Consider the following 57,671-nt stretch of genomic DNA (forward strand, 5'->3'; position numbering starts at 1 on the left):
CACGCTTTTCGTCGACTTGACCTCCCCTCCCCGGTGTGGCTCGCTCCGACGCGACTCGTGACGGGGGCCACCGGACCGCACCACCTACGCAACAGGCAGCCGCTGTAAGCAACAGGCGTGCCATCAACCCACCCGCAGCGCTGGCCCCCTGATCAGATTGGCGGGGTCTGGGGCAGAGTCCCAGGAGGGAAGCACGCAACAGGAACTCTGACTACGCAACTGGGGAACGGCACCGGACACGCAACAGCCACCCGCCGACGCAACAGGGGGACGACCCACGGAACCGGCGCGCGCGGCCGAAGGCCGCCAACAGCCGCCAACAGCCGCTTCACCCAACAGACCAGTAGACATCTCACTACCGCTGAGTAACGTGGGTCACACCCCTACTCGGAGGTAACCATGACCGTCGACGAGCGCGCGGCCAGGCAGGTCGCCGAACAAGCACGGGAAACCCGCTGGCAGCGACCGAGCTTCGGCAAGGAGCTCTTCCTAGGTCACTTCCGAATCGACCTGATCCACCCCCACCCCACCGGCACTCCGGAAGACCGCGCCAGGGGCGAAGCCTTCCTGGAAAAACTCCGCAAGTTCACCGAGTCCCACATCGACAACACCGTCATCGAACGAGACGCCCAAATCCCAGACGAAGTGCTCAAGGGCCTAAAAGACCTGGGCGCCTTCGGCATGAAGATCAAGCCGGAGTACGGCGGCATAGGACTGACCCAGGTCTACTACAACAGGGCCCTGATGCTCGTAGGCTCAGCCAGCCCAGCAATCGGCGCCATGCTGAGCGCTCACCAGTCCATCGGCGTCCCCCAGCCGATCGCGATGTTCGGCAGCCCAGAACAAAAACAAGAGTTCCTACCAAGGTGCGCCAAGGGCGAGATCACAGCGTTCCTGCTGACCGAACCAGACGTAGGCAGCGACCCGGCCCGCCTCGGCACCATCGCCACCCCGGACGGCGACGACTACATCCTCGACGGCGTAAAACTCTGGACCACCAACGGAGTAGTAGCCGACCTCCTGGTCGTCATGGCCCAAGTCCCGGACCGAGGCATCACAGCGTTCGTCGTGGAAGCCGACGCCGAAGGCATCACAGTCGAAAACCGCAACGCCTTCATGGGTCTGAGGGGCCTGGAGAACGGCGTGACGAGGTTCCACAACGTCCGAGTCCCGAAGAAGAACGTGATCGGCAAGGAAGGTGCCGGCCTCAAGATCGCCCTGGCCACCCTGAACACCGGCCGCCTGAGCCTCCCAGCCCTCTGCGCGGGAAGTGCGAAGTGGTGCCTCAAGATCGCAAGAGAGTGGTCCACCGAACGCATCCAGTGGGGCCTCCCAGTAGGCAAACACGAGGCCATCGCCGGCAAGATCGCCTACATCGCCGCGACGGCCTACGCACTGGAAGCAGTCCTGGACCTGAGCTCCGAGCTGGCGGACGCCGGCAGCCACGACATCCGCATCGAGGCAGCCCTCGCCAAGCTCTACGCGAGCGAGAAAGCCTGGTTGGTGGCCGACGAACTGGTCCAGATCCGCGGCGGCCGAGGCTACGAAACAGCAGAAAGCCAAGCCGCACGAGGAGAACGCGGCATCGCGGCCGAACAGGTCCTCAGGGATCTCCGCATCAACCGCATCTTCGAGGGCTCGACGGAGATCATGCACCTGCTGATCGCCCGAGAAGCGGTAGACGCACACCTCAGCGTCGCCGGCGACATCATCGACCCGGACGCCGACCGCCAGGCCAAGATGAAGGCCGCGGCGAAGGCGGGCGGCTTCTACGCCAAGTGGCTGCCGACGCTCGTGGTCGGCAAGGGCCAGTCTCCTGCCGGTTACACGGAGTTCGGTCCGCTCGCCAAGCACCTGCGGTTCGTCGAGCGCTCGGCCCGCAAGCTGGCGCGGCAGACGTTCTACGCGATGTCGCGCTGGCAGGGGAAGATGGAGCGCAAGCAGCGGTTCCTCAGCCGGATCGTCGACATCGGCGCGGAGCTGTTCGCGATCAGCGCCGCGTGCGTGCGGGCGCAGCAGGACAGCAACCCCAACGCCGCGGCGCTCGCCGACGCGTTCGCCAAGCAGGCGCGGATCCGCGTGGACGAGCTGTTCGACAAGCTGTGGCGCAACACCGACGACAGCGACGTGGTGCTGTCCAAGCAGGTTCTGGACGGCAACTACACGTGGCTGGAGGAAGGCGTGATCGACGCGTCCATCCCCGGCAGGTGGATCGCGGACTCGGAGCACCACGAGTCGACCGCGACGAACGTCCACCGACCGACACCCAGGTAAGCCCGTTACTGCACTGGGCAGGCTGATGGTGCGGGCGCGGCACCTGCCCAGTGCACGGCCGGTAGGGGGCTACGTCCCCCGCATCCCCCTACCGACTCCCCTTGCAACGGAAGGACACAACACCCTCCAGGTGGAGGTGCCGGTAACGCTAAGCGATAAATCACCGTTCACAGTTACGACAATTGAGTGAACTACCAGGTGAGGGTCGCTCGACTACTCTCAGAGAGTAACTTCGAAGACCAATTCACGGGCGGCTTCGAGGCCCATCGCGATGGCTCCGGAGAGCACCGCGCCGTCGCCCAGCGACCCCGCCACGATCCGGGGCGCCAGCGGCGTCATCGTGCGCAACGCAGCTTCCATCGGCTCGAGCAGCAAGTCAACGTTCGAGCCGACACCACCACCCAGAACGACCAGTTCGGGGTCGATCACCGCGGCCACCGACGCGACGAGGAACGCCAGCCGTTCCGCCTCCACCCGCACGACCTCGGCAGCGTGCGGATCTCCTGACCTGGCAGCGGAAAACACCTCCAGAGCCGTCCGTGCCGGCAACCCGCGGTCACGAGCCTGCGCCACAACGGACTCGGCGCGAGCAGCCTCCTCGAACTGTCCACCCTGGACGTCCGAACCGGACTTCCCGTACGGCAGGAACCCGACCTCGCCCGCCGCCCCGTGCGCGCCGCGGAACAGCACGCCGTCGACGCAGATTCCCATGCCCACACCGGTTCCGACGGTCACGCACACGAACACGCGCACCTCGCGAGCCGCCCCGTAGACGTGCTCCCCCAACGCGGCCAGGTTCGCGTCGTTCTCCACGACCACCGCAGGCCCCAGCGAGGATTCCAGCCCGTCGAGCACACCGACCGACTCCCAGCCGGGCAGGTTGGGCGCGTGCCGCACCACGCGTGACCGCTGGTCGATCACGCCGGGGCTGCCGATCACCTTCACCACGACGTCCGACAAGGCGATCCCCGCGTCGGCCACGGTGCGCGACGCCAGCTCCGTCACCGTGCGCACCAATGAAGACGCTGACTTGCTGCGGTTGCGCTCGTCCACGCGCGCCACCACGGAGCCGCCCAGATCGGCCACAGCGGCCCGGATCCGTTCGCGGCCGATGTCCACGCCCAGCACGTACCCCGCCGTCGGATTCGGCTCGTAGACCACGGCGGAGCGGCCAGGACCGGCTGTCGTGCGGCCGATGGGGCGCACGAGCCCGTGCCGTTCGAGATCGACCAGAGCCTGCCCGACAGTCGGCTTGGACAGGCCGGTGTCCTTGGCGATCTGCGGCCGGGTCGCAGCACCCAGACGGCGCAACCGGTCCAGCACCGCGCGCTGGTTGAGCACGCGCATGCCCGCTGGTGTACCCACCTCTGGCGGCTTGCGGTCGGTCACCGACCGAGTCTAGATCTTGAACGGTGGTCCCTGCGCGCAACTGTTGAGAGGACAGTTTCGAAGACAATTCCCGTCCGGTCCCTTGACAACGATGTCACGTGCAGAAACGCTGCCTCCCAAATGGGGCAGGCGAGGCGGCGGAAGGGTTGCAATGAGGCAACTGGGGAAGAGACGAACTACTACTCTGTTGAGCGTTGCGATCACTGCGACACTGGTGTGCGGCGTCACCAACGGCAGCGCTGCCGCCGCACCAGAGGAGCAAGGCGTGGGCTTTTCGTCGTCCTTTGAGGACGGTCAACCGCAACCGTCCTGGGTCAGCACGGTCGAGACCGACGCGGCGGGGCAGCCGAAGTCGGCAGGCGTGATCGGCTCCAGCGGCACGGGCACCCCTGGCAACATCGCCGACAAGGCGTTCACGGCGTCCAACGGGCCGAACCCCGAGAACGAGAGCCCTACCGAGATCAACGACCTCAACGTCAACACCAAGTGGCTGGTCTTCGCCTCCACCGGCTGGGTGACGTTCGACTTCAAGTCGGCCGGTCCGCAGACGATCAAGAAGTACACGCTCTCGTCGGCCAACGACGAGCCGGAGCGCGACCCGAAGGACTGGACGCTCCAGGGCTCGAACAACGGCACGGACTGGACCGTTCTCGACACGCGCAAGGGTGAGAGCTTCTCCGAGCGCTTCCAGACCAAGGCCTACGACATCGCCACGCCGGCGGCGTACCAGCACTACAAGCTCGACATCACGGCGAACCACGGCACGGACATCGTGCAGATCGCCGAGGTCGAGCTCTCCGACGGCTCCACCAACCCGCCCGCGCCGAACATGCGCAGCCTCGTCGCCGCCGGTCCCACGGGTGGTTACACGTCGAAGTCGAAGGTCGGCTGGACCGGGCTGAAGGCGTTCCGCGCCCAGGGCAGGCACACGACCGAGGGCCGGGCGTACAGCTACAACAAGGTCTTCGACGTCGACATCCCGGTCAGCGCCAAGACCGAGCTGTCGTACATGATCTTCCCAGACTGGGTGAACGACAACCTGAGCTACCCGAGCACGTACTCGGCGGTGGACCTCGCGTTCTCCGACGGCACGTACCTGAGCGACCTCAAGGCTGTCGACCAGCACGGCGCCGTGCTGTCGCCTGCCGGTCAGGGCGCGGGCAAGTTCCTGTACGCCAACCAGTGGAACAAGGTGGCGTCCACGATCGGCGCCGTCGCGGCCGGCAAGACGATCAAGCGGATCCTCGTCGCGTACGACGGTCCCAAGGGCCCCACGGAGTTCGGTGCCTGGTACGACGACATCCGCATCGGTGACGTCGTGACCAAGCAGTACGCCAAGCCTTCCGACTACGTGCTGACCACGCGTGGCACGAACTCGAACGGCTCTTTCTCGCGGGGCAACAACTTCCCGGCGACCGCGGTGCCGCACGGCTTCAACTTCTGGACCCCGATGACCAACGCGGGTTCGCAGAGCTGGCTGTACGAGTACCAGCAGCGCAACAACGCGCAGAACCTGCCGACGCTGCAGGCGTTCACCGCGTCCCACGAGCCCAGCCCGTGGATGGGTGACCGGCAGACATTCCAGGTCATGCCGTCGGACAAGGCGCCGACGCAGGACCGCGCGGCGCGTGCGCTGGCGTTCAAGCACGACAACGAGGTCGCGAAGGCGCACTACTACGGCGTGACCTTCGAGAACGGCATGAAGACGGAGATCGCGCCGACGGACCACGCGGCGGTCTTCCGGTTCACGTTCGCCGACCAGGGCCAGAAGAACCTGGTGTTCGACAACGTGAACAACCAGGGCGGACTGACCCTGGACGCCGCTTCCGGTGTCGTCACGGGCTACTCGGACGTCAAGAGCGGTCTCTCGACCGGTGCGACGCGCCTGTTCGTCTACGGCAAGGTCGACAAGGCGGTGACGGCGAGCGGCAAGCTCACCGGCGCCGGTCGTGACAACGTCGGCGGCTACTTCTCGTTCGGCGACAAGACCGTCGAGCTGCGCATCGCCACCTCGCTGATCTCCGTCGACCAGGCGAAGTCGAACCTGGAGCAGGAAGTCAGCGGTTCGGACACGTTCGACTCGGTGCGCGGCCGGGCACAGGCGGCGTGGGACAAGGTGCTCGGCATCCTGTCCGTCGAGGGTGCGTCGGAGGAGCAGCTGATCACGCTGTACTCCAACATGTACCGGCTCTACCTCTACCCGAACTCCGGCTTCGAGAAGGTCGGCGACAAGATCCAGTACGCGTCGCCGGTCGCGCCCGCCGTCGGTCCGAACACGCCCACGAAGACGGGCGCGAAGATCGTCGACGGCAAGATCTACGTCAACAACGGCTTCTGGGACACCTACCGCACGACGTGGCCCGCGTACTCGTTGTTCACGCCGTCGAAGGCCGGCGAGATGGCCGACGGGTTCGTCCAGCAGTACAAGGACGGCGGCTGGATCTCGCGCTGGTCCTCGCCCGGTTACGCGGACCTGATGACGGGCACGAGCTCCGACGTGGCGTTCGCGGACGCGTACCTCAAGGGTGTCAGCAACTTCGACATCAAGGCCGCCTACGACGCCGCGGTGAAGAACGCGTCGGTCGTGCCGCCGAGCAACAACGTCGGCCGCAAGGGCATGGACCGGTCGATCTTCCTCGGCTACACCGGCAACGACCAGATGGACTCCGAGGCGTGGTCGTGGGCGATCGAGGGCTACCTCAACGACTTCGGCATCGCGTCGATGGCGAAGGCGCTGCACGAGAAGACGGGTGAGAAGCGGTACGCCGAGGAGTACGAGTACTTCCTCAACCGCGCCCAGAACTACGTGCTGACGTTCGACCAGCGCGTCGGCTTCTTCCAGGGCCGCAACGTCGACGGTTCGTGGCGTGTCGCCGATCCCGCGAAGTACAACCCGCAGGACTGGCGCTACGACTACACCGAGACGAACGGCTGGAACATGGCGTTCACGGTGCCGCACGACGGGCAGGGTCTCGCGAACCTGTACGGCGGACGGGACAAGCTGGCGCAGAAGCTGGACTCGTTCTTCACCTTGCCGGAGACCGCGAAGTTCCCCGGCGGCTACGGCGGCGTGATCCACGAGATGATCGAGGCGCGGGACGTGCGGATGGGCCAGTACGGCCACTCCAACCAGCCTTCGCACCACATCGCGTACATGTACAACTACGCGGGCAAGCCGTCGGGCACGCAGGAGAAGGTGCGGGAGATCCTGTCGCGCCTGTACGTCGGCTCGGAGCAGGGCCAGGGCTACGCGGGTGACGAGGACAACGGCGAGATGTCGGCGTGGTACCTCTTCTCCGCGCTGGGCTTCTACCCGTTGCAGATGGGCAAGCCGGCGTACGCGATCGGCTCGCCGCTGTTCACCAAGGCGACGGTGTCGTTGGAGAACGGCAAGAAGCTCGTCGTCAACGCTCCCAAGAACAGCGCGAAGAACATCTACGTGCAGGGCGTGAAGGTCAACGGCAAGGCGTGGACGAAGACCTCGCTGCCGCACGACGTTCTCACGGCCGGTGCGACGATCGACTTCGACATGGGCCCGACGCCTTCCTCGTGGGGCACGGGTGCTGGTGACGCGCCGGACTCGATCACCACGGGTGACGCGGTGCCGACGCCGCTGCGGGATGTTGCCACGGGCGTTGGTACGGCTGCCCTGGTGGACAACAACTCCGGCACCTCCGCGGTGGTTCGCTCGTTCGACTTCAAGCCTGCGGACACGAAGGAGAGCGCGTCGTTCTACACGCTCACGAACGCGAAGACCGGCAAGTCGCCCTCGTCGTGGGAGCTCAAGGCCTCCTACGACGGCAAGACCTGGGCGACGGTCGACAAGCGTTCCGGTGAGAACTTCCAGTGGCAGCAGTACACCCGATCGTTCAAGATCGCGTCGCCGGGCCGGTACAACTTCTACAAGCTGGAGTTCTCGGAGGACGTCGCACTGGCGGAGTTCGAGCTGATGTCGAAGCCGCTCGCCAAGCCCACCACGACCGTGACCGGAACCGTCAACGGCGGTCTGACGGTCAAGGGCGTGACCTATGTGGACGGTGCCACGATCAACGGTCCGGTGACCGTGCAGAAGGGCGCCACGCTGTACGTCTTCGGCGGCGAGATCAAGGGACCGATCTCGGCCTCGGACGCGGCTTCCGTGGTGCTCGTGGGCACTCGTGTGGGCGGTCCGGTGTCGGTCAACGGTTCCGCGACGGAAGTGGCCGTCGAGAACACCTCTGTCGGTGGCCCGGTGTCCCTGACGTCGAACAAGACCAGGTCGGTGGTCGCCTTCTCGACCGTCGGCGGGCCGTTGTCCTGCACGGGCAACAACCCGGAGCCGGTGAACAACGGCTTCCAGAACGACGTGAAGGGTCCGAAGGCCGGACAGTGCACCGGCCTGTGAGCTGAGTTCGTGAGAGGGCCGCGTTCCTTCGGGAGCGCGGCCCTTTTGCTATGCCGCGATCGCGCGCCGACGCATCTTCGCGCGCTGGTGGATGCCGGCGCCGAAGAGCTGGTAGAGCACGCGGACCGGGGCCGGCAGGAGCTGCAGGAAACCCGCCCGTTCCCGGGGCGTGGTCTCCTGGAGGATCATCCCGATGGCGTCGAAACCCTTGGCGCCCTTGGGCATGCTGCTGGCACCGTTCTTGCCGAGCGCGTCCCACTCGGCCTGCGTGATGTGGATCGAGACCAGCGGGAGGACCTTGCTCTCCTCCTCGGTCAGGTGCTCGGTCAACGGTCCCGACATGCCGTGGAGGACCTCCGCGAGCTCGTCGCGAGTGATCGCGTCGGCATTGTTCCGCCAGTGCGGAAGCAGCTGCTCGACCCGTTCCAGCGCCCCGCCGACAACCTCGTGCTGCTGCTCCATGCGCTGCACGAGCTCGGTGTCCATACCGCCCACGCGCTCCAGCAGCTTGGGCCAGAGCATCTCGTCCTCGCCCACGTGATGGTGGTGCAGCAGGCCGGCCATCATCTCGACGAACTCAGCCACGTACTCCGCGTTCTTGCGGTCGCCAGGAGCGACGCCCCGGACCAGTGCGGGCATCGCGGCGAACTCGCGCTTGAACCACCTGTGGATCACCACCATCTCCCAGGTGTCCACGGTGCTGCGGTGCTGTTTTGCGGCGTCCATGGCGGTGACGGTAAGTAGGCGCCGCGGGTCCTGCCACGGCTTCGCGGATTCCGTTCCGTTTCCACGGGCCAGCGCACGGTCTCATCCGAGGGGCCGAAGGCAGGCAGGCGCGCTGGTCTGTATCGAGCAACCGATTCCGTTCGAGCCGGAAAGGCAGCGTTCCGTCACAGGTCACGGTCTTTCCCGTTCACCTGAAAGGATCTATCCCTTTCAGACATACTCCGATGAGATCTTGGCAAATCATCGGCGGTGACTGGGGAGGCTGTTGTGGTGCCGTTCGAGCGAGGCCGCGTCTGGTTGGCCGTGCCACAACCGCGCTCCGAGGCTCTTCCGTCACGAACCGGCGCGCCGTCCACTAAGGACGGGATGCGCGACCTGCCCGCCTCACCACGAAAGCTCCCGGCACCGCTGCGCTGACGAGCCGCCCTCGACCTGCAACGTGGCGTGCTCGATGTGGTACTTGGCGGCCAGCATCTCCTGCGCGGCCTTGAGCACGCCCGCGTGATCGGCGTCCTTCGCGGTCGTGAGGTGAGCGCTAGCCACCTCCATGCCACTGGTGAGCGTCCACACGTGCAGGTCGTGCGCCTCCGTGACACCAGGCAGCTCCGCGAGCGCCTTCTGCATCTCCGTGACGTCCAGCCGCTCCGGCGCGTGCTGGAACAGGATGTGCAGCGCGTTCTTGGCGAGCCCGTACGTCCGCGGCAGCACCCACACACCGATCAGCACACCCATGATCGGGTCCGCGTACTTCCACCCGGTGGTGATGATGATCAGCGCCGAGATGAGCACACCCACCGACCCGACCAGGTCGGCCAGCACCTCGAGGTACGCGCCCTTGACGTTGATGCTGTCCTTCGCACCCTCTTTGAGCACGCTGAAACTGACGAAGTTGGCGATCAGGCCGAGCGTCGCCGCGATGAGCACAGGCCACCCCGGCACAGCGGGCGGCTCCTGGAACCTGCCCACGGCCTCGTAGATCACGTACCCGGCCACACCGAACAGCAGCACCGCGTTGGCGAGCGCCGCCAGCACCTCGGCCCGGTAGAACCCGAACGTCCGGTTCTTCCCGGCCTTGGCCCTCTTGGCCACGAGAATCGCCGCCAACGCCATCCCGACGCCGAGCACGTCCGTGAGCATGTGCGCGGCGTCCGAGATGAGCGCGAGGGAGGACGTCGCGAACCCCACGACGAACTCGACCACCATGAAGACCGCGCCGATACCGAACGCGACCCACAGCTTGCCGGCGTGCTGACCGCCGCCGGAAGCCGATCCGTGCCCGTGCCCGTGACCCATGACTCGCAACATATAGCGATATGCGCATGAGTGCAATCGGCGGTATTCCTGACCAGGCGTGAAGGTGACAGAGCCCACGCCCCGCGGGCTACGAGGGGTGGGTGGCAAACCCGCTCGCTCCGATGCGCTAGGATCTTCCACGTAGCTACGGCCCCCGTAGCTCAGGGGATAGAGCACCGCCCTCCGGAGGCGGGTGCGCAGGTTCGAATCCTGCCGGGGGCACCAGTGAAAACGTCCGTTGAGCAGCAGAGATGCGCTTAGCGGGCGTTTTGCTGTAGGTAGGCATATCGGGCAAAACCCAGCCGTGGGCGGGCGTCTGTGCCGATGGTGTGCCGACGAGAGCCTTTCAATGCTGGCGGGCCTGGGCCCGTTTCAGCATCAGAAGACCTGCCACTCCACCTGCGGCCAAGCGCAAGCGGCCGGGCAAGAAACAGCGCTGACACTCCTAGTCCTCTTCCAGCTCCCGCAGGACTCGCTGAACCTTGTCCACCAGCCCCTGCCTGCTGCGCTCTGCCAGCGTCAACGCCTCACGAGCCAACGGCAACGCGGCCGCGTTGCCCTCTGCGCGCCGCACGGTTTCGGCCGCGTGGATCAGGATCTCGATTCTCTCGCGGGTGCCGGTGTAGGCGAGTGCCCCTGAGGCGATGACGTCGCGGTAGATCGCCATGGCCTGGTCGAGATCGCCCAGGCCAAGGTGGGCTTGGGCCAGCGTGTCCGCCGTCATCACCGTTGGCACGTCGCGCGCGAGTTGCACTTCCAGCGCGGCGTTCGCGATTTCCACGGCCTCGGCGAAGTCTCCCGCCATGCAGAGGATCCAGGCGAGGCTGTTCATCGACAGCGCCCAGCCCGCTTCGTCGCCGGCCAGCCGGCGGTGCTCGACGGAGAGGCGGGCGTAGTGCAGCGACTCGTCGTGCCGTTTCAGCCAGAGGTAGGTGCCCGCCAGTTCGCCGGCGGTCGAGGCGATGCCGTGCAGGTGGCCTATTTCCTGACGGATGCGCAACGCTTCGTGCAGCAGGCGCAGTGACTCGTCGAGGTCGTACATGTTCTTGTAGGTGCTGCCTAGGGTGCTCAGCGCTACGGCTTCGGCGTAGCGGTTGCCCAGTCGGCGGCCGGCTTCGAGCGCGATGGTGTTCAGGCGGATGAAGTCCTCGCTCGAACCGTGGACGTGCAGGTAGCCCCACATGTCGGTGGGCAGTTGCCAGGCGTGCTCGAGGTGTTCCGCCGCTAGAGCGAAGTCGCAGATCTCGACCAGCACGTCGTGTTCGCGCCGGAGCCAGGCGAGTGCTTCGTCCCGGCCGCTGAAGTCGATCACTTCGACGACCGGGTCGCGCTCGGTCAGGGGGAGCTCGGTCCTGCTCGCGCGGATGGCTCGGTCGGCGCGGTCGACCGAGTGGAGGTAGTGGTCGAGGAGGCGGACCACGGCTGCGTGGCTGTCCTCTGTGGACTCCTCGTTGCCGGCGCACTCGCGGGCGTGCAGTTTGAGCAGGTCGTGCAACGAGAAACGCAGGGGTGCGTACTCCTCGACGAGGTGGGCGCGGGCCAGTGCGCGCAGGAGGGCCAACGCTCGGTTGCTCGGCACGCTCAGCAAGGCGCCCGCGGAATGCGGGGTGAAGTCGGCGCTCGGGGCGAGGCCGAGGACGCGGAACATGCGGCGCTCGTCCGGGCCGAGTTGTTCGTACGACAGGTCGAAGGCCGCGCGGACGGCTGCTTCCCTGTCGTCGCCGATCTCCAGCTCCGCCAGCCGGTTGTCGCCGCTCAGCTGGTCGACCAGGTCCTGGACGCCGCGATGTGGATCCGCGGCCAGCAGGGACGCGGCGATGCGCAGGGCCAGTGGCAGGCATGCGCAGAGGCGGGCGAGCTCCGCGGTGGCGGCGGGTTCCGCTTGAGTGCGGTCGGCGCCGATCACCTTTTCCAGCAGTCGTACGGCGTCGTCCAACGGCAAAGTGCCGAGCCGCAGGACCTTGGCGTCGTTCAGCGCGACCAGGCCGCGGAGGTCGGACCGGCTGGTGATCACCACGATCGACCGGCCGCCCGCCGGCAGCAGTGGCCTGACCTGGTCGGCTGTCCTGGCGTTGTCGAGGAGCACCAGCACTCGGCGGTCGGCGAGCAGGGATCGGTAGACGCCGACGCGCTGTCCGGTGTCGCCGGGGATCTCCCCCGAGGACAGGCCGAGTCCTCGCAGCAGCTGGCCGAGCGCGTCGTGGGCGCTCAGCGGTTCGTCGCGGTCGTAGCCGCGCAGGTTGACCGCGAGCTGCCCGTCCGGGAACCGGTCCCGCACGCGATGGGCCCAGTGCACGGCGAGCGCGGTTTTGCCCACGCCGGCCGAGCCCGCGATCGCCGAGATCACCACCGCCTGGCCCGCGGTGCCCGTCGGCAGCAGGTGGTCGAGCCGCGCGAGGTCTTCCGAACGTCCGGTGAACCGGGCGAGATCAGGCGGCAGCTGGCGCGGGGTCGCGGTCTCGCGCCGACCGGTCAGCGCCGGTTCCGCCCGCAGGATCGACTGGTGCAGCTCTCTCAGACCGGCACCCGGATCGATGCCCAGTTCCTCCGCCAGCAGATCGCTGACCTGGCGGAACGCCTCCAGGGCCGCCGCCTGCTGGTCGGCGCGGTAGAGCGCTGTCATGAGCTGCGCCCAGAACCGTTCGCGCAGCGGGTGGTCAGCGGTGAGCGCCCTCAGCTCGGCGATCAGCTCGGCGGAGCGGCCTTCGTTCAGGTCCAGCTCGATGCGCCGCTCCACGACGGCGAGTCGTTCCTCCACGAGCCCCGGTACGTCCTCGCGGTGCAGCGCGTCCGACGAGACGTTGCTGAGGACGGTGCCTCGCCACAACTTCAACGCCGAACGCGGGTCGCTGCCCGCGAGCCTGCGGAACTGCAGCAGATCGAGGTTCTCGACCTCGGCGAAGTACCCGCCGACCGTCGTGCGCACGCAATTCGCCGGACCGAGTGACTGTCTCAGTCTCCGGACGGTCATGTGCAGCGTTTTCGTCGCCCGGTCGAGCGAGGGTGGCGAGCCGTCCCACAGCCGCTCGACCAACTCGTCCACCGGAACGAACTGGTTGGGGCGCAACAACAAGGAAGCCAGCAAAGTCCGGCTGTTACCGGCGGGCACCACCACCTGGCCGCCGTTGAAGAGCACTTCCAACGGCCCCAGCACCCGGTACTCCGCGCCCCGCACCCGTGGAGTGTATGACGGCTCAACCAGCGTGATCGTCAGGTTTCGTCAGGCACGGGGCGCGTTTCGGGCGGCGTTCGCAGATCGGACGCGACTGGCCGACATGCGGTACAACCCGGGGCAAAACGCACATCGACGACAACAAAGGAATGTGCGGCAGCAAGTCCTACAAATGCGCACAAATTAGTGAGTGTGAATAAGTTAGTACTTGTTAACGATCGCTTGGCAACCGATCCTTTCCCTGCTCCGTCAAGACATTCACCTCGACGAACATCCGGCTCCCCCTGCAACCGAGAGCCGGACCGTTCGCCCTGCAACGAGGAGAACAATGCAAGCGAGACGTAGTTTCGTGCTGGCCGCGGCAGGTTCACTGGTCGCTGCCGTTCTCACCCAGACGGGAGCCCACGCGGCCCCGCAGCCCCAACCGAGCCAGACCGCCGAGGCGATGGCGGTGGACGCGGCCGCGAGCCTCGTCGACAGCCGGCCCGCCCAGCTGCACGCCAGCGCGAACGACTCGTTCGTGCGGCACAACGTCATCTCGTCCACCAACGGCCTCAAGTACATCCCGTACGAGCGGACCTACAAGGGAATGCCGGTCGTCGGTGGTGACTTCGTCGTCGTCACCAACTCGACCGGGCAGGTCCTGCAGACCTCGGTCGGCCAGAGCGCGACGATCGACATCACGAACACCAAGGCCGGGGTGACCAAGGCTCAGGCCGAGGCCGCCGCGAAGACCGCGATGTCCACCGTGGACAGCGTGGGCAGCGCCGAGCAGGTCGTGTTCGCGCTCGACTCGACGCCGAAGCTCGCGTGGAAGGTCTCGGTCGTCGGCCGGGACTCCGAGGGCCCGAGCAAGCTCGACGTGGTCGTGGACGCAGCCGACGGCAAGGTCCTGCACCAGCAGGAACGGGTGCTGCACGGCACCGGCAACAGCGGGTGGAACGGGCCTTCCGTGCCGCTCGCCACCACGCAGTCCGGGTCGACGTTCTCGATGAAGGACCCGAACCTCACCAACGTCAGCTGCCAGGACGCGGCGAACAACACCACGTTCACCAAGTCCAGCGACACGTGGGGCAACGGCACCGCGTCCAACCGCGAGACCGGCTGCGTCGACGTGCTGTTCGCGGCGCAGACCGAGTCGAAGATGCTCACGCAGTGGCTGGGCCGCAACGGTTTCGACGGCAACGGCGGCGGCTGGCCGATGCGTGTCGGCCTGAACGACCAGAACGCCTACTACGACGGCAGCCAGGTCCAGATCGGCAAGAACACCGCGGGCCAGTGGATCGGTTCCCTCGACGTCGTGGCGCACGAGCTCGGCCACGGCATCGACGACCACACGCCGGGCGGCATCTCCGGCGCGGGCACCCAGGAGTTCGTCGCGGACGTCTTCGGCGCCACCACCGAGTGGTTCGCCAACGAGCCGTCTCCTTACGACACCCCGGACTTCCTCGTCGGCGAGACGATCAACCTCGTCGGCAGCGGCCCGATCCGCAACATGTACAACCCGAGCGCCCTCAACCACGCGAACTGCTACAGCAGCTCGATCCCGAACACCGAGGTGCACGCGGCCGCCGGACCCGGCAACCACTGGTTCTACCTGCTCTCCCAGGGCACGAACCCGACCAACGGCCAGCCGACCAGCACCACGTGCAACAACACGTCGATCACCGGCCTCGGCGTCGAGAAGGCCATCAAGATCTTCTACAACGCCATGCTGCTCAAGACCTCCGGCAGCTCGTACCTCAAGTACCGCACGTGGACGCTGACCGCGGCCAAGAACCTCTACCCCGGCAGCTGCGCGGAGTTCAACACGGTCAAGGCCGCCTGGGACGCGATCAGCGTGCCCGCGCAGTCCGCCGACCCGACGTGCAGCGCGACCGGCACGGTCACCGTCAGCAACCCGGGCAACCAGTCCAGCACGGTCGGCACCGCCGTGTCGCTCCCGCTGTCCGCGAGCGGCGGCACCGCGCCGTACTCCTGGTCCGCCACGGGCCTGCCCGCCGGTCTGTCCATCAACTCCAGCAACGGCACCATCTCCGGCACCCCGACCACCGCGGCCACCTCGAACGTCACGGTGACCGCGACCGACAGCGCGAACAAGAGCGGCACCGCGTCGTTCAGCTGGACCGTCGGCACGGGCGGCGGCAACTGCTCCGGCCAGAAGATCGCCAACCCCGGCTTCGAGTCCGGCAGTGGTTCGTGGACGGCGACCTCCGGCGTCATCGGCCAGCACGGCACGCAGGAGCCCGCGCGTTCCGGCACCTGGGCGTCGTGGCTGAACGGCTACGGCTCGTCGCACACCGACTCGCTGTCCCAGTCGGTGACGATCCCCGCCGGCTGCAAGGCCTCGCTCACCTTCTACCTGCACATCGACACGGGTGAGACCGGCAGCACCGTCTACGACAAGCTGACGGTGACCGCCGGCACCACCACGCTCGGCACGTTCTCGAACGTCAACGCGGCGTCCGGCTACGTGCTCAAGACGTTCGACGTCTCCTCGTTCGCGGGCCAGACGGTGACCTTCAAGTTCACGGGCACCGAGGACGCTTCGCTGCAGACGTCGTTCGTGATCGACGACACGGCGCTCACGCTCAGCTGACGCACACCTGCGCACCGTCTCAACGGGACGGTGCGCAGGTCAGCAACCACTGCGGTGGCACCAGATCGCTCGCCTCCTCCAGCACGAAACCGCAGGAGGCGAGCAACTTCTCCCACTGCTCGACCGAGTGGACGCGACCGCCGTTGTTCGTCATCAGCTCGACGTCGAGGAGCTTGCCCCAGTCGTAGGTGTTGCCGGGCAGGCCGACCGACTCGATGAGGTGCAGCCGGACGTCGGTGCGGTCGCCGATCGCGCGGCGCACGGCCTGCAACGTGTCGCGGACCAGCCGGTCGTCGAAGCAGTGCAGGGTGTTCTTGATGAAGTAGGCGTCGACGTCGGCCGGGATCTGGCCGGGCAGCACGCCGGGCACCAGTTCCAGCCGCGAGTCCGTCACCTCCGCCAGCACCTCGGGACGGTCCATCAGCACGCAGCTGAGGTGCGGGTGTTGTTCGCGCAACGCGAGCAGGAACGTGCCGTTGCCACCGCCGAGGTCGGCCACGCGCTTCACGTCGCGCAGGTCGAGTCTGCGAGCCGTCTCCGCGGCGACTCCCCTGGTCAACGGCGCCCAGGCGCGCTGGTAGATCGCGCCCAGAGCGGGATCCCGCGCCAGGTGCTCGAAGAACGACGTGCCGTTGGCCGCCGGGAAGCCGGGTTCGCCGGTCTCCAGCACCGAACCCAGCTCGGCGAACGAGTCCTGCATCGGCGGCGAGTTCAGCAGCAGCGTCAGGTCGCGCAGGCCGAGATCCACGTCGGAGCGCAGGAACCCGGCCATCGGGGTCAGCGCGAACGTGCCGTCGGGTTGTTCGGCGAACACACCGACCGAGGCGGCGGCGCGCAGGCAGCGGCGCAGCGGATCCTCCAGCACACCGCAGGCTGCGGCCAGGTCCGCGACCGAACGCGGACCGTCGTCCAGCAGGTCGGCGACGCCGAGGCGGGCGAGCTCGTAGAGCGGCTGGGTCACCCACTTCGCGGCCACCAGGTGCATGAGCTTGACGTGTGGCGGCATCCAGGCCGCGAAGATGTCCACTTCGGACATTGAACGAACCCCCCTAGTCGAACCGAAGAGCGAGCCAGCGCAGCAGATCCGACTGTGCGGCGGCCATGACGCCCGAATGATCGGCGCCCTCGTAGTACTTGAACGTCACGTCGGAGCCCGCCGCGCGCAGCTCTCGCGCCGTCTCCTCGCTGGACGGCGGGTACACGCCGAAGTCGGCGGTGCCCTGCGCGATGTAGACGGGGCGGGCGTGGCGAACCCGCGGGATCTCCGCGAACCGCATGAGCTCCAGCAGTTCCTCGTCGAGCTCGGCGCCCATGTGCCGGACGTCCGCGTTCTTCAACCCGGCCACGGCCTTCTCGACATCGGCGAAACAGGCGCTCTCCGCGACGCGCAGGATCTCCTCGCCGCGTGGGGTGAGGTAGCGCGAGACGTCGAACGTGTCCGGGTACATGCCGGCGAGCGCACCGATCACCAGCGGCATGTACGCACTCACCGGCGCCGTGGGATCGGCAACCCTGCCGATTTCGAAGAACTTGCGCCAGTGCGTCGGCGGCGCGGTCGCGATCGTGCCGCGGAAGTCGAGCTCAGGGGCGTAGCGCGGGGCGATGCCTCCGGTGAACAACGCTGCCGCGCCGCCCTGCGACTGGCCCGCGACCGCCCAGTGCCGTGACACCGACCGGTCGACGGATCGGGCCGCGCGCACCAGGTCGGCAACGGCGTACGCGGCCGATCTGCCGTGCATGTACGGGTGCACGCCCGGTGTGCCGAGGCCTTCGTAGTCGGTCGCCGCGATCGCGTAACCGTTGGCCAGCCAGGTTTTCAGGTAGTCGACGTCACGCTGGGACCGGCCGGCGGACGACGGCGCGCAGGCGTCCGCGATGCCCACCGTCCCGTGCGCCCAGGACAACACCGGCCACCCACCACGCGGCGGAGTGCCGGCCGGGACGAACAGAGCCCCGGTCACCACGGCGGACCTGCCGGTGAACGACGTCGAGCGATAGGTGATCCGCACCGCCGACGCGGAACCGGGCAACCGCAGTCCGGCGGGCAGGTCCGCCACGTCGAGCACCGATCCCGGGCCGGAGGCCTGAGCGGGTACCGGGTTCGCCAACGCCAGCACCGCGAGGAGAACGGCCAGCACCCTCATGACAGCACGACCGGCAGCGCCCGCATCCCGCGCATCACCATGTTCTGCCGCCACGGCAACCGCTCGTACGGCACGGCCAGCTTCATCTCGGGAAACCGCGTGGTCAGCGAGGTGATCGCGACGGCGGCCTCCATCCGCCCCAGCGCGTTGCCGAGGCAGTGGTGCGGGCCGTGACCGAACGCCAGGTGGCCCTCGCCCCCGCGCACCGGGTCGAGCTTCTGAGGGTCGGCGAACCGGGCGGGATCGCGGTCGGCGGCCGCGAAGATGATCAGCACCGGGTCACCGGCGGCGATCGTCGTGCCGGCCACCGTCACGTCCTCGGTCGGGAAACGCCAGGTCGCGGACTTCACCGAACCCTCGAACCGCAGCAGCTCCTCGACCACGCGGTCCACAGTGGACGGATCTTCGCGCACGCCGTCGAAGAGCGTTCGGTGGTGCAGCAGCGTCGCCATGGCGTTGGCGATGAAGTACCCGGTGCTCTCGTGCCCCGCGAAGAACAGCTGGAACAGCAGCGAGTTCAGCTCCTCGTCGACGATCTCGCCGCGGTCGAAGGCCTGCAGCAGCAACGCGAGCAGCCCGTCGCCCTCGCGGTTGCCCGGATCCTTCACCAGTTCCCCGAGGTAGTCCGAAAGCGAGCCGATCACCTCGAAGAAGACCTGGTCGTGCTCGACCTCGCCGCGCAGCACCTTGCCACCGAGCCGTTCGAACACCTCGGCGCCACCCGAAGGCAGCCCGATCAGCTCGGCCAGCACCCGGATGGTCAACGGCAGCGCGTAGTCCCCGAGCAGGTCGGCACTGCCGGACAACGAGTCCAGCAGGTCGTCGCTGATCCGGGAGACCTCGGGACGCAACGCGCCGAGCCGCCTGGCGGTGAGCGCGCGGGACATCACCTTGCGCAGCTGCGAATGCCGCGGCGGGTCCGTCGCGAGCAGGTGCCTGCCGTAGAGCGACTGCTTCTCCTCGGTCTGCAACCCGAGCATCAGCGCGCGCACGTCCTCGCGGGTCGACGCGGGTTCGATGCTCATCCGCGGATCGACGAGGAGATCGCGGGACTCCTGGTAGCCGCACACCAGCCAGGCGTGCAGACCAGGAGCGACCTCGACGCGGGAGACAGGCCCCGCGTCGAGCAGAAGTTGGTACGCCCCATAGGGATCACGGGCGAAGTCGGCGTGGAACGGGTTCGTCAGTGCGGCGGTCAAGTCGGCACTTCTCCTCGCGATGAAGATCGAGTACGCGCGTGCCGACAGCTGTGGTGCTTCCGACTATGGCCACAAGTTCCGCACTCGTCAAACGTTTCGCGGCAAGCAGTTGCACGATCAGTCCGGGACAGAGATGTTCGTCCGATCGGACTAGCGACACCCCTATCAACGTTTGTTAGCGTGGCGATTGGCAGCCGGGGGGCTGGGGGCTTGAGCCGATTCTCACCGTCCACGTCAAGTGGACTTTCCACCGCGATGGCGTATGCGCAACGCCGTTCGCTGAGCATGGGCTCAGACGTTTTCCGCTGGCCGGTTGTTGTCTCACAACAATCAACCACTACGCAATCAGCGTGAGGGGAGTTTTTACCATGCAGCTCGTTTCCGAGAGTGCGGTCGAATACCGGAACGGGACCACCCAGGTCTCGCTCAACGACGGTCGCACCGAGGCTGTCGTCGTGCCTGGTACCTGCTGCTGCACGGCAGCCATCGCTCGATAGTCCAGAGCCGACACTGTGGTAGCGGCCGGGCGGGCCGGTTCATCCGGCCCGCCCGGTCCGCTTTTTAGGGGGATTTCTCGATGAGCTTCCGCGTGCCCGGAAAAATCGAGGACATTCGCGACTCGCTGATCATCACGGAGACCCGCGAAATCAGTCCGGATGTCCGATCTGTCGGATTGCGCACCCATGCCACCAGATTCGACAATTTGACCGAGACGAACGTTCTTCCGCGCGTCGCGGACGAGTTCCTGGTGGCGAGCCGCAACCGGCGCCACGACCGGGAGACCCAGCTGTCGGTCACCCACTACTTCACCGACGCGGTCACCACCGTGCTCTCCCAGGTCGGGGTCGAGTCGGCGCGCGACGCCGAGCGCGTGCCGCTGGGCACCTCGGCCGCGGCGGGCGCCGGCTTCACCGACGTGATCGGACGCAGGCGCAGCGTCCGCGAGTTCACCGGCGGCGAGCTCTCCTTGCGGCAGCTGGCTTTCCTGCTGCGCTGCGGCGGCTCCGAGTCGGCGGAGGTGGACGCGCTGCTCTCCGACGACAGCACGGTGCCGCTGCGCCTGCGCACCGCTCCGAGCGGCGGCGGGCTCTACCCCGTCGAGATGTGGGTCGCGGCGCGCGGGATCGGCGGGCTGCGCAAGGGCGTGTACCGCTACCTGCCCAGGGCGGACGAGCTCGAGCTGTGGTCGGGAGAAACCTCGGTCGACGCCGTGCTCGAGTCCTGTGTGGACAACGCGGGTGGCATCGACCTGAAGTCGACGGCGGCGGTGCTGCTGTTCGTGGCGCAACCGTGGCGTTCGATGCGCAAGTACGGCCCGCGCGGCATGCGGTTCGTGCTGCACGAGACCGGCGCGATCGCCCAGAACGTCCACCTCGCGGCCACCGCGCTCGAGGTCGGCAGCGTCGACTACTCGAGCTACTACGACGACGAAACCCATGCGGCACTGGACGTCGACGGCGTGTTCCGCGCTGTCGTCCACATGGTGCTGCTCGGCTGCATCGACTGACCTGGGGGTCACCATGTCCGGTAACGAAGCACGGCGGAAGCGATCGGTCTCGGTGATCGGTCACAGCGCGGACGTCGTCGAACTGCGCAGCGGCGTGTGGAACATGAAGTCGTCCACGATCACCGACCGCACCGGCTCCGGCAACCTGCTGCCGATCGTGCGCGGGCTCGACGGCACGACCAGTCACAAGGAGCTCGCGAAGTCGCTCGGTGTCTCGCGCGCGACCGTCGAGTCCGTCGTGGACCACATGCGCACGCTCGACGCGATCGAATGGGGCGCTGGCAGCGCTCTCGACGCCTACCTCGACCAGGTGCACACGCTGCGGGTCGAGGGCGAGACCGAGCAGGAGATCGACCGCGTCGTGCTCTTCGGCGACCCCGCGCTCGCGCAGAGCATCGCGGCGGTGCTGACGGACGCCGAGATCGCGAAGGTCGAGGTGCCCGGCGCAGACGACCGGCTGGTCCGGCTGCTCGACGACCTCGATCCCGCCGTGCTGCACGACGGACTGCGGTTCACCGAGCTCGTCGAGGAGTTCTCCGCACTGCGGGGCTCGTTCGTCGTGCTCGCCGAGTCGGTGATCGACCCGGTGCGCTTCCAGGCGTTCAACAGGATCGCGCTGGAGCTGGGCGTGCCGTGGACGCACGCCGCGCTGGACGGACCGTTCGTGTTCGTCGGGCCGACGTTCGTCCCTCGCAGCTCGCCCTGCTACGAGTGCTTCGAGACGCGGGTGACGATGAACCTGCGGGAGAGCGCGAGCTACCAGCGGTACAAGGAGGCGCTCGCGGCCGGGAACGTCGTCGCCGGGGCACCGCCGGTGCTGGCGGCACTGCGCGGCCTGCTCGCCTCGCACACCGCGCTGGAGGCGATCAACTACGTGAGCGCCCGCAGCACGTTCACCATCGGCAAGGTGCTCGGCATCTACCTGCCCACCATGGAGATCGCGTACGACGAGGTGCTGCGCCTGCCCGGCTGCCGGTCCTGCGGGCCCCAGCGCGGCCGCGACGACAGCAGCCTCTACTTCGACGCCAGGGCGTGGATCAATGAGTGATCTCGCTGTCTTCCAGGACGAGGACGCACGAGCCCAGGACATCCGTGCGCGCATGCACGGCAAGCTGTGCGGTCTGGTCACCTCGGTCGGAGGCTTCAACCGGGGGCTGCGGGCGCCGCGGCTGTACGTCGAGGGCGGCGAGCTCACCGGCGTGCACGTGTGGCAGAACCGGCCGGCGCCCAAGCCCGGCTCGTACCACATCGGCGGCTACGGGTTCCTGCCGTTCGAGAGCCGGATCCGGGTGCTCGGCGAGACGGTCGAGCGCTACGCGGGGTACGCGGGCACCGTAGGCGGCAGGTTCCCCGTCACCTTCGCGACGCACGACGAGCTGACCGCGCGCGGCGAGCCGGTGCTGGAAGCGGGCGCGCTGCGGTTCTTCACCGCGGAACAGCTGGCCCGGCCCGGTTTTCCGTACGAACCGTTCGACACCGCGGCCCCGCTGGGCTGGATCCGCGTGCCCGACCTGACCACGGGCCAGGAGTGGCTCGTGCCCGCGCAGCAGTTCCTGCTCGGGTACATCCCGCCGAAGGAAGAACCGTGGTTGCTCTCCGCGGTTACCACCGGCACGGCCGCGCACACGTCCCCGCATTCGGCTCTGCTGGGCGGAATGCACGAGCTGGTGCAGATCGACTCCGCGATGGGCCACTGGCACGGCGGCCTGGCGAGCGCGCGCATCGAGCTGGACGGCCGGTTGCGCGGCATCACCGCGCTGCTGCGGCGCGGGTTCCAGGGCAAGATCGCACCGGAGTTCCACCTGCTGCCCAACGCCGACCTGCCCGGCTTCAGCGTGGCGTGCCTGCTGCGGTCGGCGAAGGGTGCCGTGCCCGCGATCAGCGTCGGGCTGGGCAGCGGCACCAGCCTGGCGCGGTCCGTCTACCGGTCGTTGCTGGAAACCGTTGGCGTGCAGGCACTCGCGTCGTGGTCGTTCCTGCAGGCGAAGCTCGACGCGGAGGACGAGAAGACCGACCAGGCGCGCCTCGCCGGGATGTTCGACCTGGAGTCGAACGTCGGCTACTACGCCGGTCCGGACGCGGCCGACCTCGTCGAGCAACGGTTCGCGCACAGCACGACCGCGCGGGCGAGCGACCTGCCGCCCGACGACACCAGGACGCCGCGCGAGGTGGCGCGCAACGTCGTGGAACGCTTCCGCAGCACCGGAAAGCGGCTGTTCTGGGCCGACCTCACCGCCCCGGACATCCACGATCTCGGGTTCACCGCGATGCGGCTGTGGTCGCCGGACACGATCAGCCTGCCGCTGCCGAGCGCACCGCCCGCCGCGCATCCGCGGTTCGCCGCGTACGGCGGATTCGTGAACCCGCTACCGCATCCGTACCCGTGACATGCGCGAGTACGGACTGACGACGCTGTTCCTGTGGGGACTCGTCGCGATGGCGCTCGCGTCGCACGGGCACGGCCGGTGGTTGGAGGGCCGGGTGCGGGTCTCGACCGTGACCGTCTACCTGGCCGTGCTCGGCGTCCTCAGCGCGTCCGGCGTCTGGTTGCTCGGGCCGTCGGTGTGGTGGCGCGGTGACCTGCTCGGACTGCTGTTCGCGGTGCCGGCCGGCGTGCTCATGGCCGTGCTGACCTGGTACGCGGACACGACGCTGGTCCGCAGGCTGGTCAAGCCGAAGCCGCGACCCGTGCGCACGACGACGGGGAGGGCGCGGCCGATCGGCATGGCGGCGGGCGGGAAACCCGAGCCGCGCAGGACGAACCAGTGGCGGGACAGCGACAGGGACGCCGCGACGAGGATCGGCGTCGGGTCGCTCGTCACGGGCGCTGTGTTGGAGGAGGTGGTCTACCGCGGGGTGCTCGTGCGGATCGCGTTCGAGACGCCGGTGTGGTCCGCGGTGGTGCTGCTCGTCCTCGCGGTGTTCGCGTTCGCCTTGTCGCACCTGCCTTTCGGGTGGCCTCAGGCCGTGGCGAAGCTGCCTCTTTCGGTGCTCGCGATGGTCGTCACGCTGGCGACCGGCACGCTGCTGGCGGCCGTCATCGGGCACGTGCTGTTCAACCTCAAGGTGTGGCAGCGGTATCGGCGCACCGGTGGTGCGTTGTGAACCGCAAGAGCTGGCAGTTCACCGTCGCACTGCCGGTGGTGGCGTCCGTGCTGGCGCTGCCGTTCGTGTTGTCCCGGTTGCCAGGTCTCGGGCTGGCGCAGGTGCCGCTCGGGGTGCTGGTCGGTGCGGGCGAGTTCGGGGTGGCCGGGTTGCTGTCCACGGTCGTGGTCAGCCTCGCGGACCGCGACCAGGTCGGTGAGCACAACTGGCTCGCGATCACCCGAAGTCCGCTGCTGCGGCCCTATCGCGCGATCGCCGACCGGTTCCCGCTGCCCGCCGTGCTCGGTCTGTTCGCCCTGGTGGCGGTGGCGACCGAGTTCTTCGCCCGTGCCGTCGTCGCGGGACTCCTCGGCGGCGTCCCGGCGGTCGTCGTGTCCATCGGCATCTCGTGTGCTTTGTGGACGGTCACGGCCGGCACGTGGCGCACCGCCCGGCTCGGGCTCGTCGCGGGCGCGGTGACGGGGCTGGTGCACGGGATCCTCTTCGTCCACACAGGTCAGCTCGCCCCACTCGCGGCCGCCACCCTCACGTTCCTCGCACTCGCCGTTCTCTAGAACTCCGGAGGTACCGCAATGAAGTTCGGCATTTCGCTCCTGCCAGACTGCCGCCCCGCCAAGCGGAGCGCGGCCCAGTACTACTCGGACGTCATCGAGGTGTCCGCGCTCGCGGACTCCCTCGGCATCGACTACGTGAAGATGACCGAGCATTACATGAAGGACTACGGTGGCTACTGCCCGAGCCCGCTCACGTTCCTCGCCGCCGTCGCCTCCCGCACCGAGCGGATCCGGCTGATGACCGGGGGCATCCAGGCCTCGTTCCACCACCCGGTGCAGCTCGCCGCGCAGACCGCGCAGGTGGACGCTCTCAGCGGCGGCCGGCTCGACGTCGGGTTCGCCCGCGCGTGGCTGCCGTACGAGTTCGAGGCGTTCGAGGTCGACCTGGACACGAGCCGGGCCCGGTTCATCGCCACGATCGAGGCGGTCGAACGGCTCTGGACCCAGGAGAAGGCCAGCGAGGACACCGAGTTCTTCCGCTACACGGACATCCCGTCGCTGCCGGCGCCGACCCAGAGCCCGCACCCTCCGGTGTGGGTGGCCGCGGTGCGGTCGTTGCAGAGCTTCGCGTGGATCGGCGAGAAGGGGTTCAACCTCCTCATCGCTTCGCCGCCGCGGGAGGAAGAGCTCCCTCGCACCAAGGAGATGCTCAACGTCTACCTGGAGACGTTCGAGCAGGAGCACGGGGCGAGCGGCCGTGCGCCGGGCGTCGCGCTCAGCATTCCGCTCTACATAGCGGAAACCGACGACGAGGCCTACGCGAAGGCCGAGCCGTTGCTGCGGGAGTACCTCGACGTGTGGGCGGAGGCGGCCGACTCGTGGAAGAACGTGACCTCGCCGGACTACCAGGGTTACGCGGCGGCCGGCAAGACGTTCCGCTCGGTGACGGCGAAGGACCTGCGCAGCGTGGCCACCGGGGTGATCGGCTCCCCTGCCACCGTGCTGGAGAAGATCGAGGAGATCCGGGCGAACCTGCCTGTCGACACCCTGCTGTGGCAGATCGACTTCGGTGGCCAGGACCTCGAGTCGATGAGCCGCAGCGTGCGGTTGTTCGCCGAGGAGGTCATGCCCAAGGTGCGGTGAACCCCGACGGGATGGGGGTCGGGCGGCGAGCGGGGGGATGCTCGCCGCCCTCGTTCGCCTGCCGATCACCTGCGGGCAGCCGCGGGGGTTCGATCGGAGGCGATGTCTTCGGATCCCTTGCGGCCGACCAGGATCAGCGTGATCACGGCCGCACCGAGCAGGATGGCCGCGCCCACGTACTCGGCGAGGTGCAGGCCGTCCACGAACGCGAGCTTGACCGCGTCGCCGATCGGGCCGCCCTGCCTGCTGGCCGACGACGCACCGGACGAGATCCCGGCCACGACCTTGGCGCGCACCTCTTCCGGCAGGTGCATCGCGGTGAGCCGGTCCGAGGTCGAGGTCGTCATCCGGTCCGTGAGCAACGCGCCCAGGACGGCGATGCCGATGCCACCGCCGAGCTGCCGGATGGCGTTCGCCGCACCGGAGGCCATGCCCGCGCTGCGAGCAGGCACCCTGCTCATCACGACCACCGAGATCGGAGTGAGCGTGAGACCCAGGCCGACACCGATCAGCAGCACGACCCACCAGTAGTCGGCGAGACTCGCGCCCACTCCGTAGAAGGTGGCTCCCCACAAGGAGAGCGCGGCCGCGACCAGGCCGAGCGACAACGGGATCCCGCCGCCGAACTTCGAGGTCATCCAGCCAGCGATCGGTGCGGCGACCATGGACAGCAGCAGTGCGGGCAGGATCGCGAGACCCGCGCCGCTCGCCGACCAGCCGAGGATGTTCTGCAGCCAGATCATCATGTAGTAGGTGATGGCGAACAGTCCGAAGTAGACGGCGAAGCCCGCGAACACCGAGCCGGTGAACCCGCTGTCGCGGAACGTCCGCAGGTCGAGCATCGGGTCCTTCGACCGCAGCTCCACCACGATGAACACGACGAACAGCACCAGCGCGACGGCGTAGGCGCCGAGCACCCACTGGTCGGTCCAGCCTCGGCGCGGGCCCTCGATCGTGCCATACACGACGGCGGCGATCCAGGCGATCGAGAGGACGGTGCCCGCGAGGTCCAGGCGGCGGCTGCCGTCCGTCACCGACTCGGGAAGGTAGGCGACACAGGCGATCAGGCCGAGCACGGCGATCGGCACGTACATCCAGAAGATCGACTGCCAGCCCCAGGCGTCCACCATCGGACCACCGACGGCGGGACCGATCGACACGGCCGCACCACCGATGCCCGCCCAGATGCCGATGGCGCCCGCGCGTTGCTTCGGGTCGGTGAAGACGTCCCTGATGATGGCGAGCGAGGTCGGCGTGATCCAGGCGGCGCCGAAGCCCATGACGAGCTGGCTGCCGATCAGCAACGGGACGCTCGTGGCGAGCGCGGAGGCCACCGCGCCGGCCAGGAACACGAGGAGCCCCAGCACGAACGCCTTCTTGCGGCCGTGGATGTCGCCGAACGTGCCCGCGGTCAGCATCAGCGCCGCGAACGTCAGCGAGTAGCCGGCGACGATCCACTGCACGTCGGTGATGCTCGCGTGCAGGTCGAGCTGGATCGCCCGCAGCGCCGTCGACAGCACGGTGCTCTGCAGCATCGTGAGCACCAGCGGCACGCAGAGCACGGTCAGGACCAGGTAGCGGTTGCTCTCTCGTCGTTCTTGTCGTGCTTGTCGTGTGGACACTCCCCCACCCCTCTAACAACGTTCGTTTCTCTAACGCCGTTAGGCTACCAGAACAGTGGTAGCCTTTGGCTCGCCGAAACCGACTTTTCAGATCCCGTCCGGGAGATCCCCATGACCGACCCGTCCGACGCGCGTTCCCGGACGCTCGCCAGGCGCCGGTTGCGCACCAAGCGCACCCAGCGCGCGCCGATCACGCTGGACGACGTCGTCGAGGCCGCGTTTCGGCTGGTGGACAAGGACGGCATCGAGAAGCTGACGATGCGCAAGCTCGCCGACGAGCTCGGCATCCAGGCCGCGTCGCTGTACTGGCACGTGAAGGACAAGGACGAACTGGTCGACCTGCTGGCCGAGGTCCTCTTCGCCGACATGGACCTCAGCAAGATCGAGGAAAGCCCGTCGTGGCGGGACAACCTGTGGCGTTTCGCGCACGCGTTCCGCGCTCACCTGGCCGGTCGGCGCGACTCGGCGCAGATCCTCGCGAACCGGTTCGTGCTCGGCCCGCACGTGCTCGCCCACCTGGAGCGCCTGCTCGGTTGGCTGCGCCAGTCCGGTTTGGACGATCAGTCGGTCGTGTACGCGTTGTACGACACCATGGTCTTCGTGCACGGCTTCGTGCTCTGGGAAACCGCGCCGATGTCCGCCCAGGTCGCGCGCGGCGAGCCGGTGCAGGCGTACCTGGAGGCGGTGCGCGCCGAGATCGAGGAACTGTCCGATCAGGACTTCCCGCACACCGTGGCCCTGGCGGGGCTGCTGACCGGCCCGAGCAACGACGACAGGTTCGAGTTCGGCCTCGACTGCCTGCTCACCGGCATGGCCGCGCGCATCAGGCACTGACCCGCACCCGGCCGCTCGTGGTGGCCACGCTGACCAGCTCCGGCGTGCACCCGGTGATCGCGAGGTCGCCGGAGACGGTCCGTCCGTCGAAGCGACAGTCCTTGCCCAGCACCGCGTTCGCCGCGCCCGAGACGCTGCCGAACCGGATCACGCCCGCGTTCATCGCGACTTCGAGGTCGCCGGACACCGTCTCGACGTCCAGCGTGCCGTCCAGCCTGACCACGACGTGCGCGCTGACCGTGCGGATCGCGACTTTCGCACCGGGCGCGACGCCGACGTGCACCACGACCGTGCAGCGGAACATGCGCTTGCGTTGAGCGATCTTGAGCACCCCGCCGGCGTGCTCGACCGCGATCGGCGGCCCCGCGACGCGGCTGACGTCGACGAACGACGGACCTTCCGACACGCGGATCTCGCCGGCGACGAGGTCCGCGTGCAGGTCGGTCACGTCGGGCAGGCGCAGCAACTGGGGACCAGCGATCAGTGGCATGCACTCGAGGTTAACCTAACGAACATTGTTAGGGAAGTCAGCCAGTCGTCCCGGGACAGGTGCCGGAGAACGTCTGCCCGGTGCGGAAGTACCGGACAGCCTGCTCGGCGCAGTCGACGACCCACAACGAACCGTGCGCGCCGTCGTCCACGGTCAGCAGCGCACCGCCGATCTTCCGCTGGATCTGCTGTGCGAAGACGTGCGGCGTGGTGGTCTCGTACTTGTGCCCGGACAGCTGCAGAGAGCTGGTCGTCCGCTTCAGCTGCCACGGCGTCGCGGGCAACGGCCAGCCCGCGCACCAGTTCCCGTACCCGTGGCCGTTGCGGAAGAACGGGTACTTCTCCTGGCGGTGTTGCTGCTGCCGCCACGCTTCGTCGACGTCCGGCGCCTTCCCCTGGTCGTTGCACACCACGGCGCGCTGCATCAGCAGGCCGCCGTAGGACACCGGAGTCAGGCCGAAACCCTCGTTCTCCGGTTCGTTTCCGGTCAACGGCGGCACACCGCCGGTGCGCAGCGCCGCGAAGGACTCGCCGACCTGCGGCCACACCGAGCGCTTGTACGAGAGCAACGCCGCGAACCTGCCGTTGCCCGGCCGCGCGAGCAGGTCCGCGATCGTCTTCGTCACGGCTTCGGACGTGGTGCCGAGGTGGTACGTCGCGTCGCGCTCTGCGAGCCAGCCGGCGAGGACCTCGTAGTTGGCCTGCTTGGCGGCGGACGAGCCGAGGTTCATCGTCTCCAGGGTGAAGTCCGCGGGCATCACGGAGTCGAGCAGCATGCGGTCGACGCGGTTGTCGTGGTGGCTGCGGTAGACGGCGCCCAGCGCGGTGCCCCAGGAGATGCCGAAGAAGCTGATCTTCCGCTCGCCCAGTGCGGCACGGATGCTGTCCACGTCGTCGGCGACGGCCCTGGTGGACAGGTTCGTCAGCAGCTCGCGGTCGTAGCCGACGCAGCGGGCGTTCGTGCGCGCGTTGCGCTCGTAGTCCTGCCGGAACTGCACTTCCTGGCTCGCCTGCGGATCCGGCTCCGGTCCGTCCTCCGGCGTGGCCTCGCACTCGACGCCACCGCTGAACCCGACCGCGCGCGGGTCGAAGCCGATGAGGTCGTGGTCGGTGTTCAGGTCGGCGAACTTCGTCTTCGTCAGGTCGAACGGCATGCCGATGCCCTGGTTGCCGGGGCCGCCGGGGTTCAGCAGCAGGACACCACGCCGCTTCTTCCGGTCGGTGGCCTTGATGCGGCTGATGGCGAGGTCGATGGTGCGGCCGTGCGGGCGGGCGCGGTCGAGCGGCACGGTGACCTTCGCGCACTCGCTGCGATCGTCGTCGGGGTACCAGTTCCGGTGGACCTGCCGGCACGGCCGCCAGTCCAATGTGGACGCGTTGGCGGCCGGGACGGTCACGAGCGGAACGACCAGCAGCGCCACTGCAGCGGCGCGTAGAGAGTTCGACACCTGGCTGAGCGTAGGAATGTCGTCTGTGCGCGCGGATCATGCGCACGGATGATCCGCGCGTCCTACCTGAGGCGGATCACCACGAGTCGCGTGACCAGGTCTGCTCGGTCATGTCCTGGTCAGGTTCGGGTGCACGGAACCGCGGCTTCGAGGGCACTGGCTCGTCCTCGGCGAGCCGCACCAACTCGGCGTGGCCCTGCTCGGCCTTGGCCTGCCTCTCCTCCTCGGACGTGGTGGCGTACCAGGAGGAGAGCGCTTCCGCACCGGGGCCGAGAGCCTCGTCGTAGGCCCGGCTGCTCAGGATCTGTGCCGGGGTCAGGCGTCCGGCGAGCAGCTCCTTCGCCATCTCGGCCAGCACCGGGCTCTTCTCGTTCGCGGCCAGTTCGGTGAGCAGCCGGCGTTGGTGCCGCTCGAGGCCGATCTCCGTCACTTCGCTCACCTCGTGAGGGCCGGGTGCCCGTACGAACCGGGCAGCGGGTGGGCCTTGAAACCGTTGTCGCTCATGACCAACAGGATCTCGGCCTTGGCCGTCCGGACGATCTGCGACATCACCTGGAAGAGCTCACCGATCTTGCTCCACGTCTCGATGACCTTCATGCACTGCCACGCGGCCACCGACCACAGCACGGCGGGCGCGACGACGCTCTCGGCCATCACCCCGCCCGCGATCGCCTCGACGGTGATCCAGAAGACCTTGTCGAAGATGTCCTGCACGAGATCACCCGCGACCTTGGCGAACTCCCGCACCCCCGCCGCGACCTTCTCGTACTCCTCCTTGAGCTTCACGAAGGCGTCCTTGTGCTGCTCCAACGACGTCTGCAGCCGTTGGAAGTACGCGTAGGACCCGTCCGCGGCCTTGCCGCTCCACGCGTTGAGCAGCAGGCGGTGGTTGTCCATGACGTTGCGGCCGACGTCGCTGCAGAAGAAGCCGAGCGAGTTGAACCCGCCACAGCACTTGCTGAACGCCTCCCAGTCCCCCGCGATCTGCTTGCTGACCCACTCGGCGGGGTTGACGCCGATGAGGACGTCCAGCACGTTCGCCACCCAGTAGCCGGGGCTGACGAGGTTGTTCAGCGCGTCCACCACGGCCATCGGGTCGAGCGGCTCTTCGGCGGGTTGCGGCGGAGTCAGCCTGCCCTCCGGGAACATCGTTTCCCTGAGCACGAACGGCCCGACGAACGGCTGCACCGACGGGTGAGGCACGTCCGGCAGCTTGTTCTCGAAGCTCCGCGCGGTGGCCTCGTCCGTCGTGCGGTAGTACTTGGCCGTCTTGGCCATCTCGATGGCGTTCGTCTTGCACACCGCCGTCAGCTGGGCCAGCGCCTCGCCGATCTGCTGCTGCAGCGCGTCGTGCTCGGTGAGGAACTCGGCGATGATCCCGTCCTGCTGGTCGGTGATCTCCAGATGCGCCTTGGCGTACCGCTCGGCGGACTCCGAGTGCTCCTCCTGCTTGCCGAGAACCACCGCGAAGTCCGCGATGACGGCCGGTGACGCGTGGAAGTCCACGTCCCCCTCCTCCTGGGTCTGTCCACGGAGGATAGAAAGGGGTCCTTGACGGTTTTCTTGAATGCGGGCGGTGGGCGTTGACCAGGTGGAAGCGGACGTTGTGGATCGCCGTGTTCGCGCCGATCCTCATCGGACTGCTCGCGGGCGGGATCTTCGGCCACTGGGTGTTCCTGGCGGCCTTCGTGATCTGGCTCGGCGCGCTGGCCTGCGTGTTGCGAGCGGAAGCCCTCAACGCCAGGGCGCGCGAACAGGAGGCGCCGAGCCCCGGACTGCTCGGCACGCGGGCCGGCTGGGGGTTGCTCGCGCTCCTGCTGATCTTCGGCAGTGCGGGACTGATTCGCGCGGTGCTGGGCGACTAACGACCCGACGGCGGCGTGCTCGCCGCGATGTCCTGCACGACCTGACAAGCGCTGTCCACCGGGTCCGCGGCGTTCGCGTGCACGGCCAGCTTGGACAGCAACGCCTTCAAGCTCGCCTGGTCCTCAGCCGACAACCCGGCCAGCACGTGCGCCTCCGCGTGCCGCAGCCGCAGGTCGAGCGCGGCCAGGCGGGCACGGCCGGTTTCGGTGGCCACGACCAGGCGGGTGCGGCGGTCGGTGGGCGCGGCCTGGCGGGTGACGAGCGACGCGCGTTCGAGGTCGTCCAGCAGGTAGGTCATGACCGTGCGGTCGATGCCGAACTGCTGGCACAGGGCCGACTGGCTTTCGGGCTGGTCGCGCACCGCGGCGGTGAGGATCTGGTAGCCGCGGTGGCCGCCGGGGAGGTCGCCCACCGCCACGTTCGTCGCCTTCACGTAGGCGCGGAAGACCACGCCGAGGGTGAAGCCGAAGTCTTCGTCGAGGGCGGTCACGCACTCAATCATAGCCGCGACAGAACGTCTGCCTGACAGAACATCTGTGTGGCATACTTTCGGCATGCCAGATTACGGCCACTCGATCGAGTTCGGCGTGTTCCTGCCGCCCGCCGCCGACCGGTTCGGCGACACCTTGCGGCTCGCGCAGGCCGCTGACGTGCTCGGACTGGAGTTTGTGAGCATCCAGGACCATCCGTACAACTCGACGTTCCTCGACACGTGGACGTCGTTGTCGGTCATCGCCGCGGCCACGTCCAACGTGCGCGTCTTCCCCAACGTCGCGAACCTGCCGCTCCGGCCACCCGCGATGCTCGCCCGTGCCGCGGCAAGTCTCGACGTCATCACCGGCGGCCGGGTCGAGCTCGGACTCGGGGCCGGGGCGTTCTGGGACGCCATCGCCGCCATGGACGGGCCGCGCCGCACGCCGGCCGAGTCCGTCGAGGCGCTCGAAGAGGCGATCGACGTGATCAGGACACTGTGGACTCCAGGACGCGGGATCCGGTTGCAGGGCAAGCACTACGAGCTCAACGGGGCTCGGCCAGGACCGTTCCCCGCGCACGACATCGGCATCTGGCTCGGCGCCTACAAGCCCAGGATGCTGAAGCTCACCGGTCGGAAAGCCGACGGATGGCTGCCGTCCGCCTCGTACGCGACGCCGGACCAGTTGCCCGAGATGAACGCGATCATCGACGAGGCCGCACAAGAGTCCGGACGATCACCAAAAGACATCCGCAGGCTCTACAACATCGGCGGCGAGTTCAGCGCCGAACAGCTCGCCGAGCTCGCGCTGACCCACGGCATCAGCGGGTTCATCCTCGTGGTCGACGGCGACGACGACCTGCGCCGGTTCGCCGAGGAGACCGCGCCGGCCGTGCGAGAGATCGTCCAAGAGGAACGAAACCCAAAAGCCGGTGGCCGGCTCGGGGTCTTCCCGACGCCGGACAACGGCATCCGGTTCTCCCAGGAACGCCTGTGGGACGAGTCGAAGCGTCCGACCGGGCCGGAACGCGATCCGGACGCCGTCTACACCGCCACCGGCCGTGCGCACGGGCAGCAGCTCATCGACGTGCACGACCACCTGCGGCACGAGCTGGACAAGGTTCGCGACCTGGTCCAGCAGGTCGCGGACGGCACGCTCGGGGTCGGCGCCGCGAGGTCGGAGATCAACACGATGACCATGCGTCAGAACAACTGGACCATGGGCGCGTACTGCGAGAGCTACTGCCGGCTGATCACGATCCACCACTCGCTGGAGGACAGGTCGCTGTACCCGCAGCTGCGGCGCGGAGACGAACGGCTCGGGCCCGTGCTCGACCGGCTGACCGAGGAGCACCACGTCATCCACGACGTGCTGGAACGCGTCGACGCGACGCTCGTGGCGATGGTCGCCGAGCCCAAGAAGATCGTCGACCTGCAGGACGCCGTGGACGTGCTCACGGACACCCTGCTGTCCCATCTGTCCTATGAGGAGCGCGAGCTGGTCGAACCGATGGCGCGGATTCCGTACCACTACTGAGTGCACCTGGGCGTGTGCGGCAACGCAAAGCACACGGATGCCCGGAGACTGTGGTGCGTGGACACCAGGAAGCGAGTGGATCCGGTCCGGCGCGGTCGCACGATTCTGGGTGCGTCGCTGGTGGTCACAGCGGCTGCCGCGGGCACACGGGCCGCCGTCGGGTTCAGCCACGAGACCGAGACCGAGCAGGCGATCCGGGCGAAGGACGGCCTGGACGTGACCGTGGCGCTCCACTCAGGACTGACGTACGCGTGGCTCGTGTTCGCCGTGCTCGCCGGAATCGCGGCCGTTCCATTGCTGGTCAACGGAAGCGGCCGGCTGTTCGCCGCCGGGGTCTGCTACGCGCTGGGCATGCCGTTGCTGTTGTTCGCGATCGGTGTGCCCGCACCGGTTTCCGCGGTCAGCACGTGGACGTGGGTGGGGTGCGGCGCCATCTTGCTGCTGGGGTGCTTCGTGATGCTGACGTCCGGGCCCGTCCCCCAGCAACAACGCCGCCGATCTGTGCGATCTCGCTGAAATCCGCGGCCACGCCTGGCAGGGTGGCCGCCATGATCGAGACAGCCCGGCTGGCCGGGTTCTTCGCCGCCCACGGAGTCTGGTGCGTCTCAGAGGGAGAGACGCTGGTCCCGTTGCTCGGCTACCAGCACGCCGCCGGCGAGTACGGCATGGACCGGTTGATGTACGACGACTACGCGGAAGGTGCCCGCGCGGGCCAGGACGCGTTGGCGGACGGCGATCCGAGCTGGGTCGGCGCGGTGCTGGTGGCCGACGGCTACATCGACCTGGAGCACGGCAAGACCGACGCGCTGCTGATCGAGGCGGTCGAGTACGGCGCGTACCGGCAGGGCCTGCGGGTCGCGATTCCGTACCGGCCGGCCGAGCACGGGTTCGCCGTGCACAAGCCGAAGTTCCTGGACTGGGACGGAGACCTCGCCCCGCTGGGGGAAGCGTTCTTCGTCGGTGCGTCTTCCCACACGGAAGCCAACGCCGTGTGGGAAGCGCACCTGGACGAGTCGATCTAACGGGCCGAGACCACCGTGCAGGTCGCGGACGCCTGCTTCAACGGGTTGCTCTCGGACACGGCCGTCAGCGTCACCTTCGACGACACCGGCCCACTGCCCCGCTGCGCGTGCACCGCGACGTTGACGGTGCCGCCGAACTTGGCCGTGGCCAACGCGTTCGGCACCGAGACGGTCCAGCCGTTCGCCGCCGTCGCCGTCACCCGGTAGACATCACCGTCGATGTACTGGGTGACGGGTTCGGGGTGCTGCGAGGTCGGCGGAGCGGCGCGACCGGTGTTCACCACCGGGAAGCGACACGTCGCCACGCCGTCCTGCGTGCTCGACGTGCCCGGCATGACCTGCACGCCGCGCTGTTGCGGGCCCGCGCCGTCCAACGAGCGGATGGCCACGGTGTACGACAGCACGCCGCGCGCATCCCGTTGCACGTCGAGGATGTAGAAGTGCAGACGGTTGGCCGTGTCGACGAACTCGTACTCGCTGCCCGAGTTCGTGCCCGCGTGGAACAGCGCGTCCGACAGCTGCCGGTAGTCGCCGACCGTGATCGGGACGCGCGTGCCGTCGGGCAGCACGTAGTCGGTCATGCCGATGTCCTGCGGGTTGGAGTCGATCACCCACGTGAACGGTGCCGCGTCCTGGTTCTTCGTCTTGGCCAGCAACACACCCGCGTCCGGCGTGAACGAGTCCGCGCCCATCCGGTCGACGACTTCGAGCGTGTAGTTGTTGTAACCACCGCCGTCGCAGAACGGGTTGGTGTTGACGTTGCACGACGGCGTCCGGTCGGCGTTGAGCGCCAGGTTGATGCCGGTCAGACCAGAAGCTCCGGGGTTGACCTCACGAGCGGTGATCTTCGCGATCACCGCACCGGAACCTGAGAGCGCTTCCCTGGACAGGCGCAGGACGTTCTTCTCGTCGACGATCCCGAGCTTGATCTTGTTGCGCAGGGTTTGCTGTGCGCCCAACGACGCGCCACCGGTCGCCGGGATCGTCCAGCGCGAGTGCGGGCCGCCGGGGCCGTTGAACGAACCGCGCGACAGCATGTCCCACGGGCCGCTGTAGTCACGACGCGGCGGGGTGCCGTACGGGTTGTTGTAGTTGTCGCCGATGCCGAGGATGTGGCTCAGCTCGTGCGCGTACACGCCCTGGCCGGAACTTTCGGCCTGAGTCGACGAGCCACCGCCCGCGTTGGGCCAGATGCTCGAACCCGCGGCCCACGAAGTCCAGTCGACGTAACGGGTTTTCGACCAGTTGGGCAGCGCGGGATCGGGCGGGCCGAAGGCGTCGGTGACGTCCTCCTTGGTGCGGAACTTCATCATCCCGAACTCCTGCCAGGTCCCTGACTCGTCCTGACCGGCGGAGAGGTAGTAGATGAAGTCGTAGCCCGCCGGCACCCCGCTGCCGACGTCGGCGACCCACGCGGCACGGCCGTCGGTGCGGATGTTGCGGTTGCACGAGTCACCGGCAGGACAGCCGGTGCCGCCCTGGAACTCCATGGCGTACTCGTGGTCCTTGCCCGGCATCGTGTACGGGCCGAACGCCTTCAGCTCGACGCCGTAGCGCCCGCCGGAGGTCTCCATCCAGTACTCGTGCACGGTGTGGCCGCGGTTGAGGGTGTTCGGCTTGTTGAGGAAGTCCTGGTAGAACTGCGCGACCTGCGCCCGCGGCACCCCGTTCGCCTCGGCGCTCGGGTTGCCGAACACCGTGGAGTTCTTGGGCTGCGTGACGACGAACGGCTGGTTCGGGTAGTCCAGCAGGACCAGCGCGCCCTTGAAGTTGCGCACCGAACCACGCGCCGCGGGGTCGGACCAGTTCGTGCCGGGAATCTTCTTGTAGTCCCGTTCCCACGTCATGTGGTCGGGGTTGACCCAGTTCTGCGGGTCGATCGGGCCGGGAAAACCGTTGAGGGCGGCCACGCGAGCGTTGTCTCTGGTCTGCTGCCAGGGCTGCTGCTGAGGCCAGTGGTCGTACTGCCACGGGTGAGTTGGCTGTTCGGGAGCTGCGGCCGAGTTGCCGGCGGTGACCATCGCGATCGACAGGAGCGCGGTGATCAGCAGGGCAGGGCGCCGGTGTGAGCGATCCATGTGCCCACCGTGGTGCAGACCACGCCGCCTCAGCCACGGCCGATCGTCGGCACCTTATGATACCTTGAGGTCTCACGAGACCTTCAGGTCTCATAACCGCAGGAGGCAGTCATGCAGATCGAGGGATCCGTCGCGCTCGTCACCGGGGCCAATCGGGGTATCGGACACGCCATCGCGTTGGCACTGCTGGAGAACGGCGCGAAGAAGGTCTACGCGGGCGCGCGCAAGCCCGAGACGATCACCGACCCGAGGCTCACGCCGCTGAAGCTCGACGTGACCAACCCCGAGGACATCGCCGCGGCGGCCGAGCTCGCGCAGGACGTCAACATCGTCGTCAACAACGCGGGCATGGGCGGCGGCGAGGCGCAGCTGCTCAGCGGACCGTTGAGCACCGCGCGGGAGATCATGGAGACCAACGTGTTCGGGCCGTGGGAGATCGCCCGAGCCTTCGCGCCGAGGTTGGCCGCTGGAGCACTGGTGAACGTGCTGTCGGTCGTCTCCTGGTGGCCGATGGCCTACGCACCTGGCTACGCCGCTTCGAAGGCCGCCGAATGGTCGTTGACCAACTCGCTGCGCCTCGGACTGCCGGACACGCTGGTCGTCGGCGTGCACTGCGGGTTCGTCGACACGGACTTCAGCGCCTGGACGTCGGCGCCGAAGATCACCGCTCAGGATCTGGCTGCGCAGACCGTGGAAGCGTTGCGGGAGAACCGGATCGAGGTGCTCGCGGACCAGTTCACCCGCGACACCAGGGTGGCGCTGGGCGGCGGCATCGAGGCCGTGACGGCTTTCCAGCCCTAGCTGTCCAGCAACATCTCGACAATGCGGCGCGCGTCCTTCAACGGACGCGAGTCGCCGTAAACGAGGCCGTGCACCACAGCTCCGTCGACCTGGATCGCGATCATGCGGCCGACCGTCTCCGGGTCGGAGTGCCCCATCTCCTTCGCAGCCTTGGTGAAGGCGCCGGCGACCAGGTCCTTGTACTCGGCCGCCAACGACGCCGCCGGGTGATCCGCGCCGGTTTCCAGGAGCGTGCCGACGTAGACGCAGGCACTCAAAGTGCCGTTGTCGGCGAGGTCCGCGAGCCGGTCGAACACGCCGAGGACGCGCTGCCGCGGATCGGGGTCGTCCCAGTCCCCCAGCAACAACGCGAGCTGCTCCGGCAGGAATCCGCGCAACGCCTCGGCGACGAGCTCGTCCTTGCCCTCGAAGTGCCGGTAGAGCGACATCTTGCCCGCACCGGCCCGTTCCGCGATCGCCGCCGGAGCCGCCGCGCGCAACCCGCCCTCGCGGATCAGCTCGACCGTCGCGTCCATCACGCGCTGCTTCGCGTCCCGAGTGCCTGCCATACCTGCGATGATACCTCTAGGTCTCACACGGCAGGTTGAGGCGGACCGAGGCGCCCCGGCCGTTGGGCAGGAACCGCGCGGAACCTCCGTGCACCGCCACGATGTCCGCCACGATCGCGAGCCCCAGACCGGATCCGGGCATGCCACGGGCGGCGGGCGCGCGCCAGAACCGTTCGAACGCCGCTTCCCGGTGCTCCACAGGCACTCCAGGGCCTTCGTCGGTCACGGTGAGCCAGCCGGGCCGGGAGCGGACCGTGATCTTCGAGCCGGCCGGGCCGAACTTCACCGCGTTGTCCAGCAGGTTCAGCACGCTGCGTTCGAGTGCGGCCGCGTCGCCGAGCACGGTCCAGTCCGAGCGGTCGACGTCGAAGACGTGGTCGTGCGCACGGCTGCGAGCGCGTTTGACGGCCCTGTCGATCACCTCGGCGACGTCGACCGGGTCGCGCGCCAGCTCGCGGTCGTCGCGGGCCAGCACCACGAGCTCGGTGACCAGGTCGCTGAACTCACGGCTCTGGGCCTGCAGCCGGTCGAGAACCTCCCCGCGCTGGGGCAGCTCACGGCCGGTGCGTTCGCTGAGCACGAGCAGGTCGATGTTGGTGCGCAACGACGTCAACGGGGTCCGCAGCTCGTGCGCGGCATCGTTGACGAGGTCCTTCTGCCGGCGTCTGGACTCGGCGAGGGCGGCGGTCATCGACGTGAACGCGCGGCCGAGCCTCCCGACCTCGTCCTGGCCGGAGACGGTGACCGGCGTCGTCAGGTCCTCGGTGCGAGCGATGTGCTCGGCGGTCTCGGTGAGGCGTTCCATCGGGGCGAGCGCGCGCCGGGTCAACCACTGGCCGACGGCCGCCACCACCAGCGCGCCGAAGATCGACACGCCCACCAGCATTCCCGCGAGCGCGGCCAGCGTGTCGTTGATCTCGCCGAGGCTGCGGCTGAGGATCACGACCTTGCCGTTGCCCACCGGCATGAGCAGCAGCCGTGCCTCGGTTCCGGACTTGGTCACCCCGTCGCGGAACGTCGTGGTGTCCACGAAGTCGGCATCGGTGGTGACAGCCGGGTCGACGCCGGGCGGTGAGCACGTGGTGCCGTCGGCGTTGAGGGTCTGGATGCCCTGGAGCACCTGCTGCAGACCGTCGGCGGGCGGCCCCTGGCCGTCGTCGCAGGTCAGCTTGAAGTCGCGGCGATCACCCGGTCTCGGCGGACGGTTCAGCCCCGGAGGCGCGCTCGCCAGCATCGACTTGTCGAGCTGGGTGCGCAGGTTGTGCTCGGTGGCGAGCCAGGTGACGACGCTGATCCCCGCGATCGCCACCGCCACCACACAAGCGGTGATCAACGCGAGCTTGCTGCGCAACAACACCGGCGCTTTCACGACGACTCACGCAGGATGAATCCGAGGCCGCGCACGGTGTGCAGCAGGCGGGGACGGCCACCCGCCTCCGTCTTGCGGCGCAGGTAGCCGATGTACACGTCGAGGTTGTTGGTGCCCTGGTCGTGCCCCCACACGGCGTGCTTGAGGTGCTGCTTGGTGAGCAGCCGTTCCGGCTCCTTGAGGAACACGGCGAGGAGGTCGAACTCGGTCGGCGTCAGGTCTAGCCGCTCGTGGGCGCGGGTGACCTCGCGGGCCTGCGGATCCAGGGCAAGATCAGCGAATCGCAGTTCCGACGGGGTCTCCGCCCGGTTCCGGTTCTGCTTGAGCAGCGCCCGGACGCGGGCCAGCAGTTCCTCCAGCGCGAACGGTTTGACCAGGTAGTCGTCGGCACCGGCGTCCAGACCGGTGACCTTGTCGCCCAGCGCGTCCCGTGCCGTCAGCATCAGCACGGGCAAGCGCTCTCCCGCTGCCCGCAGCCGCCGGCACGCCTCCGAACCGTCGACGTTCGGCATCATCAGGTCGAGAATCGCCAGGTCAACGCCGGTGAGCCGGCGCAGCGCCTCGGCACCGTCCGCGGCGGTCGTGACCTCGTAGCCCTCGAACTCGAGGCTGCGCCGCAGACTGTCCCGCACGTCGGGGTCGTCGTCCACCACGAGCAGTCTCATGGAACTGAAGGTAAGGCCGGAGTCTGTGAGTCCGCTGTGCGACTCGGCCACCTCTCACGAATCTCTCAGCAGAAGCCAAGGACGTTCTCACGACCACCTCAGCAGTCTCGGTTGCACAACGGTCACAGCGCTGTGTCCACAGTGGAACGGAGATGACATGGCGGTGAGCACCGCGCAAGCCACGGGAACGGTGGACATCATGATCCCCGTCTACAACGAGGAACGCGCACTGCCCGGTTGCGTCGAGGTGCTGCACGCGTTCCTGAGCGAGCAGTTCCCCTTCGACTGGTCGATCGTGGTCGTCGACAACGCGAGCACCGACCGGACGCTGGAGGTGGCTTCGAAGCTGGCGACCCGGTACGAACGGGTGCGCGTGCACCACCTCGACCGCAAGGGCCGCGGCCTCGCTCTGCGCGAGTCGTGGGGCGCCTCCGAGGCAGCCGTGGTCGTGTACATGGACGTCGATCTCTCGACCGGGCTCGACGGGCTGCTGCCGCTGGTCGCGCCGCTGCTCAACGGCCACTCCGACCTCGCCATCGGGTCGCGGCTCGCACCTGGTTCGCGGACGGTTCGCGGTCCTCGGCGTGAGCTGGTTTCGCGCGCTTACAACACGTTGATCCGGTGGACTCACGGCGCGCGGTTCAGCGATGCGCAGTGCGGCTTCAAGGCGGCGCGCACCGACGTCATCCGGCCGTTGCTCGGACAGGCGCGCGACGAGGCGTGGTTCTTCGACACGGAACTGCTCTTGTTGGCCGAGCACAACGGTCTGCGCGTGCACGAGGTGCCGGTCGACTGGGTCGAGGACGTGGACAGCCGGGTCGACGTGATGGGCACCGCGGTCGACGACATCAAGGGGCTGATCCGCGTGGCACGCGCCAAGGCCAACGGAACCGCTCTGGTTCGCGGGCTGCCGCAACGACCCCAGCCGCGGGCCATCCATCCCGACGCCGTGCTGAGCCGCAGCGAGGGCGGGCTTTCCTGGCAGATGCTGTCGTTCGCGGTGATCGGCGTGATCTCCACGCTGGCGAACCTGGCTCTGTACGGCGTCTTCCGGCTCTGGTGGCCGGTGCTCGCGGCGAACCTCGTCGCGCTGGTCATCACAACGCTCTTCAACACGGAGGCAAACCGGCGCTTCACCTTCACCGCCCGCAACACCACCCGCGGCAAGACGCACCTGCAGGGTTTCGTGGTGTTCGGCCTCTACTACGCGTTCACGTCGGCCGCGCTGCTCGTACTGCACGCGGCCTCCCCCGACCCGTCGCGTGCTCTGGAGCTGGCGGTGCTGCTCGGCTCGTCGGCACTCGGCACGGTGGGGCGCTTCTTCCTGTTGCGGAGCTGGGTGTTCCGCCGGGACAACCGAAAGGAAACGGCATGACCGCCACTGCGGAAGTGGCCGCACCGGCTGACTCACCGGTCTCCGACTCAAAGCCTTCTCGTTGGCACGTATGGGCTCTGGTCGCGATCTGCGTGGTCGCGGGTGCGCTGTACGTGTGGGCGATCGGGGCCGGCCAGGTCGGCAACGCCTACTACTCGGCTGCAGCGAAGTCGATGTCCACGTCGTTCACCAACTTCCTGTTCGGCTCGTTCGACCCGTACGGCGTGGTGACCGTCGACAAGCCGCCGATGGCGTTGTGGCCTCAAGCCCTTTCGGTGGCTGTGTTCGGGTTCCACGGCTGGGCGGTGTTGCTGCCGCAGGTGATCGAAGGTGTGGCGGCGGTGTTCCTGTTGCACCGCACGGTTCGTCTGTGGGCTGACGAGAAGGTGGCGTTGCTCGCCGCGTTGATCCTGGCGTTGACGCCGATCACCGTCGCGATCAACCGGGACAACAACCCGGACACCTTGCTGGTGCTGCTCCTGGTGGCCGCCGCTTACGCCTTCACCAGGTCGGTCAAGTCTTCGGAGAGCCGTCCGCGGACCCGATGGCTGTTGTGGTGCGCGTTCTTCATCGGGTGCGGGTTCCTGACGAAGATGCTGCAGGCGTGGATCGTGGTGCCGGGCTTCTTCCTGGCGTACCTGGTCGGGACGTCGATGCCGTGGAAGCGGAAGGTGCTCGACCTGCTGGCGGCGGGCGGGGTGCTGGTGGCGTCGTCGTTCTGGTGGGTGGCGCTGCATGCTTGGTGGCCCGGTTCGAAGCCGTACATCGGTGGCAGCACTGATGGTGGGGCTTGGGATCTGATCATCGGGTACAACGGGCTGGGCCGGGTGTTCGGTGGCGACGGGAACCGGGGTGGCGGATCCGGTCGGACGATCGGTCAGATGCCTGCTGGTCAGGTGCCGTCGGGCCAGATGCCGTCGGGCCAGGTCCCGTCCGGCCAGTTGCCCTCTGGCCAGGTTCCCACTGGCCAAGGCCCCATGGAGTTCGGCGGTCCCGGCGGCGGTGCGATGTTCGGCGGCCAACCAGGCGCGACCCGCATGTTCGACGCCTCCGTCGGCGGCCAGATCTCGTGGCTCTTGCCGTTGTGCCTGCTGGTGCTGGTCGCGGTGTCCGTCGCGGGCATCCTGCGGTGGCGCCGTGGCGTACCCGGCAACCCGGCCGAACGCGCCGGCTGGTTCATGTGGGGCGGCTGGCTGCTGGTCACGGCCGTGGTGTTCAGCTTCGCGCAGGGCATCTTCCACCCGTACTACACGACGATGCTCGCTCCGGCGGTCGCGGCGATCAGCGCGGCCGGGCTGATGATGTTCTGGCGGGCCAAGAGCTTCGTGCGGTTCCTGTTGCCGCTGGGGATCGCGATCACGGCCGGTTGGGCGTTCGTGGTGGTGTCGCGGGACACGTCGTTCCACGGCTGGACGCGCTGGGCCGTGCTCGGGGTCGCCGCGGTGGCGATCGTCGTGCTCCTGGTCGGCCTGCGCCGGGCCGGGCTGGTGGCCGGGCTGGTCGCGGTGCTGCTCGTGCCGGCGGTGTGGTCGACGGCCACGGCCGCGACGGGCGGCGAGAACGGCGTCATGCCCGCCGCCGGGCCTGCGGTGCAGGGCGGTGGTGGCTTCCAGATCTTCACGGACGGCCAGCAGCCGCAGAACGGCACGCAGCAGCAGCCCAACGGCACGCAACAGCCCAACGGCGCGCAGCCACCGAATGGCAGCCAAACCCCCAACGGCCAAACCCCCAACGGCCAGACGCCTCAGCGGGGCAACCGCGGCCAGATGATGGGCGGACCGGGCGGCGGACGCGAGCTCACCGACGAGCAGAAGCGGATCCTGGCCTACGCCAAGGAACACGGCAACGGCGCCGAGATCACCCTCGCCGTCGCGGGCTCAGCACAAGCAGCCTCGCCGTACATCATGAACACCGACGAGGTGGTGATCGGCATGGGCGGCTTCTCCGGCTCGGACAACGCCCCGTCGGTCGACCAGCTGCAGCAGTGGGTCACCGAGGGCAAGCTGAAGTTCGTGCTCAGCGGCGGTGACCGCGGCGGCCCTGGTGGCGGCCGGGACAGCAACGGCCGTCAGCAGTGGATCGAGCAGCACTGCTCCACTGTGGACCCGAGCAACTACGGCGGTGGCACCCAAACCCTCATGGAGTGCCACGCGTAGAAAGGTGGTGCGCCCCAGAAACGTTCTGGGGCGCACGGCTTTCAGCAACGCTGGCTGCGGACGTGCGCGTCCTCGTGGGTCGAGATCTTCCGCCAGTAGCTGGCGGGCAACGAGAAGTCGCTCCACGACCAGAAGCCGGGCGGCAGCCACGCCGCGATCCGGCCGGATGCGTTGCAGGGAACCCAGAAGCCGTCCCAGTCCTGGTTGCGCGGAGTCTCCTGGCCCGGAGCCAGATAACGCCACTCGGTTCCGGGCGCCGGGCCGTTGGCGTCGAAGTCCTTGATCGCGTAGATGTAGACGCTGCTCTCGTTCATGACGGAGCCGCAGATGGCGCCGACGCAACCGCCCTGGATCTCGACGTCGCCCGCGGCCGACGCGTTGGCCATGCCCGCGGTCGACATGAGCGCTGCGGCCGCGAGACCGAGCGCGATGAGAATTCGCTTCATCGTTTCCTCCCCCTTCGTCAGGGCACGAGTGCCCATGCCTGCTTCGCACTGGCCTGGCAGAACGCCAGCCAGCGACTCTGTGTGGTGATCACGCCGTCGGACCCGGCCCGGACGAGGGCGGCCGACGAGTCGCGCTGGGTCTGCGGGCCCCAGTCGCCGTCGATTCCCGTGGAGTAGCCCCAGATGTACTGGCACGCGGCCTGGACGAAGTACGTCTGCGTGGCCGAGCCGGTGTTGAAGCTGGAGTCGCCGCTGCCGGAGATGGCGTTGTCGATGTGCACGTGGTTGTGGTGCTCGGCGTTGTCCAGGTACGAGATGACGTGCCGGAAGTGGTAGTGCAGCGACGCGACCGTGCCCCAGTAGCGGATGCGCGCGGTGCGCAGGGCGTCACCGGTGAGGTTGCGCCACTGGTCGTAACGACCGTTGAACGCGGTGAACATCGCGCCCGTGTCGCGGTTCGTGATGAGCAGCCGCGCGAGGTCGAACGCGCGACCCTCGCCGTGCATGCCGGGTTTGTTCACGTACGCGCCGTACGAGTAGATCTTGTGCGGCGCGGTCCAGTGGTACGGCGTCCAGTTGCGCCAGTGGACGTGCCACGTCTCCAGCCGCGAGTAGAAGCCGGGCTCGTAGCGGAACGACGTCTGGGCGCCGTTCACCTCGTAGAAGGTCGGCTGCGAGTTGATCTCGCTCTGCGTCACGAGAGTCGCCGCCTGGGCGTGGCCGGTGCCGAGCAGAACCGCCGCTGAGCCCGCCGCGGCTGCGGTGAGGATGCTCCGGCGGGACATCGATCCGTTCATGCCCAGCAGTCAACTGCCGGGCACGAGCCGGATCCCTAGTCCTGCGACCAGTCTTCGTCTTCCGGGGCGACCGGCGCTTCCTCCTCCTCGTCGTCGAGCCCGAGCACGCAGCGGATCTGTTCCTTGCTGGCTCCGAACATGAAGCACATGCCTTCGACGCTAGGTCTCCCTGTGGTCCGGTCGCTTCTCGATTCCTGCCCGAATACCCGGTTCGTTCACGTTCCTTCGCCAACGCGGACCGAACTGGAGGAGAAATTTGCTCGCGCACGGGTACCCACACGCATCCTCGTGCTGGGATCTGCGTCCTCAGGAGCGAGAGAGGGAGGCACACCATGTCCGATCGCGGTGACCGCATTGTCAGTGTGCTCGAAGAGGCCTTCAGCGGACTGTGGTCCTCCGACCCCGCCGCGTTCCGGCACAAGTTCCGCAAGATGGCGGCAGAACCGTTCGCGTTCTACAGAGGCAGCGCGTGCCTGTTCTACGCCGACATGGCCGAAATGCCCGACGACTGGACCGACGAGCGCACCAGCCGCATCTGGATCCAGGGCGACCTGCACGCGCAGAACTTCGGCACCTACATGGACGCCGAGGGCACGCTCGTCTTCGACGTCAACGACTTCGACGAGGCCTACCTCGGCTCCTACACGTGGGACCTCCGCCGCTTCGCCGCCTCGATGGCCCTGCTCGGGTGGCGCAAGGCGTTGCCGGACAGCGTGATCACCGACCTGATCCGCACCTACGTCTCGGCCTACGTGACGCAGGTCCGCACGTTCGCCTCGCGGCCCGGCGACGAGCTCTTCAGCCTGCGCCTCGACAGCACCGAGGGCGTGCTGCACCGCGTCCTGCAACGCGCCCGCCTCGCCACCCGCATCGACCTGCTGCGCGAGAAGACCACGATCCGCGACTACGAACGCACGTTCCGTCGTGACCGCGAAGGCACCCACGAGCTGACCTCGTCCGTGCGCGAGGCCGTCGAGGCGGCTTTCCAGTCCTATCTGGACACCATTCCGAAGGGCAAGCGCGCGTCGAGCCGCACCTACGCGATCAAGGACGTGGTGGGCCGCAGCGGCTTCGGCATCGGCTCCGCGGGCCTGCACGCCTACAACATCCTGGTCGAGGGCCGCTCCCAGGCGCTGGAGAACGACGTAGTGCTCTCCATGAAGCAGGCGAACATCGCCGCGCCGTCGCGAATCGTGGCCGATGCGCGCATCCGCGAGTACTTCACCGACCACGGTCATCGCACCGCCGTCTCCCAGCGTGCCCTGCAGGCCCACGCCGACCCGTGGCTCGGCCACACCCAGATCGACGGCACCGGGTACGTCGTCGCCGAGCTCTCGCCCTACGAGGCCGACCTGGACTGGTCCGACCTCACCGAGCCCGCGGACATGCTGCCCGTCCTCGACTACCTGGGCCGCGCCACCGCCAAGATGCACTGCGTCGCGGACGAGGACTCCTCGCAGACGCTCGTCGCCTTCCAGTGCGAGGAGGCGATCGCGGCGGTGATCGGCGACCGGGAGGCCGAGTTCGCCGACTCGCTGGTCGCGTTCGCGCTCGACTACGCCCAGAAGACCCGTGAGGACCACCGGCTGTTCGTGGACGCGTTCCGGGAGGGCCGGATCGACGGCGTGGGCTCCACCGCCTGATCAGCGGCCGGCACCACCGCAACGTCCCCCGTGCCCTCCCCCGCACACCGGGAGCGGGCACGTTGGCAACCCGCAGCGCCCTCGACACATCCCGCGAAGGCCGAATCAACGGCGTCGGCTCGACCACCTGATCAGCGGCCCGATACGACCACGACGTTTGCCCAACTTCGTGATCACATATTCATTAGAGGCGTACTCTGATCAATATGCGCATCCTCTTCTCAAGTGTTCCGCAGCACGGCCACCTGCTGCCGTTGTTCCCCCTCGCCCGCGCGTTCCAGCAGCGCGGGCACGAGGTGGCCGTGCTGACCGCGGCGGGCATGGAGCCGGTCGTCGCAGCTCAGGGGCTGAAGCTGCTCCCAGCCGGGCCGTTGCCGGACGCGTTGTTCGCCGAGGTCGCGCGGCGCACCGGGGCCGACCCGGCCAAGGCGCCCACGCCCGACTCGGTGGCCGAGTTCTTCGCCGGCACGCGGATCGACCTGACAGCGGACGAGGCGTTCGCGGCGACAGAGGGCTTCCGGGCGGATCTCGTCGTGGCCGAGTTGTGCGACTACGTGGGGCCGTTGGTGGCGGCCGCGCAGAACGTGCCGGTGGCGACCCTGGCGTTCGGGCCGCCGTTGCCGCCGGTGTTCACCGAGGCGATGGACGGCATGGCTCGCACGCGGCACGAGGCGCGGGGTCTGCCGTGGCAGCCGAGGAAGTGGCTGCTGGACACGTGGCCGGCATCGATGCGGGCGGACGAGTGGCAGCAGCCGGAGGGCTGGTTGCCGTTGCGGCCCGAGGCGTTCCGCGTGCCGAACGAGAACGGAACCAAGCCGCCCGCGTCGAACAGGCCGCGCGTGCTGGTGACGTTCGGGACGTGGTTCGGTGAGCCGAAGAAGCTCAGCCCGTTGCTGCGCGAGCTGTCCACTTTGGACGTGGACGTCGTCGTGACGCTGGGGCTGGCGGCCAGGCCGGAGGAGTTCGACGTCGACGGCGAGCGGGTGACGTTCGTCGGGTTCACGCCGATGGAGGATCTGCTGGACGGCGTGGACGTCGTGGTGACGCACGGCGGGGCGGGGACGACGTCGGCCGCGCTCATGAAGGGCGTGCCGCTGGTGGTGCTGCCGCAGGGCGCGGACCAGTTCTTCCAGGCCGAACGGGTCGCGGCGGCAGGAGCCGGCATCGCGCTCGACCCGCCGTCGCAGACGCCAGAGACGTTGCGAGCGGCTGTGCTGGACGTGCTGGAGAATGCCACCTTCCGGGACAACGTCACGACGATCGCCAAGGAGATCGCCGCCATGCCGGACGCGAACGAGGTGGCAGCCGTGCTGGAATCTGGCCTATGACGAGGTCGTACCACTCACCGCGCCGCGCGCGGGATGCCGCCGACACCCGGCGGGACATCCTGCGCGCGGCCGCGGAGTTGTTCTCCGCCAACGGGTATGCGCGCGTGACCGTGGCCGACATCGCCAAGCGGGCCGGGGTGGCGCAGCAGACGGTCTACTCGAGCGCGGGCAGCAAGTCGGAGATCCTGCACAAGGTGGTCGGCGAGTCGATCGCCCGCGCCGACTCGTCGGCGACGATCACGAAGATCCGGGAGGCGGACGGGCTGGCGACGGCGCTCACGTTGCTGGCCAGGGGAACCCGGCTGGGCAACGAGGGCGAGCAGCAGGTCATCGACGTGCTCTTCGGGGCGTTCCCGGTGCACGAGGACGGGGCCGCGCTGTGGGAGCAGAGCACGTCGGAGTACCGGCGGGCCCTCAAAGACGTCGCGGAACACTTGCAGGACAAAGGCCTTCTCAACATGAGCGTCGAGAAGGCCGCGGACGTGCTGTGGTTCTGCTTCGGGTTCGGGGCGTGGCGGACGCTCGTCAGGGAGTGCGGCTGGTCGTGGGACGATGCGGAGCGGTGGCTGGCGCAGCAGGCCGTCACGATCTTCACCCACTGAGCGGGGAGCCGTGGACATCGAGACACCCCAGGACGCGGCGAGTCATGCGCTGATGCTCGCGTTCGGGCGGTTGCAGGGGGCCGCGAACCGGCTGGAGTACCTGCTCGGCCGGGCGCTGGAGCAGGAGTGCGGGATCACGCACCTGGAGTTCGAGGTGCTGCTGATCCTCGCGAGGGCCGGCGAGCCCGGGCTGTCGATGCGCGCCATCAGCCAAGAGCAGGTGCTGACCACGGGCGGCGCTACGCGGGTGATCGACCGGCTGGAACGCGACGGTCTCGTCGAGCGCGCCCCGCATCCCACCGACAAGCGCAGCCGCCTGGCCAAGCTCACGTCCAAAGGCTCCAAAACCCTCGTGCACGCGGCGAACGTGCACCTGGCGAACATCAAGCAGCACTTCCTGGCCCCGCTGCCGGAGGGTCACCGGGAGCAGTTCGCAGAGGACCTCAAGCTGCTGAGCCACGCCGCCAGGGACGCCCTGCCACCACTGAAGTGACGCGGGTCACAAGGGGAAATATCTGACGAGTCAGATACTTTGTACCCATCGTGAAGCTCGTCTACGTCTTCGACGCCTACTGCGGTTGGTCGCACGCCTTCTCCGGCACGCTGGAGGAGGTCATCGCGCAGCACCCGGACCTGCAGGTCGACGTCGTGTCCGGCGGCCTCTTCACCGGGCAGCGGCGGGTGCCGATCCGCGAGTTCGGGTTCATCAAGGGCGCGAACGTCCAGGTCACCGAGCGAACCGGGGCGCGGTTCGGCGACGCCTTCAACGCAGTGCTCGACGAGGGATCGTTCGTCATGGACTCCGAGGCCGCCGCACGCGGACTGATCGCACTGCGCCAGGCAGCACCCGAGAAGGCCGCCGAGCTGGCGATCGCGATGCAGAAGGCGTTCTTCCACGACGGACTGAGCCTGAGCGACGCCAAGACCTACCGGAAGATCGCCGACGACTTCGGCCTCGACTCGGACGAGGTCGTGCAGGCGTTCAAGACCGCCGAGCCCGACACCGACTTCGCGGTGGCGGCACGACTCGGGGTCAGCAGCTTCCCGACGTTGATCGCCGTGCGGGGCAACGACGGGTTCGTGCTCGCCCGCGGGCACGCCTCGGCCGAGCAGATCGAACAGCGCCTGGCTCAGCTCGGCTGACCTCAGCCTTCGCAGTCGACGAGCGTCGCATCCGCCGTCTTCGAGACGTAGAAATCGGCGCCGCGACTGTCCTCGGCGACACACCAGGTCAGCGTCGAGAGGCCACCTGAGATCTCGAACCCGGTGACCCCGCTGCCGATCGACCGGCACCGGTCGAAGGTCGTGACACCACCGCACACCAGCACGCCCTGGGCCCGCGCGTTGGTGACCGTGCAGCCGGTGAAGCCGACCAGGCCGTCGTACACCGTGACACCGGTTCCGGGATCGCTGATCGTGACGCGGGAGAACTCGGCCCTACCGCTGTGCGTCCGAATGCCGTAGGCAGGCCGGATCATCCGCACGTCCGACATCGTGACACGGCCGTCGCTGAGGTGGACCGCCGCGTCGGCGACGTCCTCGAACACGCAGTCCCGGATGTCCACCACCGCCCCGGGGTCCATGATGCTCACGCCCTTGGAGCCGGTCATCGTGCAGCCGCTCATCGTGAGCAGGCCGTTGGCGGTCACCGTCGCGCGCAAATCGCAGTCCCGCAAAGACAACGAACTGTCCGAGTTGGACTGAACTCGGCCCGTCTCGATCTTGCACGACCGCAGCTCGGCCTCGCCGGGCACCCAGATCGACCCGGAAAGCACGAGATCGCGCAGCACCACCCCGCCGCTGAGCGTCAGCACGTGGGTCTCACCCGCGCTCAGCCTGACGCTGCCCGGTTCTCCCGCCGGACGGATCTCCACCGGCTTGTCGAGGGAGACCGCCTCCACGTACTCACCGGGGTCGATCTCGATGACGTCATCGGGCCGCGCTGCCTCGATCGCGTCGTAGATCGAGTGGAACCCGGCCGGCCCGATGCGGAACGGCGGCGCCGGCGGAGTCACGACCAAGGGATCGCTGATCTCATCGGGACGGCCGTTGCCGAACGAGTCGCACTGAAGGACCGAAGCCTTCTGCAGCAACGAAAAGCCCTGCCCGGCGTTGTTGTGCGCCGCGCACCGGAAGAAGGCCGCCTCACCGCCCACGACGAGGAACCCGTCGCGGTCGGAGTCGATCGCCTCGCACAGGTCGAACCTGGCCTTGCCGCCCATCATCCAGACCGCGGGCCCGTGCGTTCCCGTGAACCGGCACGACGTGAACACACCTTCGCCGCCGCTGACGAGAACTCCTTCAGCACCAACGTTCTCGACTCGCACGCTGTCCGCGCGCAGCACGCCGCCCTCGATCTCCAGCGCACTCCCACCACCGCCGTGCACGACGCCACCGGCGACCTCGACACGTCCCGACGACTTGATCGCGGCGACCGAACCACCTTCGAAGTCGTTGTCGCGCAACGTGATCGTGCCGCGCTGTTCCGCGAACACCGCATGCCCGCCCGAACGCACGAACCGGCAGTCCGCGACCAGGACGTCCGCACCGGGCGCCGCCACCACCGACGCCAGCCCGGAGTCCGCGAACTCGCAGCGCCGGAACTCACCACCGGCCGACTCGACCCGCACTCCGTGCAGCGCCTGACCGATCCGGCACCCGGAGAACTCCGGCCGCGCGCCCGCACGAACCCTGACTCCGATGTGGTCAGGAGCGCTGATGTCGCAGTTCGAGATCTTCGGCATCACCCGTCCAGCGACCTCGATCGCCGCCGCACCCCACGCCTTGCCGACGACCGTCAGATCGCGGACCGTCGCATCGGCGAGCAGCATCAACGTGTTGCCGGTGCTGGAAGACAGCGTGACCGTGCCAGGTCCGGAAAGCGGCCGCAGTTCGACCGGTTGGCCTACCACGAACTCGCCCTCGTAGTGGCCCGGCGGCAGCTCGATCACGTCACCGGGACGGGCCGACCGCAGCAGCGCCGGCAGATCTCTTCGCACAGAGCGAGAAACTACGTCAGTGCGCGTGTCCTTGGTGACGGTTCGTCCACGCGGCCACGGCGGGCAGCACGTCGGTGATCCACTCGCGCGCGGCGGCGGTGAGCTCGTAGCGACCGGCTCGGCGGTGCACGAAACCGTTGTCCTGCAGCCGCTCCAGCGTGTGGTGCACCTTCGGGCCGAGCGTCGTGGCGAGCTCCTCCGAGGCCTTCGCGCCCTCGGCCAGCGCGACCAGGACGTGCGGCAGCTGGTCGCTGCTCATCAGGTCCTGCAACGCGAGCAGGTGGTGCAGCGCCGAAGCGTCGGTGTTCCGTTCGGCGGCCGAAGCACTCGGGTCGTGCACCTGGACGCGTGCCCGGCCCTTGCGCTTGGCCCGCTGCAACGCCGCGTCCGTGTCGCGCACGAGGTCGATGAGCGTGTCGTCGCCACCCGGTACGTACGACGCGACGCCGATGGACGCGGTCTGGCCGTACAACGTCATGCCGTAGCCGTCGTTGGTGGTGATCTCCGTCTGCAGCGCCCGGATTCCGCGCAGCATCCGTTCCGCCACCACGGTCGCCTCGCCGCCCGTGGTGCGCGGCAGCAGGACCAGGAACTCATCACCGCCGTACCGGCACACGAGATCCGACGAGCGCGTGTGCGTCTTCAAGACGTCGGCCACGTCGCTCAGCACGACATCCCCGGCGGGGTGGCCGTACTCGTCGTTGATCTTCTTGAAGCGGTCGAGGTCGATCATCAGCAGCGCGACCTGCTCCCACCGGCGTTGCGCACGGCGGTACATCGCGGGTGCCTGGTCGTCCCAGCCCCACCGTCCCAACAGGCCGGTGAGACGGTCCGTCGCCCACGCCCCGACCGGCTGCGCGCACGCACCGCAGCGCGTGGGAGCGCTCTCGTCGTGCAGGCGCAGAGAACCGTGGTCCACTGGAAGCCCCATCCGCGCAGTCGTCATGAGTCCCCCCAGACATCAGCTCTGACTCGCCCGAACTGCCTCTTTCAACTCAGGTGACGTCGTTCGGATCAAACGCGACACAACAGTTGAAGCGGCGGAGTGTGATCATAGGGCTACACACAGGTGGATTCAACCCCTGTGATGCCATATGCTCGCCGGGTTCCACAACAGTGGAATGATCGCTGGCCAGGGGTCGCTCCAGCGGAGGTGTGGCGTGAGGCCGTTCGCCGAGGTGCTGAACGAGTTGTGCAACAACCCGCCCGGCGGCCAGGGCAAGGTGACCAACGTAGCGCTCGCCGCCGCCGTGAAGACACGGGGTGGGGACATCGGGCACGGCTACATCTCGCAGCTGCGCCTCGGCGTTAAGGACAACCCGACCTGCCAGGCCATCGTCGACCTCGCCGGCGCGCTCGGCGTGCACCCCGCCGTCTTCCTCGGCGGTCGCGGCTCGTTGCACCCCGGTGAGCAGCCCGGCTGGCGTCCTGCCGCGCTGAGCACGCTCTTCGAGGCCGTCCACCCGCCGGACCGCGGACCGTGGTCGCCGGAGGAGGTCGCCGCCTCGATCAGCTCGTCCGGCCAGTTCGGCAGCATCTCCGCGAGCTACATCCGCGAACTGCTGAGCAACACCAGCGAGAACCCGCGGCTGAAGCACATCCTCGGTCTGGCCGACCACTTCGGCGCCGACCCCGCGTACTTCTTCGACGACGACCTCGCCGCGCGGGTGGATTCGGAGCTGACGGACTTCCTGGCACTGCGCGAGCTCGGCGTCGTCGAGTTCGTCACCCGTCTGGCCGAACGTACGGGTGAACTGTCCCCGCAGGCCAGGGCCGCTGCGGTAGAAGGGTTCCGGCAGGCTCTCGAAGTCGGCGAGGGCTGGTCCTTCCCACTGAACAGCCGCCGTACATCCGCGGACCAGACTTGATGACGACAACGGCGTGAAGATCTCTGCCTGGACCGCCGCAGACGACACCGAGAGGAGGCGACGGGTGAACCGCAGGAAACTGCGCAAGCTGGTCGACGAGGTCGCCCGCGACCTCGACCTGCCGCCCGACGCCACGCACCAGGAGGCGAGCCGCCGGGTCTGCGAGCTGATGAGCGAACGGCTCGGGCGCGCTGTCGACGTCCGCTTCGCCGCCATCACGAACGCCGTGTGCCTGAGCGGCGCGACGGCGTTGCTCGAGAACGGCACGTACCTCGTGATCTGCGCGGACTCCCCGTCCTGGTACCACCGCCTGCACGTGCTGCTGCACGAGTTCGCGCACGTCCTGCTGGAGCACCAGCCCGTGGCGCTGGGCCGCAGCGAGGGCATGCGCAAGCTGGCGCCGCACCTGCTGCCGCGGATGGCGCAGATCATCGCGGGGCGCACGACGCTGACCGAGGACGAGGAACGGGAGGCGGAGAACCTCGCCGACCACCTGCTGGAGCGCCTGACCGAACACCGGGTGTGGGCCGACACGGCCGCCACCGAGGAGCCCGCGCACGTGCGCCGGGTGGCCGAGTCTCTCGAAGGAAGATCTCGCTGGGTGCGTCGTGGCGATCTTTAACCTGATCTACCTCTCGTGCGGCATCGTCGGACTGCTCCTCCTCGCGTACAAGATCCGCGCGTTGCGGTCGAGCTGGGGCAGCCCGCGCGTCGTCGCGTTGATCTCGACGGTGTTCTTCTCGGCGTTCGCGGTGTTCTTCGCGGCGCCCGCGAACATCACCTGGATCAACTGGACCAGTGGCGTGCCGAACTTCGCGGCGCTGCTGGTCTATTCGCTGGTCGTGTGCTTCGCCGGTGCCGCGTTCGCGTTGGTGCTGTACTGGCGGTATCCCCCGGTCCAGGCGTGGCAACGGGTTCGGCTGATCGTCGTCAGCTACTCGACCGTCGTCGCGGCGATGATCGTGCTGTTCTTCAAGTCCGAGCTCGACGAGGAACGTCAGGTCGACTTCGACACCTTCTACGCCACCCAGCCGACGGTGGCGGTGTTCCTGTTCATCTACTTCGTGGCCACCGGCATCGGCTGCGGCGGCCAGGCCTACCACTGCTGGCAGGGTTCACGTGACCCGGCGATCTCCGCCCGGCCGTGGCTCGCGCGGGGCCTGCGCTGGTACTGCGCGGCCGCGTTGTTCCCGACGGGGTTCGCGGTCATCAAGCTGTTCGTGCTGCTGATGGACTGGGCCGGCGAGCGCAGCTTCGACGTGCTGAGCCTGACCGCGCCGCTGATGGCGTCGCTGTCGATGATCCCGCTGGTGATCGCGATGGCGTTGCCGGTGCTCGGTCCGCGCCGCCCGTCGCCGTCGCTGTGGGTGCGGCGCTGGCGGACGTACTTCGCCCTGCGGCCGCTGCACCGCGCGCTGGTGCACGTGAACCCCGGCATCGTGCTGGTGGCGCCCGGCAAGTTCCTCAACCCGCACCACCGGGTGCGGCGGCAGATCATCGAGCTGAACGACTGGCGCTGGGCTCTCACGCCCTACTTCGACGGTTCGGTCGGTGAGGCCGCGACCTCGTTGGCACACCAGGCCTCGCTGCCGTCCGACGAGGTCGTCGCCGTCGTGGAAGCCGCGCAGCTGCGCGCCGCGGGTTCGTCCTCGCGCTCTTCGACGCCTGGGCGACGCCGCCCGGCCTCGGAGATCGTCGACGGCACGGACCTCGCCGCCGAGCACGACAGGTGGGTCCGCATCTCCCGGGCGTACCAGCACTCGCCGATAGTGGACGCGGCCGTCGCCGATGTCGTGCGCGCGGAAGCAGGGGGAAAAGAGTAGATGGCACCCACACACGCCGTTGTCCTCGGAGGTGGGCTCGCGGGCATGCTCGCGGCGTCCGTCCTCGTCAGACACTTCGACGAGGTCACCGTGGTGGAGCGGGACAAGCTGCCGGACGGACCGGGGTCCCGCTCCGGTGTGCCGCAGGCTCGGCACGCGCACCTGCTGATGTCCGGCGGGGCTCGCGCGATCGAGTCGTTGCTGCCGGGGACGCTGGACGCTCTCTTTTCTTCTGGGGCGCATCGGATCGGGGTGCCGAACGACCTGGTGTCGTTGAGCGCGCAGGGATGGGTGCCGCGATTCCCGGAGATGCAGTTCATCGTGTCGTGCAGCCGGGGTCTGCTGGACTGGGTTGTGCGTTCGCAGGCGTTGCGGGACAACAAGATTTCCGTTTTGACCGGGACTGAGCCGGTGTCGTTGCTCGGGGATCGTTCTGCCGTCACCGGCGTGCTCGTCGAGGATCGGATCTCCCGCGAGCAGGTCTCGCTGGAGGCACAGCTGGTGCTGGACGCGACCGGGCGCGGGTCGCGGTTGCCCGCGTGGCTTTCGGAGTTCGGGCTGCCCGCGGTGCACTCCGAGAGCGTCGACTCCGGACTTGCTTATGCCACCCGAATTTTCCGCGCGCCCGCTTCTGCCACCTCTGGCTTCCCGATCGTCAACGTGCAGGCCAATCCACGTGATCCTCATCCGGGCTGCACAGCCACGTTGCTGCCCATCGAGGACGGGCGGTGGCTGGTGACGCTGTCCGGCACTCGTGGTGGAGAACCGACCACCGAGGAGTCGGAGTTCGTCGCTTTCGCTTCCTCCGTGCGGAATCCCGTGGTCGGTGAGCTGATCGCGTCGGCCGAACCCCTGTCCCCCGTGTACGGGTCGCACAGCACCGCGAACCGGCGGAACTTCTTCGAGCGCTTGAAGTCCTGGCCTGCCGGGTTGCTGGCGCTCGGCGATTCCGTCGCGACTTACAACCCTGTCTACGGGCACGGGATGTCGATCGCCGCGCAGAGCGCTCAGGCGTTGGATGCCGGGCTGCGCTCGGGTTTCGGCGCGGCGCGGATCCAGCGCGACATCGGCAAGGTCGTCGACGGGGCCTGGGCCATGGCGACGAACCAGGACATCCTGTATCCGGGCGCGGTCGGCAAGCCGTTGCCGTTGGCAGGACGGGTTCTGCAGCGCTATGTGGACCGTCTGGTGCGCACGGCCACGACCGAGGCCGCGGTGACGCGGGCGTTCCTCGACGCGTTCACGTTGTCCGGGCCGATGGCTCGCCTGGTCAGCCCGCGCGTCATGTGGGCGACCATGCGAGGACCTCGGCGCTCGGTGTCGCCGGAACCCACGCTGACGTCGGACGAACGTTCGCGGGTCACGTCCGCGGAGTGAAGACCGCGCTCGACACGTACTCCATGGCCTTGCCGAACGCCGGGTCCGCCATCCTGGCGTTCAGCTCCTCCGGCGTGGGCTCGGCGACGCGCTGGTGGATCCACCACAGGTTTCCGTACGGGTCGGCGAACCTGCTGACCCTGTCACCCCAGAACAGCTCGGTGGGCTCGGTGATGACCTCTCCGCCCAGCGCCACCGCACGCTTGAGGGTCTCGGCGTCGTCGGCGACGTAGAGGCGCAGGAACGCCGGGGTCGGGTTCCAGTCCTGCTTGTCGAACAACATGACGACCGAGTCGCCGATCCGAACCTCGGCGTGGCCGATCTCCGGGGCCTCGCCCACGCGCCCGAGGTCGGTCGCGTCGAACACCTCCACGATGAAGTCGATCAGCTCGGCGGTGCGGCCGCGCGAGATGATCCACGGCGTCACGGTGTGGTAGCCCTCGGGCACGACGTTCATGGGTTCTCCGTCCCTTTCTTTCGAGGTCAACACGACCGTAGGACCCATGTAGGACGATTTCGGTCCTAGTTGTGGCCTAGATTGGCCTCGTGGGTGAAGCGGGGGTGGTAACGGCGGTGGGTGGACCGCTGGCCGCCGAGGTGCACGCGGGAGAGACGCAAAGCGGTCCTTGCCACATCCCGGGCAGGCGCGCACACCGGCCCTCTCCCGCCCTGCAGCAAAGCGCCACACCCTACGCAAGCCACCGCAGAGAGGTGCACACATGAGCGACGCCGGACGTTTGTTGCGCCTCCTCTCGCTGCTCCAAACCCCGCGCGAATGGCCCGGCAGCGAGCTCGCGGACCGGCTCGGCGTCACGCCGCGCACCGTGCGCCGCGACATCGACCGCCTGCGCGACCTCGGCTACCCCGTTGAGGCCACGATGGGTGTGCTGGGCGGCTACAAGCTCGTCGCGGGCACGGCTGTGCCGCCGCTGCTGCTGGACGACGAGGAGGCCGTCGCCATCGCGGTCGGGTTGCGGACGGCCGCGCGGCAGCCGGTGGCCGGTATCGACGAGGCTTCGTTGCGGGCGCTCACGAAGTTGCAGCAGGTTCTGCCGCCGCGGCTCGCGCGCCGGGTGT

General features: G+C 68.2%; 49 protein-coding genes and 1 tRNA gene (1 of these 50 running past the window's edge). 28 read left to right on the forward strand and 22 right to left on the reverse strand.

Translation table 11 applies throughout. The features are described from left to right. Positions 1-399: 399 nt before the first annotated feature. Positions 400-2,274 carry an acyl-CoA dehydrogenase family protein gene (locus tag AB0M24_RS23730; protein WP_363771616.1) on the forward strand — a complete coding sequence of 625 codons (1,875 nt, stop codon included), beginning with the start codon at positions 400-402 and terminating at the stop codon, positions 2,272-2,274. Between the two features lie 219 nt (positions 2,275-2,493). On the opposite strand, the gene AB0M24_RS23735 is transcribed toward AB0M24_RS23730, so the two are convergent. Then, the gene (locus AB0M24_RS23735; RefSeq protein WP_363771619.1) at positions 2,494-3,663 is read right to left on the reverse strand and encodes an ROK family protein; all 1,170 of its coding nucleotides are present in this window, start codon (positions 3,661-3,663) and stop codon (positions 2,494-2,496) included. Between the two features lie 151 nt (positions 3,664-3,814). Here AB0M24_RS23735 and AB0M24_RS23740 point away from each other — a divergent pair, with 151 nt between their 5' ends. Continuing rightward, complete coding sequence (locus AB0M24_RS23740) at positions 3,815-8,047, forward strand: GH92 family glycosyl hydrolase (protein WP_363771622.1); 4,233 nt, start codon at positions 3,815-3,817, stop codon at positions 8,045-8,047. Between the two features lie 48 nt (positions 8,048-8,095). Here the strand turns inward: AB0M24_RS23740 and AB0M24_RS23745 are convergent, their stop codons facing one another. Then, entirely contained in the window at positions 8,096-8,773 is a 678-nt protein-coding gene (locus AB0M24_RS23745; RefSeq protein ID WP_363771625.1) for a hemerythrin domain-containing protein, read from the reverse strand. A gap of 384 nt (positions 8,774-9,157) precedes the next feature. Continuing rightward, complete coding sequence (locus AB0M24_RS23750; RefSeq protein ID WP_363771628.1) at positions 9,158-10,066, reverse strand: cation diffusion facilitator family transporter; 909 nt, start codon at positions 10,064-10,066, stop codon at positions 9,158-9,160. Positions 10,067-10,216: 150 nt separating this feature from the next. Here AB0M24_RS23750 and AB0M24_RS23755 point away from each other — a divergent pair. After that, positions 10,217-10,291, forward strand: a tRNA-Arg gene (locus AB0M24_RS23755). 220 nt (positions 10,292-10,511) lie between these two features. Here AB0M24_RS23755 and AB0M24_RS23760 read toward each other — a convergent pair. Next, on the reverse strand, positions 10,512-13,241 hold the full coding sequence (locus AB0M24_RS23760) for a BTAD domain-containing putative transcriptional regulator (protein ID WP_363771631.1): 2,730 nt from the start codon (positions 13,239-13,241) through the stop codon (positions 10,512-10,514). Positions 13,242-13,566: 325 nt separating this feature from the next. On the opposite strand from AB0M24_RS23760, the gene AB0M24_RS23765 reads away from it, so the two are divergent. Next, positions 13,567-15,837, forward strand: a complete 2,271-nt coding sequence (locus tag AB0M24_RS23765) for a M4 family metallopeptidase (RefSeq protein ID WP_363771634.1) — start codon at positions 13,567-13,569, stop codon at positions 15,835-15,837. A gap of 19 nt (positions 15,838-15,856) precedes the next feature. On the opposite strand, the gene AB0M24_RS23770 is transcribed toward AB0M24_RS23765, so the two are convergent. The 3 genes from AB0M24_RS23770 to AB0M24_RS23780 are packed head-to-tail and all read right to left on the reverse strand — an operon-like array spanning position 15,857 to position 19,180. After that, the gene (locus tag AB0M24_RS23770; protein ID WP_363771637.1) at positions 15,857-16,873 is read right to left on the reverse strand and encodes a methyltransferase; all 1,017 of its coding nucleotides are present in this window, start codon (positions 16,871-16,873) and stop codon (positions 15,857-15,859) included. A gap of 13 nt (positions 16,874-16,886) precedes the next feature. Then, a complete protein-coding gene (locus tag AB0M24_RS23775) occupies positions 16,887-17,981 on the reverse strand; it encodes a lipase family protein (RefSeq protein WP_363771640.1) in 1,095 nt (364 codons plus the stop codon). Further along, positions 17,978-19,180: a cytochrome P450 gene (locus AB0M24_RS23780; RefSeq protein WP_363771643.1), complete on the reverse strand. Its 1,203-nt coding sequence runs from the start codon at positions 19,178-19,180 to the stop codon at positions 17,978-17,980. The genes AB0M24_RS23775 and AB0M24_RS23780 overlap by 4 nt, the downstream gene beginning before the upstream one ends. Before the next feature lie 703 nt (positions 19,181-19,883). On the opposite strand from AB0M24_RS23780, the gene AB0M24_RS23785 reads away from it, so the two are divergent. The 6 genes from AB0M24_RS23785 to AB0M24_RS23810 are packed head-to-tail and all read left to right on the forward strand — an operon-like array spanning position 19,884 to position 25,429. After that, positions 19,884-20,687 carry a SagB/ThcOx family dehydrogenase gene (locus AB0M24_RS23785; protein WP_363771646.1) on the forward strand — a complete coding sequence of 268 codons (804 nt, stop codon included), beginning with the start codon at positions 19,884-19,886 and terminating at the stop codon, positions 20,685-20,687. A gap of 13 nt (positions 20,688-20,700) precedes the next feature. Further along, positions 20,701-21,735 (forward strand): TOMM precursor leader peptide-binding protein, encoded by a 1,035-nt coding sequence (locus AB0M24_RS23790; protein WP_363771650.1) that lies wholly within the window; start codon positions 20,701-20,703, stop codon positions 21,733-21,735. Continuing rightward, entirely contained in the window at positions 21,728-23,074 is a 1,347-nt protein-coding gene (locus tag AB0M24_RS23795; protein ID WP_363771652.1) for a YcaO-like family protein, read from the forward strand. The genes AB0M24_RS23790 and AB0M24_RS23795 overlap by 8 nt, the downstream gene beginning before the upstream one ends. Position 23,075: 1 nt before the next feature. Beyond that, complete coding sequence (locus AB0M24_RS23800; RefSeq protein WP_363771655.1) at positions 23,076-23,792, forward strand: type II CAAX endopeptidase family protein; 717 nt, start codon at positions 23,076-23,078, stop codon at positions 23,790-23,792. Further along, on the forward strand, positions 23,789-24,346 hold the full coding sequence (locus AB0M24_RS23805; RefSeq protein WP_363771657.1) for a hypothetical protein: 558 nt from the start codon (positions 23,789-23,791) through the stop codon (positions 24,344-24,346). Before AB0M24_RS23800 ends, AB0M24_RS23805 begins: the two co-directional genes overlap by 4 nt. Before the next feature lie 18 nt (positions 24,347-24,364). After that, complete coding sequence (locus tag AB0M24_RS23810) at positions 24,365-25,429, forward strand: LLM class flavin-dependent oxidoreductase (RefSeq protein WP_363771660.1); 1,065 nt, start codon at positions 24,365-24,367, stop codon at positions 25,427-25,429. Between the two features lie 65 nt (positions 25,430-25,494). Here AB0M24_RS23810 and AB0M24_RS23815 read toward each other — a convergent pair whose 3' ends face one another. Further along, positions 25,495-27,051, reverse strand: a complete 1,557-nt coding sequence (locus tag AB0M24_RS23815) for an MFS transporter (protein WP_363771663.1) — start codon at positions 27,049-27,051, stop codon at positions 25,495-25,497. Between the two features lie 111 nt (positions 27,052-27,162). On the opposite strand from AB0M24_RS23815, the gene AB0M24_RS23820 reads away from it, so the two are divergent. After that, a complete protein-coding gene (locus AB0M24_RS23820; protein ID WP_363771666.1) occupies positions 27,163-27,885 on the forward strand; it encodes a TetR/AcrR family transcriptional regulator C-terminal domain-containing protein in 723 nt (240 codons plus the stop codon). On the opposite strand, the gene AB0M24_RS23825 is transcribed toward AB0M24_RS23820, so the two are convergent. From AB0M24_RS23825 to AB0M24_RS23840, 4 genes are all read right to left on the reverse strand, one after another. Beyond that, positions 27,875-28,375 (reverse strand): hypothetical protein, encoded by a 501-nt coding sequence (locus AB0M24_RS23825; RefSeq protein WP_363771669.1) that lies wholly within the window; start codon positions 28,373-28,375, stop codon positions 27,875-27,877. The two genes, AB0M24_RS23820 and AB0M24_RS23825, sit on opposite strands and share 11 nt — an antisense overlap. Positions 28,376-28,412: 37 nt before the next feature. Next, positions 28,413-29,822 carry an alpha/beta fold hydrolase gene (locus tag AB0M24_RS23830; protein WP_363771672.1) on the reverse strand — a complete coding sequence of 470 codons (1,410 nt, stop codon included), beginning with the start codon at positions 29,820-29,822 and terminating at the stop codon, positions 28,413-28,415. Positions 29,823-29,898: 76 nt separating this feature from the next. After that, the gene (locus AB0M24_RS23835) at positions 29,899-30,252 is read right to left on the reverse strand and encodes a hypothetical protein (RefSeq protein WP_363771675.1); all 354 of its coding nucleotides are present in this window, start codon (positions 30,250-30,252) and stop codon (positions 29,899-29,901) included. Positions 30,253-30,257: 5 nt separating this feature from the next. Further along, entirely contained in the window at positions 30,258-31,328 is a 1,071-nt protein-coding gene (locus tag AB0M24_RS23840) for a hypothetical protein (protein WP_363771678.1), read from the reverse strand. 77 nt (positions 31,329-31,405) lie between these two features. Between AB0M24_RS23840 and AB0M24_RS23845 the strand changes: the two genes are divergently transcribed. Next, positions 31,406-31,687, forward strand: a complete 282-nt coding sequence (locus AB0M24_RS23845; RefSeq protein ID WP_363771681.1) for a hypothetical protein — start codon at positions 31,406-31,408, stop codon at positions 31,685-31,687. Here AB0M24_RS23845 and AB0M24_RS23850 read toward each other — a convergent pair. Continuing rightward, positions 31,684-32,178, reverse strand: coding sequence for a MarR family winged helix-turn-helix transcriptional regulator (locus AB0M24_RS23850; RefSeq protein WP_363771684.1), 495 nt, complete (start codon positions 32,176-32,178; stop codon positions 31,684-31,686). The two genes, AB0M24_RS23845 and AB0M24_RS23850, sit on opposite strands and share 4 nt — an antisense overlap. Before the next feature lie 64 nt (positions 32,179-32,242). On the opposite strand from AB0M24_RS23850, the gene AB0M24_RS23855 reads away from it, so the two are divergent. The 3 genes from AB0M24_RS23855 to AB0M24_RS23865 are packed head-to-tail and all read left to right on the forward strand — an operon-like array spanning position 32,243 to position 34,719. Continuing rightward, positions 32,243-33,697, forward strand: coding sequence for an LLM class flavin-dependent oxidoreductase (locus AB0M24_RS23855; protein ID WP_363771687.1), 1,455 nt, complete (start codon positions 32,243-32,245; stop codon positions 33,695-33,697). Positions 33,698-33,754: 57 nt separating this feature from the next. Continuing rightward, the gene (locus AB0M24_RS23860) at positions 33,755-34,213 is read left to right on the forward strand and encodes a hypothetical protein (protein ID WP_363771690.1); all 459 of its coding nucleotides are present in this window, start codon (positions 33,755-33,757) and stop codon (positions 34,211-34,213) included. 32 nt (positions 34,214-34,245) lie between these two features. Further along, complete coding sequence (locus AB0M24_RS23865; protein WP_363771693.1) at positions 34,246-34,719, forward strand: hypothetical protein; 474 nt, start codon at positions 34,246-34,248, stop codon at positions 34,717-34,719. Here the strand turns inward: AB0M24_RS23865 and AB0M24_RS23870 are convergent. Further along, the gene (locus AB0M24_RS23870) at positions 34,716-36,797 is read right to left on the reverse strand and encodes a M6 family metalloprotease domain-containing protein (protein ID WP_363771696.1); all 2,082 of its coding nucleotides are present in this window, start codon (positions 36,795-36,797) and stop codon (positions 34,716-34,718) included. The genes AB0M24_RS23865 and AB0M24_RS23870 overlap by 4 nt on opposite strands. A gap of 111 nt (positions 36,798-36,908) precedes the next feature. Here AB0M24_RS23870 and AB0M24_RS23875 point away from each other — a divergent pair, with 111 nt between their 5' ends. After that, positions 36,909-37,598 carry an SDR family oxidoreductase gene (locus AB0M24_RS23875; protein ID WP_363771699.1) on the forward strand — a complete coding sequence of 230 codons (690 nt, stop codon included), beginning with the start codon at positions 36,909-36,911 and terminating at the stop codon, positions 37,596-37,598. On the opposite strand, the gene AB0M24_RS23880 is transcribed toward AB0M24_RS23875, so the two are convergent. From AB0M24_RS23880 to AB0M24_RS23890, 3 genes are read right to left on the reverse strand one after another with little or no spacing between them, the layout of a single operon-like run. Beyond that, positions 37,595-38,146 carry a TetR/AcrR family transcriptional regulator gene (locus AB0M24_RS23880; RefSeq protein WP_363771702.1) on the reverse strand — a complete coding sequence of 184 codons (552 nt, stop codon included), beginning with the start codon at positions 38,144-38,146 and terminating at the stop codon, positions 37,595-37,597. The two genes, AB0M24_RS23875 and AB0M24_RS23880, sit on opposite strands and share 4 nt — an antisense overlap. 16 nt (positions 38,147-38,162) lie before the next feature. Beyond that, a complete protein-coding gene (locus AB0M24_RS23885; RefSeq protein WP_363771705.1) occupies positions 38,163-39,515 on the reverse strand; it encodes a HAMP domain-containing sensor histidine kinase in 1,353 nt (450 codons plus the stop codon). Beyond that, on the reverse strand, positions 39,512-40,180 hold the full coding sequence (locus AB0M24_RS23890; RefSeq protein ID WP_363771708.1) for a response regulator transcription factor: 669 nt from the start codon (positions 40,178-40,180) through the stop codon (positions 39,512-39,514). The genes AB0M24_RS23885 and AB0M24_RS23890 overlap by 4 nt, the downstream gene beginning before the upstream one ends. Before the next feature lie 157 nt (positions 40,181-40,337). On the opposite strand from AB0M24_RS23890, the gene AB0M24_RS23895 reads away from it, so the two are divergent. Then, positions 40,338-41,555 (forward strand): bifunctional glycosyltransferase family 2/GtrA family protein, encoded by a 1,218-nt coding sequence (locus AB0M24_RS23895; RefSeq protein ID WP_363771711.1) that lies wholly within the window; start codon positions 40,338-40,340, stop codon positions 41,553-41,555. Continuing rightward, positions 41,552-43,711 carry a glycosyltransferase family 39 protein gene (locus AB0M24_RS23900; protein WP_363771713.1) on the forward strand — a complete coding sequence of 720 codons (2,160 nt, stop codon included), beginning with the start codon at positions 41,552-41,554 and terminating at the stop codon, positions 43,709-43,711. The genes AB0M24_RS23895 and AB0M24_RS23900 overlap by 4 nt, the downstream gene beginning before the upstream one ends. A gap of 41 nt (positions 43,712-43,752) precedes the next feature. On the opposite strand, the gene AB0M24_RS23905 is transcribed toward AB0M24_RS23900, so the two are convergent. Together AB0M24_RS23905 and AB0M24_RS23910 are read right to left on the reverse strand one after the other, a co-directional pair. Further along, positions 43,753-44,157, reverse strand: a complete 405-nt coding sequence (locus tag AB0M24_RS23905; RefSeq protein ID WP_363771716.1) for a hypothetical protein — start codon at positions 44,155-44,157, stop codon at positions 43,753-43,755. Between the two features lie 17 nt (positions 44,158-44,174). Beyond that, complete coding sequence (locus tag AB0M24_RS23910; RefSeq protein WP_363771719.1) at positions 44,175-44,954, reverse strand: hypothetical protein; 780 nt, start codon at positions 44,952-44,954, stop codon at positions 44,175-44,177. 332 nt (positions 44,955-45,286) lie between these two features. On the opposite strand from AB0M24_RS23910, the gene AB0M24_RS23915 reads away from it, so the two are divergent. The 5 genes from AB0M24_RS23915 (at position 45,287) to AB0M24_RS23935 (ending at position 49,670) form a co-directional block, all read left to right on the forward strand. After that, positions 45,287-46,597 (forward strand): DUF2252 domain-containing protein, encoded by a 1,311-nt coding sequence (locus AB0M24_RS23915; protein ID WP_363771721.1) that lies wholly within the window; start codon positions 45,287-45,289, stop codon positions 46,595-46,597. A 206-nt stretch (positions 46,598-46,803) separates the two neighbouring features. Then, positions 46,804-47,925 (forward strand): nucleotide disphospho-sugar-binding domain-containing protein, encoded by a 1,122-nt coding sequence (locus AB0M24_RS23920; protein ID WP_363771724.1) that lies wholly within the window; start codon positions 46,804-46,806, stop codon positions 47,923-47,925. Then, positions 47,922-48,527 (forward strand): helix-turn-helix domain-containing protein, encoded by a 606-nt coding sequence (locus tag AB0M24_RS23925; protein ID WP_363771727.1) that lies wholly within the window; start codon positions 47,922-47,924, stop codon positions 48,525-48,527. The genes AB0M24_RS23920 and AB0M24_RS23925 overlap by 4 nt, the downstream gene beginning before the upstream one ends. Before the next feature lie 10 nt (positions 48,528-48,537). Continuing rightward, a complete protein-coding gene (locus tag AB0M24_RS23930) occupies positions 48,538-49,020 on the forward strand; it encodes a MarR family transcriptional regulator (protein ID WP_363771730.1) in 483 nt (160 codons plus the stop codon). 50 nt (positions 49,021-49,070) lie between these two features. After that, positions 49,071-49,670, forward strand: a complete 600-nt coding sequence (locus tag AB0M24_RS23935) for a DsbA family protein (protein ID WP_363771733.1) — start codon at positions 49,071-49,073, stop codon at positions 49,668-49,670. 2 nt (positions 49,671-49,672) lie between these two features. On the opposite strand, the gene AB0M24_RS23940 is transcribed toward AB0M24_RS23935, so the two are convergent. Together AB0M24_RS23940 and AB0M24_RS23945 are read right to left on the reverse strand one after the other, a co-directional pair. Then, a complete protein-coding gene (locus AB0M24_RS23940) occupies positions 49,673-51,526 on the reverse strand; it encodes a right-handed parallel beta-helix repeat-containing protein (RefSeq protein WP_363771736.1) in 1,854 nt (617 codons plus the stop codon). A gap of 16 nt (positions 51,527-51,542) precedes the next feature. Next, positions 51,543-52,472, reverse strand: coding sequence for a GGDEF domain-containing protein (locus AB0M24_RS23945; RefSeq protein WP_363771739.1), 930 nt, complete (start codon positions 52,470-52,472; stop codon positions 51,543-51,545). A gap of 214 nt (positions 52,473-52,686) precedes the next feature. On the opposite strand from AB0M24_RS23945, the gene AB0M24_RS23950 reads away from it, so the two are divergent. From AB0M24_RS23950 to AB0M24_RS23965, 4 genes are all read left to right on the forward strand, one after another. After that, a complete protein-coding gene (locus tag AB0M24_RS23950; RefSeq protein ID WP_363771742.1) occupies positions 52,687-53,394 on the forward strand; it encodes a hypothetical protein in 708 nt (235 codons plus the stop codon). Between the two features lie 64 nt (positions 53,395-53,458). Then, positions 53,459-54,016 (forward strand): hypothetical protein, encoded by a 558-nt coding sequence (locus AB0M24_RS23955; RefSeq protein ID WP_363771745.1) that lies wholly within the window; start codon positions 53,459-53,461, stop codon positions 54,014-54,016. Continuing rightward, complete coding sequence (locus AB0M24_RS23960; protein WP_363771748.1) at positions 54,003-55,217, forward strand: MAB_1171c family putative transporter; 1,215 nt, start codon at positions 54,003-54,005, stop codon at positions 55,215-55,217. The genes AB0M24_RS23955 and AB0M24_RS23960 overlap by 14 nt, the downstream gene beginning before the upstream one ends. Further along, positions 55,218-56,594, forward strand: coding sequence for an FAD-dependent oxidoreductase (locus AB0M24_RS23965; RefSeq protein ID WP_363771751.1), 1,377 nt, complete (start codon positions 55,218-55,220; stop codon positions 56,592-56,594). Here AB0M24_RS23965 and AB0M24_RS23970 read toward each other — a convergent pair. After that, positions 56,578-57,051 carry a VOC family protein gene (locus AB0M24_RS23970; protein ID WP_363771754.1) on the reverse strand — a complete coding sequence of 158 codons (474 nt, stop codon included), beginning with the start codon at positions 57,049-57,051 and terminating at the stop codon, positions 56,578-56,580. The genes AB0M24_RS23965 and AB0M24_RS23970 overlap by 17 nt on opposite strands. A gap of 262 nt (positions 57,052-57,313) precedes the next feature. On the opposite strand from AB0M24_RS23970, the gene AB0M24_RS23975 reads away from it, so the two are divergent. Next, positions 57,314-57,671, forward strand: the 5' end (the start) of a protein-coding gene (locus AB0M24_RS23975; protein WP_363771757.1) for a YafY family protein. It continues 602 nt past the right edge of the window; 358 of the gene's 960 nt are visible here — the first part of the coding sequence; the start codon lies at positions 57,314-57,316; its stop codon lies off the right edge, out of view.

Source organism: Lentzea sp. NPDC051838 (genome assembly GCF_040681245.1).
Classification (GTDB): domain Bacteria; phylum Actinomycetota; class Actinomycetes; order Mycobacteriales; family Pseudonocardiaceae; genus Lentzea.

Bases quoted from the DNA above. Each gene is read 5' to 3' on its own strand.
- AB0M24_RS23920 (WP_363771724.1), top strand. From the start codon at position 46,804: ATGCGCATCCTCTTCTCAAGTGTTCCGCAGCACGGCCACCTGCTGCCG.
- AB0M24_RS23865 (WP_363771693.1), top strand. From the start codon at position 34,246: ATGATCGAGACAGCCCGGCTGGCCGGGTTCTTCGCCGCCCACGGAGTC.
- AB0M24_RS23730 (WP_363771616.1), top strand. From the start codon at position 400: ATGACCGTCGACGAGCGCGCGGCCAGGCAGGTCGCCGAACAAGCACGG.
- AB0M24_RS23855 (WP_363771687.1), top strand. From the start codon at position 32,243: ATGCCAGATTACGGCCACTCGATCGAGTTCGGCGTGTTCCTGCCGCCC.
- AB0M24_RS23905 (WP_363771716.1), bottom strand. From the start codon at position 44,157: ATGAAGCGAATTCTCATCGCGCTCGGTCTCGCGGCCGCAGCGCTCATG.
- AB0M24_RS23910 (WP_363771719.1), bottom strand. From the start codon at position 44,954: ATGAACGGATCGATGTCCCGCCGGAGCATCCTCACCGCAGCCGCGGCG.
- AB0M24_RS23750 (WP_363771628.1), bottom strand. From the start codon at position 10,066: ATGGGTCACGGGCACGGGCACGGATCGGCTTCCGGCGGCGGTCAGCAC.
- AB0M24_RS23770 (WP_363771637.1), bottom strand. From the start codon at position 16,873: ATGTCCGAAGTGGACATCTTCGCGGCCTGGATGCCGCCACACGTCAAG.
- AB0M24_RS23740 (WP_363771622.1), top strand. From the start codon at position 3,815: ATGAGGCAACTGGGGAAGAGACGAACTACTACTCTGTTGAGCGTTGCG.
- AB0M24_RS23915 (WP_363771721.1), top strand. From the start codon at position 45,287: ATGTCCGATCGCGGTGACCGCATTGTCAGTGTGCTCGAAGAGGCCTTC.
- AB0M24_RS23895 (WP_363771711.1), top strand. From the start codon at position 40,338: ATGGCGGTGAGCACCGCGCAAGCCACGGGAACGGTGGACATCATGATC.
- AB0M24_RS23825 (WP_363771669.1), bottom strand. From the start codon at position 28,375: ATGCCACTGATCGCTGGTCCCCAGTTGCTGCGCCTGCCCGACGTGACC.
- AB0M24_RS23965 (WP_363771751.1), top strand. From the start codon at position 55,218: ATGGCACCCACACACGCCGTTGTCCTCGGAGGTGGGCTCGCGGGCATG.
- AB0M24_RS23970 (WP_363771754.1), bottom strand. From the start codon at position 57,051: ATGAACGTCGTGCCCGAGGGCTACCACACCGTGACGCCGTGGATCATC.
- AB0M24_RS23900 (WP_363771713.1), top strand. From the start codon at position 41,552: ATGACCGCCACTGCGGAAGTGGCCGCACCGGCTGACTCACCGGTCTCC.
- AB0M24_RS23800 (WP_363771655.1), top strand. From the start codon at position 23,076: ATGCGCGAGTACGGACTGACGACGCTGTTCCTGTGGGGACTCGTCGCG.
- AB0M24_RS23945 (WP_363771739.1), bottom strand. From the start codon at position 52,472: ATGACGACTGCGCGGATGGGGCTTCCAGTGGACCACGGTTCTCTGCGC.
- AB0M24_RS23880 (WP_363771702.1), bottom strand. From the start codon at position 38,146: ATGGCAGGCACTCGGGACGCGAAGCAGCGCGTGATGGACGCGACGGTC.
- AB0M24_RS23790 (WP_363771650.1), top strand. From the start codon at position 20,701: ATGTCCGGTAACGAAGCACGGCGGAAGCGATCGGTCTCGGTGATCGGT.
- AB0M24_RS23925 (WP_363771727.1), top strand. From the start codon at position 47,922: ATGACGAGGTCGTACCACTCACCGCGCCGCGCGCGGGATGCCGCCGAC.
- AB0M24_RS23820 (WP_363771666.1), top strand. From the start codon at position 27,163: ATGACCGACCCGTCCGACGCGCGTTCCCGGACGCTCGCCAGGCGCCGG.
- AB0M24_RS23875 (WP_363771699.1), top strand. From the start codon at position 36,909: ATGCAGATCGAGGGATCCGTCGCGCTCGTCACCGGGGCCAATCGGGGT.
- AB0M24_RS23775 (WP_363771640.1), bottom strand. From the start codon at position 17,981: ATGAGGGTGCTGGCCGTTCTCCTCGCGGTGCTGGCGTTGGCGAACCCG.
- AB0M24_RS23890 (WP_363771708.1), bottom strand. From the start codon at position 40,180: ATGAGACTGCTCGTGGTGGACGACGACCCCGACGTGCGGGACAGTCTG.
- AB0M24_RS23810 (WP_363771660.1), top strand. From the start codon at position 24,365: ATGAAGTTCGGCATTTCGCTCCTGCCAGACTGCCGCCCCGCCAAGCGG.
- AB0M24_RS23745 (WP_363771625.1), bottom strand. From the start codon at position 8,773: ATGGACGCCGCAAAACAGCACCGCAGCACCGTGGACACCTGGGAGATG.
- AB0M24_RS23795 (WP_363771652.1), top strand. From the start codon at position 21,728: ATGAGTGATCTCGCTGTCTTCCAGGACGAGGACGCACGAGCCCAGGAC.
- AB0M24_RS23765 (WP_363771634.1), top strand. From the start codon at position 13,567: ATGCAAGCGAGACGTAGTTTCGTGCTGGCCGCGGCAGGTTCACTGGTC.
- AB0M24_RS23870 (WP_363771696.1), bottom strand. From the start codon at position 36,797: ATGGATCGCTCACACCGGCGCCCTGCCCTGCTGATCACCGCGCTCCTG.